The organism is Nocardia abscessus (assembly GCF_015477775.1).
GTDB classification, from domain to species: Bacteria; Actinomycetota; Actinomycetes; order Mycobacteriales; family Mycobacteriaceae; genus Nocardia; species Nocardia abscessus_A.
This window is the reverse complement of record NZ_JADLQO010000015.1, coordinates 56,614-113,729: the sequence shown is the minus strand read 5'-3', so window position 1 is coordinate 113,729 and position 57,116 is coordinate 56,614. Positions and strand designations below refer to the sequence as shown.

The window sequence follows — 57,116 nt, the reverse complement described above, 5'->3', positions numbered from 1 at the left end:
CGGAACCGGACCCGAAGACGAAGAACAGGTTGTTGGTGCCCATTTCCTCGACGTAGCGGCGCTCACACGCGTCCAGCCACACCACCTGATCGCATCCCTTGGCCGTTGCCTCGGCCTGAGCCAGCAGCGAAGCGGCGTAATTGCCCGCGACCTTCGCCTCGCCGGTGCCGCCCGGCGCGGCGCGCACGTACTCGGTGGACAGCCAGACCCGCACCGGCTTCACACCGCGCGGGAAGTACGCTCCCGCCGGGGAACCGAGCAACAGGTACTTGTACTCCGCGGCGGGCTTCACACCGAGCCCGGCCTCGGTGGCGAACATGAACGGCCGCAGGTACAGCGATTCCTCGCCGCCCGCCGCGGGCACCCAGTCCCGGTCCACCTCGAGCAGTTGGCGCACCGACTCGATGAACAGCTCGTCGGGCAGTTCCGCCATCGCCATACGGCGAGCCGACCTGCGGAAACGTGCGGCGTTGGCATCGATCCGGAAGCAGGAGACACTGCCGTCACCCTGACGGTAGGCCTTGAGCCCCTCGAAGATGGCCTGGCCGTAGTGGAACACCATGGTCGCGGGATCCAACGCCAGCGGGCCGTACGGCTCCACCCGCGCGTTGGTCCACGTGCCGCCGACGTAATCGATCGAGACCATGTGGTCGGTGAAGTACCGCCCGAACCCCGGCTCCGCCAGTACCTCTTGTCGCCGCTGCGCCGCGAGTGGCGCGGGATGCGGAACACGGGTGAACTGTGCGGCAGCGGTCATGGCGACGATCCTATCGGGCGCGATTCCGGCGATTCCGCCACGGTCCGCGCCCCTGGTCCCCCGAGGCACCCGGCGCAGACCACGGCCGATCACCCGAGCGGCGCGGCGGGTAGCGGCCGGAGTCACTTGGTGTTGGTGCGGACGAAAGGTGGGCGCACGGTTTCGCAGCGCAGGCGGCGGCCGCGAACGTCGACCTCCACCTCGGTACCGGGTTCGATGTCGGCGGAGGTGTCCAGCAGGGCCAGCGCGATGCCGACCTTGAGGGTGGGCGAGAAGGTGCCGGAAGTGGTTTCGCCGACCGGTTCCCCGCCCCGCAGCACGGTTTGCCCTTGCCGGAGTACACCGCGGTCGAGTGCCTTCAGGCCGAGCAGGATTCGGCGCGGACCCTCCGACTTCTCCTGTTCCAGAGCGGCCTTGCCCCAGAACTCCGGCTTCTTCCAGCCGACCGCCCACCCGCAGCGCGCCTGCACCGGGGAGATCGCAGGCGAGAGTTCGTGCCCGTGCAAGGGATAGCCCATCTCGGTACGCAGGGTGTCGCGGGCGCCGAGCCCGGCTACCTGGCCTTCGGCGGCGCGCACCCGCTCGACCAAGGCGCCGAACAGCGGTTCGGCGTCGTCCCAGCGCGGCAGCAACTCGTAGCCGTGTTCGCCGGTGTAGCCGGTGCGGCAGACGCGGACCGGCCGGCCGTCCCACACGGCGTCGGCATAGGCCATGTACTCGAGGTCGGTGGGCAGGCCGAGCGCGGTCAGCACCTCGGTGGAGCGCGGGCCCTGCACGGCGAACACGGCGTAGTCGCGGTGTTCGTCGGTGACGGTCACGCCGTCGGGCGCGGCCTTGCGCAGTTCCGCCACGACCGCCGCGGTGTTGGCGGCGTTCGGCACCAGGAAGATCTCGTCGTCGCCGACGTAGTAGGCGATCAGGTCGTCGATCACTCCCCCGTCGGGAGCACAGCACAGCGTGTACTGCGCCTTGCCCGCCTGGATGCGGCCGAGATCGTTGGTGAGCGCCGAGTTCACGTACGCCGCGGCGCCGGGGCCACGCACCGCCGCCTTGCCGAGATGACTGACGTCGAACAGGCCCACCGCCGTGCGAACCGCCTGGTGCTCGGTCACCGTGCCCGCGTAGGACACCGGCATCTCCCAGCCGCCGAAGGGCGCGAAGGTGGCGCCCAGCTCGACGTGCACGGCGTGGATGGGTCCTTGCAGAAGGCTCGTCTCGGTCACCAGCCGAGCTTATCCGCCGACCACGGCGTCCGAGCCGTGGTCCTCGCCCCGCGTCAAGGCCGGAACCACATCGGGATCAGGGTCGGGCCGTTGTCCGGCAGGGTGTGGGTCTTTCCGGTCGCGGCGAATCCGCAGCGGCGGTAGAGCCGGGCGGATCGTTCGGTGCTCGCCTCGAGAAACGCCGGAACGCCCGCTTCGGAGGCCGCTTTCAGCCGGTCGGCGAGAATCGCCGCACCGGCTCCTTTGCCGCGGTGCTCCGGCACCGTGACGATCACTTGCAGGTACCGGTGCGGGAACTCGCGGGGGTGTTCCCGGGCCAGCAAGCCCGTGACCATCTCCAGCCGCTGGAGCACGCGCACGCCGGGAGCCTGCTGCGCCATGGCTCGCGTCTCGGCGGCTTCGGCGGCGAATCGCTCGACCGAGGTGACCTGCTGCCAGATCGACATGGACCAGATCTCCGCACCCGCGCCCGCGACCCAGATCTCGTCGTCCCGCAATGCTCGGTCGACCAGACCGGGCACGAACGCGGTGCGGGACCCCCCATCGGGTTGGCCTTCGAGCACCCACGCGGTCACCACCTCGTCCGCACTGGCGATGCCGAATGCCTCGATCAGCGCGTCACGCTCCTGCGCACCGGCCCGGCGAGCGGTGATCTCCATCCGCGTCCCTTTCTTTGTGAACACCGTATTTGTTCGCAAATCTAGGCAGGTCAGAGTCATCTCGCTAATATTTCGTCACACCTGTTCGTGTGTCGAAATGGAAGCTTCATGACCTGTGCGCTCTGCCGGAACGAACTGCTCCAGCCGACGCTCGGCCGTCGGCGCAAGTACTGCTCCCGTTCCTGTCAGGCCCGCGCCTACCGCGCCCGCCGCGCGGCGATCCCCGTGCGCCGCGCCGCCCGCCCGACGCGGCTCACCGCCGTCGGCATCACCCGCGCGGCGGTGGAGCTGGCCGACCGCGACGGGATCGACGGCCTCACCATGCGCCGCCTGGCGGGCTTGCTCGGTGTCGCGACGGCCGCCCTCTACCGCCACTTCCCCGACCGGGAAGCGCTGCTCGCGAGCATGGCCGAGCTGGTACTCGACGAGATTCCACCGCCGCCCGCCGAGCGCACCGGCTGGCGGCCCCGATTGCGGCACGAGGCGCACGAGGAGTGGCGCCTCTATCGAAGGCATCCGTGGATGCTGCCGCTCCTGGCGCGCACCCGCCCGCCGCTGGGCCCGGCGCTGCTGGACGTCCTGGAACGAAACTTCGCCGCTCTCGACCGCCCCGGCCTCACCCAGCGGACCGGATTCACGATCTACCTCGCGCTGTCGGGCCTGGTCCAGGGACTCGCGCTGCTGTGGAGTTCCGAGCGCGTCGACCGCTTCGGCGATCCGCGCGATGCCGCCGAGGCGACCGCGCCGCAGCACGACCTCGCCGAGTGGCTGGACCCGGCGATCCGCCCCGTGCTGCATCGTCTGCTCACCGACCAGGACTCCGGTTTCGAGATGGACTTCGACGACCTGCTCGTCGCCTCGGTGGAACTCCTGCTCGACGGCGTCGCGGTGCGTCATCTGGAACGGAGCGAATAGCCTGTGCCAATGACCGCTGTTGCAGATCGCTCGCTCGGACCGGAACTGGCACGCACCGAGACCATCGGCGCGGACACCGATGTGCTCGTCATCGGACTGACCTCCTCGGAGGACGGCCCCGCCATCGTGCCCGAGGACCTGTTCGGCGACGTGCTCACCGCAGAACTGCGCGGGGAACTGCTCGACCAGCTCGGCACGGTCGGGGCGAAGGGCAAGGCCGAGGAGCTGACCCGCATCCCGGCGCCGTCCGGTCTGGACGGGGTGGCCAGCGTCCTCGCCGTCGGCCTGGGGTCGGCCGACAAACTCGACGCCGAGCAGATCCGCCGCTCGGCCGGTGTGGCCGCCCGCGCGCTGTCCGGCACCGAACTGGTCGTGACCACGCTGTCCGGACTCGACATCGGCGCCGCCGCGGAAGGCTTCTACCTGGGCGCCTACTCGTTCACGCCGTTCCGCTCGGGCAAGTCCGCGCCCAAGCCGGACGAGCGCCCGGTGGCCCGCGTCGAGTTGCTCGTGCCCGAGCCGGGATTCGGCGAAGAGGCGTTGTTCCGTGCGCAGCTCACCGCCGAGGCCGTCGCCACCGCACGGGATTTCGTGAACACCCCGCCCAGCCACCTGTTCCCCGCCGAGTTCGCCTCCCGCGCGCAGGGACTGGCCGAGGCCGCGGGCCTCACCGTCGAGGTGCTCGACGAGAAGGCGCTGGAAGCGGGCGGTTACGGCGGCGTGCTCGGCGTGGGCAAGGGCTCCTCGCGCCCGCCGCGCCTGATCCGGATCACCTACGCGGGCGGTCCGAAGAAGGTCGCGCTGGTCGGCAAGGGCATCACCTTCGACACCGGCGGCATCTCCATCAAGCCCGCGCAGAACATGGAGAACATGACCTCCGACATGGCAGGCGCCGCCGCCGTGATCGCGACGACGCTGCTGGCCGCCCGGCTGAGCCTGCCGATCACCGTCACCGCCACGGTGCCGATGGCGGAGAACATGCCCTCGGCCACCGCGCAGCGCCCAGGCGACGTGCTCACCCAGTACGGCGGCGTCACCGTCGAGGTGCTCAACACCGATGCCGAGGGCCGGTTGATCCTCGCCGACGCGATCGTGCGGGCGAGCGAGGACGAGCCGGAGTACCTGATCGACGTGGCGACCCTGACCGGAGCGCAGATGGTCGCGCTCGGCACCCGCACGCCCGGCGTGATGGGCACCGACGAATTCCGCGACCGGGTGGCGCGCATCTCCCGCGAGGTGGGCGAGAACGGCTGGGCCATGCCGCTTCCGGCGGAACTGCGCGGCGACCTGAACTCCAAGATCGCCGACCTGGCCAATGTCGCGCCGCACCGCTGGGGCGGCATGCTCTCGGCCGGGCTGTTCCTCAAGGAGTTCGTGCCGGAGAACGTGCAGTGGGCCCACCTCGATGTGGCCGGTCCGGCCTACAACACCGGCGGCCCCTTCGGCTACATCGGCAAGGGCGGCACCGGCGTCCCGGTCCGCACGCTGATCGCCGTGCTCCAGGACATCGCCGCGGAGTGAACGCGCGGGGTGCGTCGTCCGGCACGATCCCCGGACGACGCGCTCGGCCCGCCGGGACGGCACCGGAAGGGCCGCGCGCTCACCGGTGGTGATCAGGCGACCGCCGGAGATTCCCCGCGCCGAACCGATCTGCGGCAAGGGTGCCGGGCCCCGTGTCGGACGACGGCCTGCCTCCTACGGTTCGGAGAGCGGCTCACACGTCGGCGCGAGCCCTGTGAGCCCGCGCGAGAACCGGGCGGAACGGACATATCGACGACTCAGAGGTCGTACAGATCCCGTTCCAATTCGCGCTGCCGCTCCACCCGTTTCCGGGCGTCGTAGTCGCGCATCCGCTGCGGATATCCGGTCTTGTGCACGTCGTAGACGGGGATGTGCAAATCCTTGGCAAGCCGCTGCGCCCCGCGCTCGCCGACGATCCGGCGCGTCCATTCACCATCAGCGGCAATAAGCACGACTGTGACATCTGTCACCGTGGTCTTCGGCTCGATGTAGCCCTCGACGCCCACGTGGGTGCGCACCCACTCGGCGAGATAACGGGCATCCTGCCCGGACACCGAACCCCCACGTAGAACGCCGCCACCCCGAGCAGCGCCGCCTCGGAAACGATCCAGCAAACTCAACGACGCCGACCTCCTTTCCTGCACCGGAGAATGTTCACCGCCGGTCTTCCCATACTGCCAGCTCTGTATAGTTCGCCGCCCTGTGCTACCTGGCTTGCGTACGAGTGCAAGGATGGACCGCGGTACAAGAACCACACGGATCTCCGGTGCCACCACAATGATCGGTGGCTTCCGGACTCCCGGCGCGACCCGCGGCGGGCGTCCGCAGCGAGATCAACTGTTGTAGAACCCCGTCGAGCAGTCAGAGGAGTCAACGGACATGGCCTTCTCCGTCCAGATGCCCGCTCTTGGTGAGAGCGTCACCGAGGGAACGGTGACCAGGTGGCTGAAGCAGGAAGGAGACACGGTCGAGGTCGACGAGCCGCTGCTCGAAGTCTCCACCGATAAGGTCGACACCGAAATCCCGTCCCCCGCGGCGGGTGTGCTGTCGAAGATCGTCGCGAACGAAGACGACGTGGTCGAGGTCGGCGGCGAACTCGGCGTCATCAGCGAGCCCGGTGAGGCGGCTTCGTCCGCGCCCGCGCCCGCTCCGGAAGCCGCCGCGCCCGCGCAGGAAGCCCCCGCGGAGGAGGCGCCCGCGGCCGAGCCCGAGGCTGCTCCCGCCCAGGAGTCCGCGCCCGCCGCCCAGGCCGCGCCCGCGTCGTCCGGAGACGGGACGTCGGTGAAGATGCCGGAACTCGGCGAGTCCGTCACCGAGGGCACCGTCACCCGCTGGCTGAAGGCCGTCGGCGACGAGGTCGCCGTCGACGAGCCGCTGCTCGAGGTCTCCACCGACAAGGTCGACACGGAGATCCCGTCGCCCGTCGCGGGCACCCTGCTGGAGATCACCGCCCAGGAAGACGACGTCGTCGCGGTCGGCGGACAGCTCGGCGTGATCGGCAGCGGTTCCCCTGCGGCCGCCGCCCCGGCCCCCGCGCCCGCCCCGAAGCCCGAGCCCGCGCCCGCCCCGAAGCCCGAGCCCGCGCCCGCGCCGAAGCCCGAACCGGCTCCGGCTGCCGCCGCGCCTGCTCCTGCGCCCGCTCCCGCGCCTGCTCCGGCCCCCAAGCCCGAACCGGCTCCGGCGCCCGCCGCCACGGCCGCCGAATCCTCCAACGGCGCAACCCCGTACGTCACGCCGCTGGTCCGCAAGCTGGCGGAAGAGAACAACATCGACCTCTCGAGCGTCACCGGTTCCGGTGTGGGCGGGCGCATCCGCAAGCAGGACGTGCTGGCCGCCGCCGAGGCGAAGAAGGCGCCCGCCCCCGCTGCCGCCCCGGCCGCGTCGGCACCGGCCGCCGCGAAGGCGCCCACCGCCGCCCCCGCCGCGGCGCGCCCGCAGCTGGCCCACCTGGTCGGCACGGTGCAGAAGGCCAACCGCATCCGCCAGATCACCGCGACCAAGACCCGCGAGTCGCTGCAGACCACCGCGCAGCTGACCCAGGTGCACGAGGCCGACGTCACCAAGATCGCCACGCTGCGCAAGCAGGCCAAGTCGACGTTCAAGGAGCGTGAGGGCGTCAACCTGACGTTCCTGCCGTTCTTCGCCAAGGCCGTCGTCGAGGCGCTGGGCGTGCACCCGAACGTCAACGCCAGCTACGACGAGTCCAGCAAGGAGATCACCTACCACGCCTCGGTACACCTCGGCATCGCCGTCGACACCGAGCAGGGCCTGCTGTCCCCCGTGATCCACAACGCCAGCGATCTCTCGCTGGCCGGCCTGGCACGCGCCATCGCCGACATCGCCGATCGCGCCCGCAACGGCGGCCTCAAGCCCGACGAGCTGGCCGGCGGCACCTTCACCATCACCAACATCGGCAGCCAGGGCGCGCTGTTCGACACCCCGATCCTGGTTCCGCCGCAGGCGGGCATGCTCGGCACGGGCGCGATCGTCAAGCGCCCGGTGGTGGTGACCGACGAGACCGGCAACGAGTCCATCGGCGTCCGCTCGATGTGCTACCTGCCGCTCACCTACGATCACCGCCTGATCGACGGCGCCGACGCCGGTCGTTTCCTGACCACGATCCGGCACCGCCTCGAGGAAGCGGCGTTCGAGGCCGACCTCGGCCTGTGAGGAAGGTCCCGCGGCACGTATGAAGGTCGTGATCGCCGGCTCGTCCGGGTTGATCGGGACGGCGCTCGTCGCGGCTCTGCGCCGCGACGGGCACCAGGTCGCCCGGCTGGTCCGCAGGAAAGCGGCGGGCCCGGACGAATTCGCCTGGAACCCGGTCCGCGCCCATCTGGACCAGCGGGCGCTTCGCGGCGCCGACGCCGTGGTCAACCTGTGCGGTGCGAGCGTCGGCCGACGCCGCTGGACCGGCAGCTTCAAGCAGGAGTTGCGCGACAGCCGGATCACGCCGACCGACGTGCTGGCCGGAGCGGTAGCCGCCGCGGGCGTGCCCGTGTTGCTCAACGCCAGCGGAGTGCATTACTACGGCGGCGACACCGGCGATCGGGTGGTGGACGAAACCGCTCCCGCCGGTACGGGTTTCCTGGCCACCCTGTGCCGGGACTGGGAGAAAGCCACCGCGCCCGCCGCGGCCGCCGGGGTGCGCACGGTGCTGTTGCGCAGCGCCGTGGTGCTGTCCCGCGCCGGCGGCATGCTCGGCATGCTGCACCCGCTGTACGCGCTCGGGTTGGGCGGGCGGCTGGGCAACGGCCGCCAGTACACGCCGTGGATCTCGCTGGCCGACGAGATCGGCGCGATCGTCTTCGCGCTCACTCACGACACGGTCTCCGGTCCGGTCAACGTGGTCGGCCCCGCACCGGTCACCAACGCCGAATTCAGTCGCGCGCTGGGCCGGGCGCTGCATCGTCCCACTCCCCTCGTGGTCCCGGCCTTCGCGCTGCGTGCGCTGGTCGGCGAGATGGCGGAGGAGGCGATTCTGCGCGGGCCCAGGGCGATTCCCACCGCCCTCGAGGAAGCGGGCTACCAGTTCCACCATCCCACCATCGGCGCCGCGCTGGCCGACGCGGTGGGACGACCCGGAGATGCTCGATGACCGACCGACTCGACACCAGGCCCACCACCGTCGTCCGGGACGCGACGCCCGAGGACCTTCCGGCGATCCTGGATATCCACAACGCGAATATCGCCACGTCCACCGCGATCTGGGATACCGAGCGGGTCGGCTTGGACGAGCGCCTCGGCTGGTTCCGTGCCCGCACCGGCGCGGGTCTGCCGGTGCTGGTCGCCGAGATCGACGGCGAGCTGGCGGGTTACGCGAGTTATGGCCCGTGGCGCACCAAATCGGGCTACCGCTACACGGTCGAGAACTCCGTCTACGTCGACGAACGCTTCCACCGGCGCGGCATCGCCACCGCCCTTCTCGCCGAGCTGATCGACCGTGCCCGCCGGGGCGGTACCGTGCACGCGATGATCGCCGCCATCGAATCCGGCAACTCCGGTTCGATCGTTCTGCACGAGCGCTTCGGTTTCCACACCGTCGGCGTCCTCCCCGAAGTGGGCCACAAATTCGGCCGTTGGATGGACCTGACCCTCATGCAACTGACACTGCCTATCGAGGTCGCCTGAACCGCTGCGGTCCGGCGTCAGCCGCGCTTCGCACACCTCATTCGCATCCCGCAAAACTCATCGCAGCGGGGCGAGCGCCACGGACTCCGGTGCGACAAGACGGTCGGCGAACGAAGGTGGCTCGATCTGCCTACGTAAGTGCCGTCTCGAGGTCGATAGGTGTTTCAGCACGTGACGCGAGGCCTGACCGGGATTCGTACCCTGCGAGGCCGATCCGCAGCGCGCTAGCCCACTACGAACGGCGACCGGGCACTCGACGCCCTCGATCCGGTCCACGCACTATGCCAATCGGCACAAGACCGTACGCTCGCTCCGTACCTCGCTGCGCGCGAGACCGTCCCGATGCATACCCCGCGAGTGGCACCTCCCCAAGAGGTCTACTTGCGATTCGCCGCAGCCATGTGCCACTCGCCGTTCGGCGATGATTGCGTGTGGCCGTGCCGGGGGGAGTGCATCGCCGAGATCTCCCAGTTCTCTCTTGGCAACTTCCCTCCGGCTGTGGGGGTTCCCACATCGAGGTGCTGGAAGTGGCCGATCTCCGGGGCGTACCGTCATGGCTGTGACCGACACGCGCACCACCCTGTCCGCCCGATTCGATACGACCCCGATCGTGGTCGAGGATCTCGGACTCATCGACTACCACGCCGCCTGGGGCATGCAGCGCACCATCGCCAACCAGCGCGCCGAGGGCAACGGATCCGATCATCTGCTGCTGCTCGAGCACCCCTCGGTCTACACCGCGGGCCGCCGCACCGAGGCCGAGGATCTGCCGATCGATGGCAGCCCGGTGGTGCAGGTCGACCGCGGCGGCAAGATCACCTGGCACGGTCCCGGCCAACTCGTCGGCTATCCGATCGTGCGGCTGGCCGAGCCGGTCGATGTCGTCAATTACGTGCGCCGCCTCGAAGAGGCGCTCATCGCCGTCTGCACCGACTTGGGCGTGATCTGTGGCCGCGTCGAGGGCCGCTCCGGCGTCTGGCTGCCCGCCACCGAGCTCTACGCCGAACGCAAGATCGCGGCGATCGGCGTGCGCGTGCAGCGCGGCGTCGCCTTGCACGGCATCTCGTTCAACTGCAACTCCGCCTTGGACGGCTTTCAGGCCATCGTCCCGTGCGGCATCCGTGACGCGGGCGTCACCACCCTGACCCGCGAGCTCGGCCGGGACGTAACCGTCGCCGAGATCAAGCCACTGGTGGCCGACGCCATAGTTCGCGCTCTCGACGGCGACCTGCCGGTCCGCGAGCACAACATCGCGCGCGTCATCCCTGGTGACACCACCCCGCAGCCCCCGAGCGCGACGGCGTAAGGTCGATCGAGTGACCACAGTCGACACCCCGACACCACACAGCGCTGCCGCGGCCGAACCTGCTGCGGCACTCCCGGGTCCCTCCGTGGCTCCGCAGGCTAGCTCCTCCGGGCCCGACGCTCGTGCCGCGAACGGCCGCAAGCTCTTGCGCATCGAAGCCCGCAACGCGGAAACCCCCATCGAGCGCAAACCCAAGTGGATCCGCACCCGCGCCACCATGGGCCCCGAGTACTCCGAACTCAAAGGCTTGGTGAAGCGCGAGGGTCTGCACACCGTCTGCGAGGAAGCGGGCTGCCCCAACATCTTCGAATGCTGGGAAGACCGCGAGGCCACCTTCCTGATCGGCGGCGAACAGTGCACCCGCCGGTGTGATTTCTGCCAGATCGACACCGGCAAGCCCGCCGCCCTCGATCGTGACGAGCCCCGCCGCGTCGCCGAAAGCGTCCAGGCCATGGGCCTGCGCTACTCCACCATCACCGGCGTCGCCCGCGACGACCTGGAAGATGGCGGCGCCTGGCTCTACGCCGAAACCGTCCGCGCCATCAAGCGTCTGAACCCGCACACGGGCGTGGAGCTGTTGATCCCCGACTTCAACGCCGACCCCGACCAGCTCGCCGAGGTCTTCTCCGCGCGCCCGGAAGTGCTGGCGCACAACCTCGAAACGGTCCCCCGCATCTTCAAGCGCATCCGCCCGGCTTTCCGCTACGAGCGCTCCCTCGCGGTCCTCACCGCCGCCCGCGAAGCCGGGCTGGTCACCAAGTCCAACCTCATCCTCGGCATGGGCGAAACCCCCGAGGAAGTCACCCAGGCCATGCGTGACCTGCACGAGGCGGGCTGCGACATCCTCACCATCACCCAGTACCTGCGCCCGTCCCCGCGCCACCACCCGGTCGACCGCTGGGTGAAGCCGGAGGAGTTCGTCGAGCACTCCAAGGCGGCCGAGGAAATGGGCTTCGCAGGTGTGATGGCCGGTCCCCTGGTCCGCTCCTCCTACCGAGCGGGTCGGCTGTACGCCCAGGCGATGGCCCACCACGGTCGCGAGATCGCCTCGGAGATGGCTCATCTCGCCGAGGAAGGCACAGCGTCGCAGGAAGCCAGCTCGGTGCTGGCCCGCTTCGGCAGCTGACCGAGGGCGTCAACCAGCCTCCGCACGTCGCCTTCCCGCGGCGTGCCCGAGGACCGATTCGTCTGCGCGTCGACATCTCTCGTGCCCGTCAGGCGAAACCCTGCCATGCCCGGACCAGATCTACCGGACGACAGTGCTCGGCCAGCGGCAAATTATTTGCGATGCCGGATCGGGTGACAGCTACCAGCGCGGTCTCGCGATCGGCGCCGGGTACCGCCGGCAGAGATCAGGCGAGGGCGTCGTAGTCGTGGCGGTCGAAGGGGCGATCAAGGGTTCGATCACCCGTCCACGCCAAGTCGTCCACGAGCGTTCTATCCGGGGCAGTGCGAGGTCGCGGCAACCACGTTCGATGAGTGGAATGCCGCGTTCCAGGAACGCCAACCAGAATCGGAGCTCATCGCTCCCGCATCGCAGGCCAGCCCGACACACGGCCCTCGTCCCCACTGCCGTCGGCTTGACGACTCCGCCCGAACTCACGGAGGCGAGCGTCGCCATTTCGAGTAGCGGGCGGCACCCGTCGCCATTTTAGGTCATCTGACCTATATTGAGAGCGTGAACGATGCGCTGCGGTTCGACGCACAAGGCCCGGTTCTTCTGGTAGGCGGCTACGGAGTGGTCGGCGCGGAGGTGGCCCGGATGGCGGCTGCGTCGCTGCCGCTGCTGCTCACCGGCCGGGCCACGGAGCGCGGCCGGGAACTGGCCACGGAAACCGGGGCGGCGTTGCGCAGCTGGGATCTATCCGACCCGGCGTCCTTCCGCGCCGACGTGCGAGCGGTAGCCGGACTGGTCAACGACCCGGATGACCGCGTGCTGCGCGCTGCGATCGCGGGCGGAGTGCCGTTCGTGGACATCACGCGCTGGACCGCTCGGCTACAACGAGCCGCCACCGTTGCCGCGATGCTCGGCCCGACCGCGCCGGTCCTGCTCTCGTCGTCGTGGATGGGCGGCGTCAGCAGCCTGGTCGCGGCCCATCTCGCCGACGAGCTCGGCGGCGCCGACACCGTCGACGTCGCGATCCGCTGGGACCTGCGAGACCGAGCCGGGGCCGACTCCGTCGAGTTCATGGACCGCCTCGGCCTGGACTACGAGGTGACCGAGGACGGGCGACGGCGCACGATCATGCCGCTCAGCGACAGCCGCCGAGTTCGTATCGGCGACAACGTCACCCGGGTCGCCCGTATCGACACCCCCGAACAGTTCACCCTCCCGCTCACGCTCGGCACCGCTACAGCGGCCACGCGCATCGGATTCAATTCCACCGCAACAACTTCAGCATTGCTCGCGGTCAAGCGCCTCGGCTTCTTCCGCTGGGGACGCGGCGATCGCTTCACCGGCGCGCGGAGGACATTGCTCTACGCACCGGGCGAGGGCGGCATCGCGCGACTCCGCATCGATGTCACCCACAACGGGCTGACCCGTAGCGCGCTCGTCACCGATCCCTCCGGGCAAGCCCACCTCACGGCGGTAGGCGCACTGCTCGGAATCCGCCGCGTCCTGGGGCTGGACGCAGCACCCACCCGTGTCGGCGTGCACTTCCCGGAGCAGACACCCATCCCCGCCGAGGTACCGACCATGCTGGCGAATCACGGTGTCGCGCTGCGGATCGAGACTTCAGCCGAGAACGGCGTAGCCGCGTGACCACCCCCGAGGCTCGATCTCGCGGCCCACGAACCAGCAAGGGAACTCGACGCCGGACCGAGCTCCTCGACATCGCCGAACGCATCCTGATCGAATCCGGGCACGGCGAGCTGACCATGCGCGCGGTCGCTACCGCAGGCGAGATACGGCTGGGCCACCTGCAGTACTACTTTCCGGGCCGGAGCGAACTCGTCGTCGCGGTCTTGAACCGCACACTCGAACGGTCCCTGCGGCGACTCGCCCCCATACTGGCCTGCGCCGATTCGGCCGAACCCCTTTCCGACCTGGTTCGAACGCTGCTCGCCGAGCAGGATGATCACGGCCTGGTGCGCATCTACACCGAGATATGGGCGCTCGCCGCTCGCGACGAATCGATAGCCGAGGCGGTGCGCGGGTACTACGGGACTTACCAGGAGCACGTCGCCGATCTGATTCGCGATCACAACCCCCGAACGCCCGAGGCAGTCTGCCGGACGAACGCTCGCCTCTTCACGGCGCTGATCGAAGGCGCCGCGCTCTTCCGCTCCGGCATCGCGGGCTCGCCCGATCCCGATACCGACAAAGCCCTCGTCGCGACCGCCGTCGGCCTGCTCACTCCGGCCCAGGACCGCTGAGTCGGGCGTCGCCATCTCGAGCACTCCCGCTTTATCCGGCGACGCCGTATAACTGGGAGCGGCAACGGATTTCCGTTCACTCGGCGGATCTCGTACACACTCGAGTCCCGGCCGTAGCCGGGGGCTGTCGAGATCAATATCCATGCGCGTACACCGACGACGACGGATGAGGGTTCAATCGAGCAATCGAAGGAATTGCCGATACATCGGCCGACCTCGTAGACATTCGCACGATTCGACGGGCCTTGCCGTGGCCGAGTCGCATCCAAGTTGCATTTCGTTACTAAAATTCCAACATGTGATGCATCTCACGTTTTCGCGCATACGGCCTGCATAGACGCTGTCTATGGGAGTGTGACCAGACGATTTCAAGATCGCTTATATCTGTCATTAACTATTTGTTTGCCCTGCGTTCACCCTCCGTGATAAAGCTGAGATCCGGGTCGGACAGACCTGAGAAATCAGTGGCGTAGCGCTACCGGATTCTCCCCGCATGACAGCGGCACCCCACGGGCATCGACCCCGGGAAGCTCACCGCGTCGCGCCGCCAGGAATTCACACTCTGGCTTTCACAACAAAATCCGAAAACAGCACATGAGCTCGGACGGGCGAGTTTCCCTGCCGGATGCCCGTCGTCGATACCCCCTGCCGCTTGCGGCTGAATCGCTGCACGATCGAGGACCTGATTTCGCCATGCCTGACGCACGCCACTCCGTTTTCCGCCATCTGTCATTCCGCAACGGCGCCTTCGTGGTAGCCGCAATGGGCGTCATCGCCGTCGGCGCATCCTCCGGGGCGGCCCTGGCGGATGACACCGTTCCGTCCGCCCCCCAGCCGGTCGCCGCCGCCGCGCCGATCGACGCCCCGGCCTTCGCGCTGCCCGGACTGCCCGAACTGCCTCCGCTGCCCGCGCTGCCTGCACCCGGCTTCCTGCCCGCGCCGCCCCCGGTCTACGAGGACAACCTCGACGGCTGGATTCGCCAGTCGCTCGACATCATGCGCGCCCACAACATCCCGGGTAGTTACGAGGGCATCCACCGCAACATCATGCGCGAATCCGGCGGCAATCCCCGGGCCATCAACCTGTCGGACTCCAACGCCGCCAAGGGCACCCCTTCCAAGGGCCTGCTCCAGGTGATCGACCCGACCTTCAACGCCTACCACGTCGACGGCACCGCCTTCGACATCTGGGACCCGGTCGCCAACATCACCGCGGCGTGCAACTACGCGGCGCACCGCTACGGCTCGATGGACAACGTCAACGGGGCCTACTGAGTTCTGCGGCATCCGGATTCGGTCCTCGCACAATTCTTCGGTATGTGCGAGGACCGACGGTGACCGAGCCGAAACAGCTCCAGGCTCAGTCGGTGTGACGGTGCGATTTCCGCCTCTGAATCCGTTGTGCGACCGCCGTCACGGCGGAGAACATCGCCGTCGCGCCGGCCAGTATGGCCGCATTCGTGAGCTTCGCGGTGGAGAATTCGACTTTCCGCAACCCCGGCAGTGGGTATTGCCCGTTGCCCGAGGCCCATCGGATCACGAAGCCCATCTGCGTACCGATATCGGTGGGCGGGCCGGAGCCGATCATGCCGCGAAGTTCCGGTCCCTTTCCGTTGAGGTAGACCAAGGTGCAGGCGATGAAAAGCGCCACGGCCACAGCGGATCCGGCTGTCAAGCGAGCAAGCGCTTCGGTGCGTGCCCAGAGGTTGATCACCGCGGCGAGAACGGTGAGGAAGATCGCGATGGTAGCGAGAATGGCCCACTTGCCGCTGAGATTGGTGTGAGCCGGCGGCTTCTGTGACCAGAGGCCTACGAGGGTGGTGGTGATATGGGTTTGACCGAAGGCATTGCTCCAGATCGTGCCATCCGGTCCCCCGGTCGCCAACCACGGCTTGAACAACAGGATGAACGTGACGATGCTGCCGGCCGCGGCACACAGGTATCCCCAGTTCTCCCGGAGACATGTGACGAGCCGCCGGACCCACGTGCGACGTTTCTCGATGGCGGCACGAAGTCTTCGGCTCTCCCGGCGCCAGCGGCTTGTCGAGGCGGGCTGTTGGTGACGAATCTTCCTTGCTTGCCATGGAGTTGGACGCGTCATGTTTTGATCTCCATTTCATCGGCCCGACATATAGCGAGCCGATAGACATCGGCAGTAGATGAGCTGGGCCAGTCCGAGCACGATGCCCGGGTGCGTCCGATCGGGCCTGGGAGTACGCACTTCGTGGCAGCCTCGTCAGTCGCTGACGGCCACAGTGGGGTTCGGTTCCGGCTTCGCCACCGAAAGCGGATCCGCGATGTCCTCCAGAGACTTCCGCTCGGCGTTCACTCCGAAGAACCAAGCGACCAAACCACCGAAGATCATGAATGCACTCCCGACGAGATAGCCCACCGTGAGCGGGAACCGGTCGGGTGTCGGGTTGTCCGCACCGCCCACCAGGTGACCGAAGAGAAAGGGTGCGACGACGCCCCCGGCACCCTGCGCAATCGCGAAGAAGAACGAGATGGCTTGACCACGCAGTTCGAGGGGGAAGATCTCGCTCACCGTCAAATAGGCTGAAGAAGCTCCGGCTGAGGCGAAGAAGAAGATGACGCACCAGAAAACCGTCTGAGTGGTTGCGTTGAGTATGCCCGCATTGAAGGCCCAGGCGGACATGAAAAGCAAGAAACCGGACCCGACATACGTTGCGCAGATCATCTTCCGGCGGCCGACACTGTCGAAAAGCGGGCCGAGTACCAGCGGGCCGATCAGGTTGCCGACGGCAAACGGGAAGAAATAGTAACCCGTATGATCGGCGGGCACGTTGTAGAAGTTCGTCAGAACCAGCCCGACGGTGAAGAATATAGCATTGTAAAGAAAGGCCTGCGTAGCCATCATCGTGAAGCCGAGAAAGGAACGAGAAGGGTACCGACCGAAAAATATTCGGCCCATCTGCACGTAGGAGAGCCGCTCCGTGTCCGTGATGTCGATGGCTTTGCTCTCGTCGACCGGAGGGAGGTCGATTCCTTGACTTCGAACTTGCGCTTCGATGTCGTCCACGGTCCGCTCGGCTTCCTCGGCCCTGCCGTGAGTGAGCAGCCAACGCGGGCTCTCGGGAATGTGCCTGCGCAAGAAGATGATGACGAGTCCGAGGACCGGCCCGATGAAGAATCCGAGCCGCCATCCCCAGCCTGTCGGGATGAGGCGCTCGTTGTACAGAACCAGACTGGCCGCCGCTCCGAGTGCCGCGCCGCCCCAGTAGGTGCCGTTGATCGCGATGTCGACTCGGCCGCGATATTTCGACGGCATGATCTCGTCGATCGCTGAATTGATCGCCGTGTATTCGCCGCCTATTCCGGTACCCGCGATGAAGCGGAACAAGTACAGCGACCACGCGTTCCACGAAAGACCGGCCAATCCGCTGCCGATCAGATAGATCGCCAGGGTCAGGATGAAGAGTCTCTTGCGGCCGAGTTTGTCGGTGAGACGGCCGAAGACGAGGGCGCCGACGACTTGCCCGGCCAGATACCACGACGCCATGGCGCCGACCTGCCCGGACGTCAGATGCAATGCTTCGGCGTCCTGGAGCGGTCCGCCCATGCTGCTGACGATCTGGATCTCGATTCCGTCCAGAATCCAGGAGACGCCCAATCCGACGACGATTAGCCAATGAAATTTCGTCCAAGGAAGCCGGTCCATCCGAGCGGGGACCAGGCTCCGGACTATCTTGGTTTGCGTTTCCGGCATTGAATGATCACCTCAGTTCCAAAACAATTTTTTGATAGGCCCGCAGGTTCGCGACCACGGCGACGTGAACAGCACGAACCGAGATGCGACGAAGAACGGGCGCGATGACTGCATTCGGGCCACCACGTGCCCGGGGCCGGGGGCTGGTCCGAGGCGAGTGCTCGGCGCCCGGTGAACCGGACGCCGCGCCCCCGGGGCAGCCCGGCGGCAATCGCGTCTCGACATCTGCACCTTGGCGTCGCCCTCACCGCCCGGGCCCGCAACATGGTGCGCCGTGGCTACGAGTGTTGACTCAACAGTAATCGAGCCATTGTATGACGGTACGTTAAAGAGCGGGTCCATATTTCGGATACTCCCGGGCCGGTGCGTCGCTGCGGCACTTGACATCTCGGCCCACATGGCGGAGTCCCCGGTAGGCGGGGCACACCGACTGCCGTGCTCACTGGAACGGTTGTAGTACTCGGTCTCCGGATCCGGTTCGTCCGGGACGACGATCCGGTCACGATCGGGCTTCCGGCTGCACAGGGCCACCTGCGCCCCGAGAGCGATATCCGTTGGTGCACAGCATGTTCGGATCCGATGGTGACGAGCGGTCCTGCTACCGTCCCTGCGCGATCCACCGAAGTGCCGATGATCACCGGTTCGCCCTGGTCACACCGGTACTCCCGCCAGTGACAACAAATCTGGGCGCAATGACACCTACGCTTGGCTCATGCCTCGCTGGAGTACGCACGGTCGCAAGGCAGCGGAAGTAGGCCGACTGGCGCGGCTCGGCGGCGATCCCGAAACCCTCTCGGCGGCAACTATTTCGAGGGCGCGAACGAGATCGATCACCGCTGGCGCGAGCAGACCCGGTGCATCGTCGAATGACGACAGCGAGGCAGCGAGGTCCATCCCTTCCGCCCCGCATCCCGGCTCGCGCCCACTGAAGCCCGAATCCTCCTCGCGGACAGCGGTAATGGGGATGCCTCCGCTGCCCCCGCGACGTCTGGACGACGAGCCGCACCGGTTGCACAACTCGGGTGCGGCCGCCTTCGTCGGACTTTGCGTCGGTGTGCTGATCCTGGTGGTGTCCGGGTGGCTACTCGTCGGCCCTTCCCCGGAAACGGCGGCGTCGCCCACGACAACCCGGGCCGCTGCCCCGAGCACCACCCCGCCGCCGTCCACCGTACGCACGACCACTTCCGTACCCCCCCGCCCTATCGCACGAACGGGCATCGCGGTGACGGTCGGGAAAGTCACCGCCAACGACGGTACGACCCTGGTGGTCAAGAACGCGGTGACCGGCAACAGCGTCAAGGTCCGCACCGACGCCGACACGAAGGTGTACGTCCTGGTCGCCAAACAGGCGAGAGATATCCGCGTCGGCGCTGCCATCGCCGTTTACGGGCGGCAACACCCCGATCAGACGATCAACGCCGATTTCATCACCGGCATCTCGCTCGGCGCCGCCCCCAATTGATCCCGGCCGCGCCGATCTCACCCGCGTAGTGCGGCTTCCACCACCCCACTGTCGACCGGCTCGCCGTGACCCCACACGGCCCGCGCCAGCCGCAACTTGCCGACCATGCCGGCCACCAGCGCCGCCTCCGCGTCCGCGTCTGAACCGGGCCAGTACCTGTTCCCGGTCGACGAACGGACGGCTGGTGGATCCCGGCCGGAAGCGCGCGGTCAACGCCATGGTGTGTCCCCCTCGTGACGAGCCCGGCACGATTCTGCCAGACCGGCCTGCGGTGATCCGCCGAATGTCGGTCCCCCTTGCTAACTTTCGTTCCGTTCTGATCTGACGAAAACAGGCGAGGCGCTATGACAATCGGGGGAACCACCTATCTCGAGCTGTCCGAGGACAGCGGATCCGCGCACAAGTTCTACGAGGTGATCGTCGCGGGCACGCAAGTGAGTGTCCGTTTCGGTCGCATCGGGGAGCAGGGGCAGACGAAGGTGAGTTCGTTCGCCAGCGAGGAGAAGGCGCAGGCCGCTGCCGCGAAGAAGGTCGGTGAGAAGGTACGGAAGGGCTACGCGCCCGCGGTGATGGGGGCGCGGACCAGGCGCCCGGTGACCCGGCGGGCGATCACCAGCGGTCGCTCCACCGCGAAGGCCGCGCCCGTGCTGTGGAGTTTCGATTCCGGCGCCGCCGCCTTCGGTATTTTCGTCGACGAGCGCCGCTGCTGGGTGGGCAACGAGAGCGGTGACGTGTTCACCCTGACCCCGGACGGCGTGGTCACCGGCCGGTACCGGCTGCCGGACGCCGTGAAATGCATCGTGGCCGACGATTTCTGGATCTACGCGGGCTGCGACGACGGACGCGTCTACGACCTGTCGGGCAAGGTGCCGCGGGCGGCCTACGACATCGCGGCCGAGGTCGACATCTACTGGCTCGACATCCACGACGGCGTCCTCGGCGTCTCCGACCGCCAAGGCGGCATCACCGTGATCGACTACGAGGAGGAGTCGCTGTGGAACCGGCGCAGCGCCGGCGACTCGGGCTGGATGGTGCGCATCGACGCGAACGGCGTCTACCACGGACATTCCGGCGGAATCACCAAATACGACCTGGACAGCGGAAACACCCTCTGGCAGCAGGGCACCGGAGGCCCAGTCCTGTTCGGCTGGCAGGAATCCGACGCCGTCTACGCGGGTACCGCGCGCAACCAGGTCCGCATGGTGGCCAAGAGCGGCCGGGCCGAACGCACCTACCAGTGCGATGCCGCGGTCTTCTCGTGCGCCACCTCACCGGACGGCCGCTACGTCTTCGCAGGCGACAACTACTCCTCGGTGTACTGCTTCGACGCTCTGGGGAGCCGCGTGTGGAAACTGGCCACCGGCTGCGGCTCGGCCTACTCCATGCAGTACCACGACGAGAAGCTGTACCTGGTCACCACGACCGGCACCCTCGCTTGTCTCGACGTCCGCGAAACAGCGATCCGCGATGCGGAGCAAGGTGTGCTGCCGGAAACGGTGTCGGTGAAAGCGCCCGAGATCTCCGCGGTGGTGCCCAGCAGTACCGTCGAGGTCACCTCCGATGCCGGGTCGGGCGTCATCGTGGAGTGCGTCGACCACGGCAGTTCGCTGCGCGTGCGGGTCGTCTCGCCCGGATATCAGCACGGGTGGAACGTCCAGTTCCCCAAGGATATTCGCCGGGCCGGAGCTCGCTACGTGGTGGACGGGATAGCCGAGTCGGCGCGCGGCGGTTTCTACCGCGTCCGCGGAGATATCCGCCGACTGTCCTGACGGCGCCTACCGCCGTTACCCCAGCGAAGCGTTCCTCGCACGTCGTGTGAGACGTGCGAGGAACGCCTCTGGTAAGTGCCCGGTTTTCTGCGGTCCTGGCAGATGGCGAGAAAGTCTCCGCTTCTGCTCGGGTAGCCGCCTCGATCATCTGGCTCGGCATCGTCCGTCAGCCGTATCGGGACGGTGGCCGACGGGCCGTCGAACGCTCAGCCCAACCCGCCGGTTCCTTCGGTTGCCGACCTCGACGACCCACTCCGGCGCACGCTCGCGCCGGAGGTTCCGGAGGCGGTGACGCCGCTGCGCGTCGCGGACGGCGACAACCAGCCCTCGACCGCCTGTCATCGACCGCCTGAACACCCTGATCTGCCGATTCGTGGACGGAACGCAACGCCCGGTGGGAAGGTGGATGTACGGCAGGTGTCGGCGAAGGAGCGGGACACATGGTGGACAAGACCAACGGAGCTGCCGCGGGTAACGGCGGCGGGGTGACAGCGGAGCGGCCCGAGCAGATCCGCAACGTGGTCCTGGTCGGGCACAGCGGCTCGGGCAAGACCACGCTGGTCGACGCCATGGCGCTCACCGCGCGGGCGGTCAATCGCGCCGGACGGGTCGAGGACGGCACCTCGCTGTCGGACTACGACGAGATCGAGCATCGCCAGCACCGGTCGGTGCAGTTGTCGGTCGTGCCGGTGGCGTGGGACGGGATGAAGATCAACCTGGTCGACACGCCCGGATACGCGGACTTCGTCGGCGAGCTGCGGGCCGGGCTGCGCGCGGCCGACGCGGCGCTGTTCGTCATCTCGGCCGCCGAGGGAGCGGACGGGATCGCGGGGGCGACCAGGGCGCTGTGGGAGGAGTGCGCCGCGGTCGGGATGCCGCGCGCGATCGTGATCACCCACCTGGACACCGCGCGCGACGAGTTCGACGTGATGACCGAAACCTGCCGGACCGTGCTCGGCGGCGGATCGTCGGAGAACATCCTTCCGCTGCATCTGCCCGTGTACGGGCCGAAGAACCCGGATGGTCACCGGCCGGTGACCGGCATGGTGGAGCTGCTGCCGCACTGCGTGGGCGACTACTCCTCCGGAGAGGAGGTCCAGGGCGACCCGACGCCCGATCAGGTGCCCGCTCTGGAGGACGCGCGCAACCGGCTCATCGAGGGCATCATCGCGGAGAGCGAAGACGAGAGCCTCATGGAGCGCTACCTGGAGGGCGAGGAGATCAGCCTGGCGACGCTGGTCGCCGACCTGGAGCGCGCGGTGGCCCGCGGCAGCTTCCATCCGGTGCTGTTCGCCGCGCCCGCCCCCGAAGGGGCCAAGCAGGGCCTGGGCACGGTCGAGCTGCTCGACCTCATCACCGGCGGCTTTCCGACACCGGCCGAGCACATCATCACCGCCAGCAACGGCGCCGAACCGCACCCGCTGCGCTGCGACCCGGCCGCCGAGCTGGCCGCGGAGGTCATCCGCACCGCGTCGGACCCGTATGTCGGGCGCGTCTGCATGGTCCGCGTGTTCTCCGGCACCCTGCACGCCGACGACACGGTGCACGTCAGCGGACACGGCCTGGAGGATCGGGGCCACGAGAGCCACGAACTGGACGAGCGCGTCGGCGCGATCTCCGCTCCCTTCGGCAAGCAGCAACGTCCCTTGCGGCAGGCGATCGCGGGCGACATCGCCTACGTCACCAAGCTCGGTCACGCCGAAACCGGCGACACCTTGTCGTCCACCGACAACCCCTTGCGCATCGAGCCGTGGCCGATGCCGGACCCGCTGCTGCCCATCGCCATTCGCGCGCACAGCAAAACCGACGAGGACAAGCTGTCGCAGAGTCTCGCCCGGCTGGCCGCCGAAGATCCGGCCCTGCGTCTCGAGCACAACGCGCAGACCCATCAGCTGGTGCTCTGGTGTCTCGGCGAAGCGCATCGCGACGTCGCCTTGGAGCGATTGCGGACCCGGTTCGGCGTGCAGGTCGACGTTACCGAGCATCAGGTGGCGTTGCGGGAAACGTTCGCGGGCAAGGCGACCGGGCGCGGCAGGCACGTCAAACAGTCCGGCGGGCACGGACAGTACGCGGTGTGCGAGATCGAGGTCGAACCGCTGCCCGGGGGGTCGGGAATCGAGTTCGTGGACAAAGTGGTCGGCGGAGTCGTTCCGCGCCAGTTCATTCCGTCCGTCGAGAAGGGTGTCCGAGCGCAGGCGGCCCGCGGATTGACCGCCGGTTACCCGCTCGTGGACGTGCGCGTCACCCTGTTCGACGGCAAAGCCCATTCGGTCGACTCCTCCGACGCCGCGTTCCAGACCGCAGGCGCTCTCGCCCTCCGCGAGGCGGCGGCCACCGCCGGAATCAGAGTGCTGGAGCCGCTGGCGGGAGTCTGGGTGCTGGTCTCCGACGAGTACGTCGGACCGGTACTGAGCGACCTGTCCGGCCGCCGCGGACGCGTCCTCGGCACCGAGCCGCACGGCACCGGGCGCACCCGCATCCACGCCGAGGTGCCGGAACTCGAACTCAGCCGCTACGCCATCGATCTGCGCTCGATCTCGCACGGCACAGGCGATTTCACCCGCAGTTACGCGCGCCACGAACCGATGCCGAACCAAGTCGCCGCGTCGGTGCGCGGGGAGAAAGCGCGCGCCTGATCCGCCGTGACTATCAGGCCGTGCCGATCTCCGGCGACGCCATCGCACCGCGGCTGATCATCGTCGCCGGTGCCGAGGCCCATCCGGCCGGTGCCGAGGCCCATCCGGCCGGTGCGGACGACGAGCTGGCGCTGTGGCTCAGCGGCAGTCGCGGCACGGAAGAGACGGCGGTGACAACCAGCGGCCGGGTCGTCATCACCGACGACCCGACCGATCGATCGCGGCGAAGTTGCTCGCCGCCGGTTGCTCAGACCTGGGGTGGCGGGCCGATCGGGGGCGGGCCGGCAGGCTGTGTCGCGCTCACCGTCGGTGGAGGTGGTGCCGTAGCTGTGGGGTCGGTGGTATTGGAACCGACATCCAGACCCGTCGGGTGCGCGTAGCCGGTGAAACTTCCGTACTTCTCGGTCAGCGGCGGGTTGTTGGGATCCAAAGGAATGAGTTGACCGTTGTCCAGGATGTTCAGGCCGTTCTCGTTTTTGACGATCAGCGCACTGTGCTTCTCCCACTGCACCACATCGCCGGTCTTCAACTGGGCGACATCGTTGACCGTCGCCCACGGGTGGTCCGCTGTCGAGGCGCCCGCGGTTCCCTCGTATGCGGCTACCGCATTCGTGGCGGTGTTCTGCGTTTGCCGCTGCAAAGCCTCCGCGACCGGCTGGGAAACCTGCACCGTCGAATTGCCGATCTTGTAGTCCACCATTCCGCCCGGTGTCGTCACCGCCGGCGGTGCGCCCGCGTACGTGGGCGCCGTCACGCCAGGAGGGCTCGTCTGCTGAACCGCCTGAGTCGCGGTGGTCGCCTGAGCGTTGCGGTTCCGCTCGCGTTCTTCGCGCTTCTCCCGTTCACGCTCTCGATCACGCTCCGCGTAGGCTCGCTCGATTCGGTCGTCGTCGGGCTGACGATTCCCCTGGTTCATCATCCCGCTCATGGCGCTCATCATCGCCATTTGCTGCATCGCATTCGCCATACCGTTGTCGCCGGCGGCGTTGGCAGCGGGTGCGACAGAGCCGGTGTTCGCACCGGTATTCGTCCCGGTCCCGGTCCCGGCGACGTTCTGCAACGCAGCACGAGCCGCGGCGAGCGGGTCCGAACTCGTGGACGGGTCAGTGCTTCCGGTGTCCGAGATGGGCAGGGTGCTCGTACCTGTACCCGTACCCGTGTCGGTCAGCGAACCATCGGTGTCGGTGGAGCCGCCCAGCAAATCGTCGTACGTCGAGCTCCAGTCGTCGTTCGTGGTGCCGGACGGTTGCGTGGAAGTATCCCCGGTCGGAGGCACATAGGTGTTGTTGTTGCCGTTGTTGCCATTGTTGGCGTTGTTGTTGGCGTTATTATTGTTCGCGTTGTTGTTGTTATTGTTATTGTTGTTATTGTTGGCGTTATTGTTGTTGTTTTGGCCATCGACGTCGGCGGCTTTCTTCTGGAACTGCTTGGTGGCGTTCTCGTACTCCTTGTCCCATTTCTCGGCGGCCGCATCGATATGCCTGACGTAATAGGACTGCTCAGCTTCGGCAGTCAGGAAGTAGTTACCCGACTCCTGATTCTTCTCATAGGCGACGATCTTCGTCATGGAATTGTCGGCGTCCTTGAAGCTGTACTCCATCTTTCCGTCGACCACCTTGGCGCCCGGAAATGCGAATTGCAGCTTTTCGTTGAGGCCTTCCGTGATCTTCTTGAGGTTTCCGAAGACCTCCGAGTTGAGGATCGCGGTGTCGTTGGTGTCGCCATTGACGTTCTTGTGCGCGTCGGTGTACTCGGTCTGCCGCTTACCCAGCTGCTCCTTCAGCGTCTCGTGTTTGCTTCTGACCTGTGACCACCCGTCCGCAGTCGTGACCTGCTGGCCGTCGAGTACGTTGGTGAAGTCCGGGGCGGCCTTCGGGTCACGAACACCCAAGGTGTCGAATCCCCACTGCATAGTGAACTCGGTATCCTCGATCAGGCTGATCAGCGCCGCGCTGGCACCTTTCGGTTGATACAGATCGACCCGGAACAGATGTTCTTTCTCGTCGGGCAGTTCCCAGCCGTAACCGTCCGCGTACTTGGGCGTGGCCGCCTCGTCTTCTTTCGTCTTCTTGGCGTCGACGACATGTTTCGGATTACCAGTCTTGAGGGCCTCGACGATATCGCGATATTCATTGCTTTTCGCGAGATCGCTGCTCGTGTCCCTGGCGAGCATTTCCCGCACCGCGGGCTCGAGCCGGTCGAACGCCTCTTTGAATTCGGTCGAATTCAGGCCGGACAGCGCCTTCAACGAGTCTTCGGCTTGACCGTCCTGGAAACCGGCGCCATCCCACGTGCTCGACTCGTAGTGCTTGTTGATCTTGTCGACGGTGTCGTCTACCTTGCTCACCAGGTGCTCCTCTGTTCCCTGGAGCCCTCGGACCCCGCCGGACCGTTCAACAATTCCGCGACGGAGGGGGGTGTCCCGCCGGAGCCGCTGGAAGCGACGCTGATGCCGTGCACACTGGACTCACCACCGCGAGGTACCTCGGCGTAGCGCGCCGCCCTAGCCGCGACGACCGACTCCGCCACACGCACGGCCGCCGGTGCCTGCGGGTGGTCATCGATCTGCCCATATGCGTAGAGCGCGTCGCGCAGAACCTGCCGATCGGTTTCGCCACCGGAAAGCAAGAGCAGCAGTTCGTCGGCTCGGCGCTCGAAAACTATGCCGCGAAGGACTTCCGCGCTCGAGACGTCCGAATGGACGCCACCGGCAGGATCATAGTAGGCACCTGCCCACTGCGACCGTAATGCCGCCATCCTGTCACCGGCGGTGCGAATCTCGTCCCACCAGCCCGCTGGTATGGGCCGACCGGCGTGCAACCCATCGAGGATCCGTTGGCGCCCAGCGCGGTGTGCGGAAATCTCCCAAGGGAGATCGGGCGCAGCGGTGCGAACCCTGGCATCCGCCGCTCGCGCCAGTTCGAGACACTTGGCTCGAATTTCCGTATCCGGCACCGTCGTCGCCTGTATCAGCGACTCGTCCGAACCGGCCAGCGCCAGCCGGTCGACCAGCCCGATGCCGGGAGAGGCGAAGTCGACGGCGGACGCAGCCGGCGATACCCGGTCTTGGATGGCGACGTCGTCGCCGAGCACTGCCCGCAGGTCATCGGAGATCGCTGCGGACGAGACCATCGCACTGATTCGAGCACTCCTGAGCCGACCTGTCGAACCGAACTCCGCGAGAATCCGAGCAGGATCGGGTGTACTCTCCAACGCCGCGACAGCCCTTCGAGCCGCGTTGTCGAGGACCGCGTCCCACCGCCACGGAAGAGTGACCTCCGCCGGAAGAAACAGTCCGGAAGGCAGCCAACCCCGGCCCTCGGTGGAAGTCAGCAGAATGATGGGCCCAACGGGAGTCCGCATCACCGCCACGGCCCATTCGAGACCGGGCGCCGCCTCTGACACGGCGGCAAGGGTCGCGGCAAGCAACGTGCGGGCGAGCACCAAGTCGTCATCGACCTGTTCACCTACCACCAACGACGGTAGCGCCCGCTTGTCTTCGGACAGGTGGACCGCTGCTGCGAACGGACCGGTCGCCAGGGGTGCGGGCATCCCGCCGGCCATTCCTCCGACAGTGACGGCGGGCGCCGCCGCGATCGGATGCGGCACCGGTGGCGCACCGAGCCCGTCTGCCGTGCCTGTGGCACCGTTCGGAGCGACGGCCACAGCTGCGGTGCTGCTCGGATCGACGGCGGGAGTGACGGTCCAATCGTCGTCGCCCGGCTGCGATCCGCCGACCGAGTGCGGCGGCGTCCCGACCGGCGCGATGAGTTCGGTGGACCCGGCCTCGTACGTCTGCGGAGCCGAGGCGGTGGTGGGCAGCAGCGGCTGGTCGGAGCGGCCGGCGTCATTGTCGAGGGCGCTCGGTACGGCGGGGGAAGCGGTGGAGGGCGAAGTGATAGAGGGCGGCTGCACCGGCCGAGTGTCGTCTGCGGTGGGTGTGGGTGTATCCGGGCCGCCCTCCGTCGGTGTGGCGGGATCCGTGGAAGGTCCTGGCGTCGGACCGCCCCGAGGAACTCCGCTACCGAAGTCGCCGGCGCCGGTGACCTGCTGCCCGCCGGACTGATCGGCGTCTTCGAGCGCACTTGCGGCTGCGAGCAATTCGTCTCGTGACCGCTCATGGTTTGCCGCAAGGCGTTCGGCAGTGTCATGGCGCCGGTTGTAGTAGTCCACCAGAGCCGCCCGCACCGGATCGGCGATCATGCCGTAACCGGATTCGAAGTCGGCGAGCCAGGCATGCGGGATTTCACCCCACTTCCGGATGTTTGCAGCCGCCAGATCGTGCTGCTGCGCGATCCTGCGCAGCTGATCCGGCTCCACATCCAGGTAATTGGGCATGCTCGGTCGATCCCTCCCGCCAGCTATCTCAGGTTCATTGTTCCGCCTTCCCAAAGTTGGGAACCTGCTGGTCCGACGCATTTCCAGCCCGCCATTCCCGCATGACATCCGCGATCGGCCGGGGCAGATTGCCCGTGCTGTTCATCGCAATGTGATACTGCCGCCGCGCGTCCTCGGCGCTCTCGGTGATGGCGGCCATGATTTCGGCGGTCAGCTCTTGATTGTCGAACCGCGCGCAGGTTCCGGGCGCCAGATAAAGGTCCAGCAGCCGTCCGGTCGCGTCGACTTCCGGAATGACCAAGCCGCTCGGGGACGGTCGCCGCGCAACGATCTCGTCGGACCGTTCGCGCATCTCGGCGATGCGGTGCCGCAACTCCCGCGCCATGCCGAGTGCGGCGCGTACGTTCGGGTGGATATCTCGCATGGATCCTCACTCATCCGCTGGCAGAACGTCCGCGTGGACTGCGGACCGACGATCCTACTTGCGCGACAGCCGACGCGGTCTTATCCGTCGTGGTAGGTCTTGGCGACGCTGCGCGAGATGCGCTCGCGCACTGTCGATGCCTGAGGTCGGTGCGATTGCCGACCGCCTTCCGTCAGTCCGACCACCGACTCACCGTTGCGACGTCGACCAGGGCCTGCACGGCCATTGCCGTGCTGAGTAGCCTGCGATCATCGGCGAATATCTCGGTGGCCGGACTCCGCTGGCCTGGAACCAGCAGCCCGAGCGAGGCGGGCCAGCCACCGTCTGGCAATTGCGCCGCCAGCAGCGCCCGGCGGAGCAGATCGACGTACCCGGACACACCCAGACGCACGGCGGTGATCAGGCGGTGAGCGATGTCGAAGGGTGACTCCCGCGCAGCGGGCGAACTTTCGTCCGCCGCGCCGACGGCTTCGCTCAAGCGCACTCGCTCCGCTGCGGCGATCGCAGGCGGTATGCCGCCGGTAGACGCCAGAAACGTCAAGTTGTGGGCTGCCACGTAGGCCTCCGAACGCCACCAGAACGGGTGCCATCTGCCGTGATCCCGGTAGCTGCTCACGGTATGCGCCCGGATGGTCTCGGTTGTGCGCTCGTCGCCGAGCGCGAGAAGGGCGAGCCCGGCCATCGGGGCGACTTCGTCGTGTTCGTCTGCCCAGGAACCGAAGACCGCGGGCGACGGGAAGGTGCGAACTCCGCCGGTCGAAGTTACGTAGTCGGTAAAGAGATTTGGCGCCACGGATGGTTCGCGATCACGTGTGGCGATCAGCCGCACCACCCATGACGTGGAGTCGGCGTCGCACGCAACTTTCCGGTTGTATCCCCATCCGATGGGTCGTTGCGAGTTCCGCAACGCGGCGACGGCGCGGCCGACAGCGCCGGTACGACTGGAATCGGGCGGGAGGAGCACCTCGGCTGAATCCAGCGCGATACCCACACATCCGGTGATCCAAGATTCGGACCTGCCGGGCGGCAATTCGTAGTCGCGCCAATGACCGTCGGGGTCTTGATGTCTCACCAAGAACTCGCATGCCGCGGCGACCGCTTTGGTGAGATCAGTGTCCACGATTCCCTGCTTTCCATCTCAGACCTCGACCGACAGGCTGGATCCCGCAAAGATACTCGCCACAGGCGAGGTCGACCGTGGCTGCAACAAGCACCAGACCGCCACCGGGCGGCGACGATGGGCGCCTCTGGACATCCGCACGACTCGATACGCCGCCCCCGTGCTGATAGGAGCCGTCAGCCGCGCCCGAGCGCCGCAGCGCCACATCCGCCCACTACTCCCAACAATGGGAATGTGAGGGAAATGAGGGCGCAGGCTGGAATGAGAGAGTTTGCCGATATGGGTAGAAGTCTCGATCCGCCACCACCGGGCCCCTTCGACTCCGGACGATACTGACAATCCCGATGACTGGACCTGCCGGAGAATTTCTGGCCGACTTGGCCGAACGATTGTCGCTGGGCGATGACCCAGCGCCCATGCGCACCCTGTTGGAACGCGCCTGTGGAGGACAGCTGGATGCGCTCGGGCCGGATGGTCACCGCGCCAGCATGCTGACGATCTCCGGCATTCCGTTCGAAGCCAGTGTGAGCGGAGGGCGGGGGAAGGTCACTCCGGCCGTTAGGTATATCACCGAGACCGCGACGCAGCAGACACGGTTCGGCCTTCGCCTCGCCGCTCAGCTCGCCACGATTCGGGAGCTCGTCGCATGGTTGCCGAACGGCGATGAGGCCGTCGCCGACATGCTGCAGTCGTTCGTCACGACGCTTTATCCAGATCCCTCGGAAGTCTCTACGCGCCACCGCTCGGCGACGTGGATAGGGGTTGTCCATCATGCCGCAGCGCCACAGTACGCGGCGCGTCTCAAGGTATACGGCGGCCTGAAGATAGTGCCGGGTGCATTGCAGAGGCTGTGCAGTGCGTGGCCCGGTTTCGCCGGATTGGCAACGGTACCCGACCACGAGAAACTCATTACACCTGTTGCCGCCGCGATCGAGGTAGACGCGCACGGCAACGTGAACCACAAGATCTACCTGAAGGCGCGCTACGACGATGTCGCCGTGCCGATGAAACTGTCCCGCTACTTCGGGCATCCCGCGTGGGAACTGCTGTCGGAGTTCGTTCGGTGTGGCATCGACGCAGCCCAGCTCCACCGACACGACTGGTTCGTCTGCTGCTCACGAGGTGCGGGCGGCACCGGTTTCGGGCTTTCCCTTGGCTCTAGGCAACGCACCGACCTCGACGGGCTCGTGCGCGAACTCGCATCCGAACACTACGGCACCCCATATGCGGTCGACGCACTTGCCGGGGCCGCCGAAGCGTGTGGGGCGGCGTGGCGCTACTCGGCGGTCGGACTGGGCTTCTCCGCAGACCATGGCATCGACAAACTCAACGTCTACGGCACACCGACGTGGGGCACCGCATCGTAGGTCGGTGACTTGATGCGATCCGGCCCGCTTCCTGTTCCCGAACGCAGACGAGTCCACCCGCCCGGCAATCGGTGAAACGATCGCGGAGCGGATGGACTCGCTGGAACCTACTGCGAACGGAGCACCCTGGTCAGATACTCCGCCGCAGGTCGAAAGCCCGGAAAGGCTTACACGTCGAAGTACAGCTCGAACTCGTACGGGTGCGGCCGCAGGTTCACCGGCGCGATCTCGCCCTCGCGCTTGAGGGTGATCCAGGTCTCGATGAGGTCCTCGGTGAAGACGTTGCCTTCGGTGAGGTAGTCGTGGTCCTGCTCGAGGCGGTCGATGACCGACGCCAGGCTGGTGGGGGCCTGCGGGATGTTCTTGGCCTCCTCCGGCGGGAGCTCGTAGAGGTCCTTGTCGACGGGGGCCAGCGGCTCGATCTTCTTCTTGATGCCGTCCAGGCCGGCCATCAGCATGGCGGCGAAGGCCAGGTACGGGTTGCCCGAAGAGTCCGGTGCGCGGAACTCGATGCGCTTGGCCTTCGGATTGTTGCCGGTGACCGGGATGCGGACCGCGGCGGAGCGGTTGCGCTGCGAGTACACCAGGTTGATGGGGGCCTCGTAGCCCGGCACCAGACGGTGGTAGGAGTTCACGGTCGGGTTGGTGAACGCCAGCAGCGAGGGCGCGTGGTGCAGGATGCCGCCGATGTAGTGGCGGGCGATATCGGACAGGCCACCGTAGCCGGCCTCGTCGTGGAACAGCGGCTTGCCGTCCTTCCACAGCGACTGGTGGGCGTGCATGCCCGAGCCGTTGTCACCGAAGAGGGGCTTCGGCATGAAGGTGACGGTCTTGCCCTCGGCCCACGCGGTGTTCTTCACGATGTACTTGAACAGCTGCAGGTCGTCGGCCGCACCGAGCAGGGTGTTGAACCGGTAGTTGATCTCGGCCTGACCGGCGGTGCCGACCTCGTGGTGGCCGCGCTCGAGCTCGAAGCCCGCGTTCTGCAGGTTGGTCGCGATCTTGTCACGCAGGTCGACGTAGTGGTCGTAGGGCGCGACGGGGAAGTAACCGCCCTTGTTGCGCACCTTGTAGCCACGGTTGAGAGTGCCGTCCGGGTTGAACTCGGCACCGGTGTTCCAGGAGCCCGAGACCGATTCGATCTCGTAGAAGGCGCCGTTCATGGCCGAGTCGTAGCGGATCGAGTCGAAGATGTAGAACTCCGCCTCGGCGCCGAAGTACGCGGTGTCGGCGATACCGGTGGAGCGCAGGTACTCCTCCGCCTTGCGCGCGATGTTGCGCGGGTCGCGGCTGTAGGCCTCCCGGGTGAACGGGTCGTGCACGAAGAAGTTCAGGTTCAGCGTCTTGGCGGCGCGGAACGGGTCCACGCGCGCGGTGGAGAAGTCGGGCAGCAGCAGCATGTCCGACTCGTCGATGGACTGGAACCCACGAACGGAGGAGCCGTCGAACGCTAGCCCTTCCTCGGCGAGGTCGGTGGTGAAAGCCTTCCCGGGGATCGAGAAGTGCTGCTGCACACCGGGCAGGTCGCTGAACCGGATGTCGACGTACTCGATGTCCTCATCAGCGATGAATTTGATGACCTCGTCGGCCGTGCTGAACGTCACTTGTTCTCCTTACGGATCGGTTCCCAGCCAGTGTCGCTTGCATGGGTTCGTCGCGACCAGACGCTATGGATGCCGTGTTTCCCTGCAGTCAAGGCTGTGTTTCGCCGGTGTTACACGTGCGTCTGGCAGCGTGGTGCTGACCACCCGGACTCGAAATGCATGGTAGTCCTGCCCCCGCCGCGGCGCGCGCCGACGCTGAACTCCGCTTATGCGGTACCGGACGCCCGTCCGGGCGCGCCTATTCTTGGGTGCATGGCACGCATCACCGGCTCCTGGCTCTCCGGACCCCCGGCAGACTCCGGCGGCCCGGCAACTCCCGAGTTCCCCGGTGAGCACCTCGGCCTCCCGAAGACGGGAGCGGGCTCGCTGGCAGGCATGGGTCGCCGGATCGCCGCCCTCTTCGTGGACTGGATGATCGCGCTCGGCATCGCGGCGCTCATCGCGCGCAGCACCTCGGCGTCGAGCCTGACGCTGCTGATCTGGTTCGTCATCGGAGTCGGCGCGGTGACCCTGTTCGGCTTCACCCCGGGGCAGTACTTCCTGCGGCTGCGCACGGTCCGCATCGACGAGCCGGTGCCGGTCGGCTTCGTCCGCGCGCTGGCCAGACAGGTGCTGCTGCTGTTCGTGGTGCCCGCGCTGTTCACCGACGCCGACGGTCGCGGAATGCACGATCGTGCGACCGGCACCGCACTGGTGCATTCGCGCTGAGCCGCCCCGGCATCGAGCCCGCCGGCCGCCGGGTCACCCCACTAGGCTGCGCCGGTGTCGTTGAATCCGGTGATGCTCGTCGTCCGTTTTCTGCTCGAGCTCGTTGCTGTCGCTTCCTTCGGCGTCTTCGGCTGGCGCGCGTTCGAAGGGCCGTGGAAGTTTCTGCTGGTGGTGGCGCTGCCGGTAATCGCGGCAGTCGTATGGGGCGCTTTCTCGGTGCCCGGCGACCCGAGCCGCAACGGGCAGCCCAGGGTCGCCGTGTCCGGCTCGGCGCGCCTGGTGATCGAACTCTCGGTGCTCGGCGGCGGGGCGCTCGCGCTGCAGTCGGCCGGCCTGCCGCACTGGGGTTTGGCGCTCGCGGTGCTGGTGATCGTCTATCACGTGCTCGCCTACGACCGGGTCGTCTGGCTGCTCGCCCGCAAGTGACGCGGCATCCGGACACGCGCGCCGTCGAGCGTCGCGCCGGTAGCTAGAGCACGTGCGAGGAGCCGGTCAGCGGCGGCGGATGGTCCGCTGCACGCCGCGCATCTTCGCGCCCGCGGGCATCGGCCCCTTCGGCAGGGCGGGCCCGCCGCGCGCGCTGAGCGCTGCCAGCCTGCCTTCGATGAGATCGATCCGCTTGGTGTCGATGTTGCGCGGCAGCTTGGTGAGGTAGCGCTGCAAATCCTTGAGCGGAACCTGGCCTTCGTCGTTGCCGATGACGACGTCGTAGATCGGGGTGTCGCCGATCAACCGGGCCGTGCGCTTCTTCTCCTGGGCGAGCAGCGACTTGACCCGCTGGGGGGAGCCTTCGGCGACCAGGACCACGCCGGGCAGGCCGATCACCCGGTGCACCGCGTCCAACTGCGTGGTCGCGGCGATGCCGTTGCTCACCCGCCACTTGCCCTGGAGGTTGTCCAGCACCCAGGCCGCGGCGCCCGCCTGGCCCTCGGCCTTGCGGTAGACGCTCTTCTGCACCCGCCGCCCGAAGATGATGAACGCCACCAGCGCGCCGAGCACCACGCCCAGCGGGACGAGGAACAGGGTCAGCCCGAAGATCAAGCCGATCACGACGAAGACGGCGGTGATGCCGACCAACGCGCCGATCATCAGCGGCAGCAGCAGCTTGTCTTCCTTGCGCTGCATCTGGAACGCCTGCCACAGCTGTTTGCGGCGTTCTCTCGACTGCTGCTTGCGGGCCGCTTTCGCCGCGGCCTTCGCTTCCTTGGTGGGCTTGCCTGCTGCCATGTCTCTCAGAATAGTGCCCAGGTAGTCGCGGCTATGCCGTGGGACAGCGGCCGACGGCGGCGCTACCCGCGGCGGGCGATCGGGCCGAGCACGGTGAGATCCAGGTCACCCGACGCCTCGGTCCAGCCCATCGCGCGCAACTCGACCGGCGCGGCCACACCGAGGGCGTCGCGCAGGCCGACGGCGACCGAGCGCGCGAACTCGACCAGACTGTTCGGCGCGATGGGCCAGAAGAGGGTCCTGGTCCAGTTGTCCGCATCGCGCCGCACCGCGGGCTCATGCCAGCCCAGTGTGCGCAACTCCTGCGCGGCGGGCTCCGGGATCGGGTTGCTCAGGTAATGGTTCCCCGCCAGTTCAGCGGACAATTTGATGTCGTATTGGACAAATTGGACATAGCGATTTCCGGGTGCGGCGATGATGAGAGTCGCCCGGGATGGCAGCTCTGAAAGACAATGCGCCAGCGCTTGCACGAACTGTTCCCAGTCCGCGGTAGCCGGCTCGCTCATTCTTCCCCCGGGTATCGGCACTGGCCTGATCATACGCCGACCGGCCCGGGACACCAGACGAAATTCGTTGCGCCGCCGCCCGGTTCACCCGAGTCATAGCCGTTTGCCATATCCCGCGTCTCATCTGTGCAGAACCGCTCCGACCTGCGGCTTCTCGTCCCCGTAATGCTCTTCCTGAGCAGTCTCGACTTGCCTTCGTCGCCGAAGCGATCCCGAAGATGCATTTCCTCGGATGCACGGCGTCGCGACGTGCGTCGAATTCCGCTGTGATTCCGGCCAGTTCCTCTCGACAGATACCGAGATGCCAAAGCCCGAGGGTTGAGTGGGCGCGCTGTAGGGTCCGGGTTCGCGCTTCGAATCGCAGGATGGTTTCGTCTCGCTCTCGGAAGGAGTTCGTGTTCTCGGAGTTCCGCCGGGGACGGGCGGCGTCGTTGCAGGCCCGGTTTCCGGAGGGCGCCTCGGTGCCGATGCCGGCGCGCGGGCGCACCGCGGCGTTCGATCTGCCGGTGCGACCGGCCTGGGCGGATATCTGGTGACCGGCTGGACGCGCCGGAATGGGGTGCACCGCACCCGAGGTGAATGGGGTGCACCGCACCCGAGGTGAATGGGGTGCACCGCACCCGAGGTGAATGGGGTGCACCGCACCCGAGGTGAATGGGGTGCACCGCACCCGAGGTGAATGGGGTGCACCGCACCCGAGGGGTCTGAGCTGGGCCGAAGGTACGCAGCTTTCAGACGAGCGCATTGCGCTGTTCAGCTCGCGGCCATCGGGCGGTGTTAGCTTCCACGACGTGTGTGCGCGGTTGGTGGTGAGCGTCCATGACGTCGCACCGGCGAGTGCGGCGGAGACGGCGCGCTGGTGCGCCGACGCCGATCGATTCGGGATTCCCGTCTCGTTGTTGGTGATTCCCGGTCCGTGGCGAGGGAAGCGGTTGTCCGGCGATCCGGATTACGCCGCGTTCCTGCGGGAGCGCCGACGGGCCGGTGACGACATCCTCCTGCACGGGTGGTCGCACCGGGCGGGGCCCGAAGGCGGATGGCCGCGCCGCGCGGTAGGGCACGCGGTGGCGCGCGGTGCGGCCGAATTCGCCGCCTTGAACGTCGACGAGGCGGCGGCCAAATTGCACGCCGGCACCGAGGTGATGTCCGAAGCAGGATTGCCCACCACGGGCTTCACTCCCCCGGGCTGGCTGGTCTCACCCGGCGCGGAGCAGGCGCTGCGCAGGGCGGGGTTCACCTACACCACCTCGCACTTCGCAGCCAAGGATCTCCGCACCGGACGCCGGTATCGGGGATTCGCGCTCTCGCACCGTCCCGGCGGCGGGTGGTCCGAACGGTTCGGCGCGACGATGGTCGAAACTCTGGCCCGACGCATCGCCGAACGCGGCGGGTTGGTCCGGCTGGCGCTGCATCCCGACGACCTGAGCAGACCGGGTCTGCGCGACACCACCCTGCGCGCCATCGACGCGGTGCTGCGGACCGGCGCACAGGCGACCACCTACGGCGAACTGGTCGGATCGGCGGTCGGCTGATGCGGATCGTGCAGATCGCCAACTTCTACACTCCCGCCTCCGGCGGTTTGCGCACCTGTGTCGACGAGATCGGGCGCGGCTATTCGGCGGCGGGTCACGATCGGGTGCTCGTCGTGCCCGGTCCGCACGACGACGACGAGCACACCGCCTCCGGACACCGGATCACCGTGCGCAGCCCGAAGTTCGGCGACGCCGGCTATCACGTGCTCACCGCCCGCCGCACCCGGCCCGTGCTCGATCGGCTGGCCCCGGACGTGCTCGAGTGCAGCGACAAACTCAGTGTCCGCTGGCTCGCACCTTGGGCGCGCGACGCGGGCGTCCCGCTGGTGCTGTTCTCGCACGAACGCATCGACGCCATCCTGCGCTCGCGGGTGCCGCGCGGCTTCCCGCTCACCGCGGCGGCCGACCTGGCCAACCGGCGGCTCTCGGTGCGCGCCGAAAAGGTCGTCGTAACCTCCAATTTCGCCACGGCGGAGTTCGACCGGGTCGGCGCGCGCAACGTGCGCCGGGTCCCGCTCGGCGTCGACCTCACGACCTTCCGACCATCCACCGAGAGCCTGCGGGAAGCAGGGCGCTCCGACGATCCGGTGCGGCTCGTGCTGGTGAGCAGGTTGTCACGGGAGAAGCGAGCCGAACGCGCCATCCAGGCGGTGCGCGTCCTGGTCGACTCCGGTCTGCGCTGTGCGCTGTCGGTTATCGGTGACGGCCCGCTGCGTTCTCGGCTGGAACAGATGGCGGCTGGGCTTCCGGTCGTGTTCCACGGCCATCTCACCGACCGGACCGCGCTGGCCACCCTGATCGCCGACGCCGACATCGCGGTGTTCCCCTCCCCCGCCGAGACTTTCGGCCTCGCCGTCCTGGAAGCGCTCGCGTGCGGGACTCCGGTCGTCGTTCCCGCCGCGGGCGCCGCCCGTGAACTCGTCGGCGACCCCGGCTCCGGCATCGTGTGCGACGGGACTCCGCGCGGCCTCGCCGACGGGGTCGGCGCACTGCTCTCTCTCCCCGCGGTCCAGCGCCGGCACGCGGCCCGCGCGGCGGCGGAACGTTTTCCGTGGTCGGCGACGGTCGAGCGCATGCTCGAGCTCTACGCCGACTACGAGATCCCGGCCCGCTCCGCCTGACGCGCACTCCGGCGTGAAGACGACGGAGACAGTCCGACCCGACCACTGCGAGTCAGCAACGCGCTTCCGCGACCAGACGCACCGGCAGCCCCGATACCGCAGCGTCTATGAGGGATACCGGCACATGGCAGATCGCGGTCAGTAGTAACACCACGCGAAGTTCGCACCGCGTGCCGCGCGCCAGGTGCGGCCGAAATTGTTCGGGTTCCGCCCGGGACCGCGCCTACGCGATCTTCGCCCGCACCGCGGCTCCTGCGGCGTTCGCGGAGATCTCCCGTTCGTCGTGCAGCGTCGGCGAGTTCGCCAGCAGCGCGACGCCCACGATCACCGCGGTGGCCGCGCAAGCCAGCAGTGGCGGGCTCGGGTGGATCGTCGCGGTGAAAAGGGTCAGCCCGGCCAGGTAGCTGAGTACCGGGTCGGTGATCGTCATCGCGGTCAGCGCCGTGGGCAGCGAGCCGCGGGCGTATGCCTCCTGGGTCAGGATGCCGCCGAGCACCGTCGACACCGGGATGCCCAGCAGCGCCCAGCTCGGCTCCGGCAGGGTTTTCGTCGCCACCACCACCAGGACCGCGGTGGTGGCGAAACAGCAGCCCGCCGCCACGGCCACCAGCGCGGACCGCAGTTGCGTGGAGCGGGCCAGCCGGGACGCACCGAACAGCACGACGATCACGGCCGCCACACCGGTGCCCGCGACGGGCAACAGCTCGCTCCGCACCGCCGAATGCGGGGGAATCCCCTGAGCGACGAGCAGTATCAGCCCGGCGCACACCGCTGTCGTTCCGGCCCAGTCCTGCGCGAGCAGCGCGCGCCTTCGCCGCCGCGCGGCGAACGGCAGCGCGAACAACAGTTGCACGACCAGCAACGCCTGCACCACCGCGATGGCTCCGAAACGCAGCGCGAACGCGTGCACGACGAACCCGGCCACGTTCGCCGCCTGCCCGGCCAGCCAGCGAGGGTCGGTGATCAAACGGCGCGCGATCGCGGCGATCACCAGGAACCGTCCCTGCCCGGATTCGACGGCGGCCTGCCGCGCCGCGCCCTGTTGCAGAGCCGCGGATACCGCGAACAGGAACGCGCCCAGCAACGCCAAGGTGATCGTCGCCACCGCGTCGGCGGACCCGAAATCACGCTCCGGCATAGCGCCGATGCTGGTCTGCCCGGATGAACACCGGATGGCGTGCGTCCGGCGACTGGACGACTACCCCGGTTCCGGGGGCTGGACGGCCGTCCGGGCAGACTCGATAGTCCTATGGTGACCGAACGAGCCGTCTTGTCGCGTGCCCTGTGCGGCCTGCTGTTGCTGCTGGCCGCGATCACCCCGGTGACCGCGACCGCCGAACCGCTGCCGGTGCCCTACCAGTGGAAGCAGGTGTACATCGACGGCAAGGACGGCACCCGGCTGCACGCGGACATCCTGCGCCCGGCCGGTGTCTCCGACGACACCCGGACGCCCGTCATCCTCACCGTCAGCCCGTATCGCGCGCACCTGGCCTACCTGAGCGAGCCGCGCCTCACCGGCGGCCCGTCCACCGACAATCTCACCGCCGAACTGTTCCTGAACGCGGGATACACCTACGTCGTCGTAGACCTGCGCGGATTCGGCGGCTCCAACGGCTGCCCGGACTTCGGCGGCCCCGGGGAGCGCGCGGATGTCACCGCGGCCGTGGAGTGGGCCGCGAGCCAGCCGTGGTCCACCGGCAAGGTGGGGCTGTTCGGCACCTCGTACGAAGCCTGGACCGGCCTGATGGGTCTGGCCACCGCACCGAAGGGCCTCGCCGCGGTGGGCGCGTTCGAACCGGTCGTCGACCCGTACTCCTACCTGTACATGCAGGGCGTCTCGTGGAAGTTCTCCGGCAAACCGATCACCGAGAGCGGTGTACGCCCCGCCGACTTCGCGGGGCTGGAGCATCTGCTCATCGCCTCGACCCCGCCGCGTCCGGAGGACTCCGGCGAATACCGGGCGAACGCGACGCAGCTGCCGTGGCCGTGCTATCAGCAGTACCTGACCGAGATCGGCGACCACGACGCGGACACCGCCTTCTGGCGCGACCGCGACCTGGTGGCGCGACTGCGCGGCAACACGATTCCGCTGTTCCTCGGTCAGGGCTTCGTGGACTACAACACCCGGGCCTACCGGGTGTTCGACCTGTGGAACGGCCTCGGCCCGGGCGACCACCGGGCCTGGTTCGGCCAGTGGGGACACCGCACCTGCCACGACAAGTGCGGGACACCGCACTTCGACACCGAGCTGCTCGCCTTCTTCGACAAGCACGTCGCGGGCCGGGACGTGCGGATCCCCGGTCCGCGGATCACCGTCGGCCAGTTCGACGGCCGCTGGCGCGCGGAGACCGCGTGGCCACCCGCCGACGCCCAGCGGATCTCGGTCGAGCTGCGGCCCGGCGGCTATACCGACCGCGGCCTGGTCCCCGGGCCGGACCGCGAGATCTGGTCGGTCTCAACGCCGCTTGCCCAGGACCAGCACCTGTCCGGCATACCGACGGCCACCCTCCGGCTGAGCGGCCCCACCAGCGCGACGGTCGCCGTCGAGCTCTACGACATCGCACCCGACCTGCGCGCGACCGTCATCACCCGGGGCATCGCCCCCGTCCGCGACACCGCCGAGGTCCGTTTGCTCGCGCAGGACTGGCCGATTCCCGCCGGACACCGAATCGGTGTTCGGGTCACCGACGTGGTCGACGACGTGTGGTCGCACGCACCGGCCTTCGCTCCCGTGACGGTGACCTCGGCGAGCGTCGAGCTGCCGCTGCTGACCGCGACGCGTCGACCCGAGTTGCCGGGCGGGCTCACCGAAGGCATCGTGAAGTGGCGAAACGAGAAGACGATCGCTCTCGATCCGAGTGTGTTGAACAATGCAACGGTGCCCATGAATCTGCCCGACCGCACCGGTGACCGATGACGGACCCGGTCGACGACCCGACCGCCGAGCGCCTCGCCGCCGCGCTGCGGTGTGCGACCGTGTCCACCGACGACCCGCGGGACGCCGACAGCGACGCGTTCGACCGCCTCGACGCGCACCTGCGGGCGTCCTTCCCGCGCGTGCACGCCGAGCTCGAACTGCAGCGGTTCGCGCACAGCAGGCTCTACCGCTGGCCGGGCGCCGAACCGGACCGAGTGGCCGCGATCCTGCTCGCGCACCAGGACGTGGTGCCCGTCGACGACCCATCGCGCTGGACCCATCCGCCGTTCGCGGGGGTGGTGGACGACGAATTCATCTGGGGCCGTGGCGCGATCGATGACAAGAGCCGCGTGCTGGCCATCCTGGAGGCGGTCGAGTCGGCGCTCGCCGCGGGCCTGCGGCCCCGGCACACCGTGTATCTGGCCTTCGGGCACGACGAGGAGGTCTTCGGCGGCGAGGGCGCCGAGCGGATGGCCGGACATCTGCGGCAGGCGGGCGTGCGCGCGGATCTGCTGCTGGATGAGGGCGGGGTGATCACCGCGGGGGTCGTCGAGGGCGTGCGTCAGCCGGTGGCAACGATCATGCTCGGCGAGAAGGGCTACGCCACGGTCCGGCTGTCGGTCACCGAGGTGGGCGGCCATTCGTCCATGCCGGGCAAGCAGACGGCGGTCGGCCGGATCGCGCGGGCGGTGGGCCGCATCCAGGACCATCCGATGCCGCTGCGCCTGACGCCGGTGGTCGCGGACATGCTGGCCAGGTTGCGCGAGGTCATGCCGGGACCGCGGCGACGTCTGCTCGGTCTCGCGCGCATCGCGGGACCGGCGATCACCCGGGTGATGGCGACCCAGCCGCAGACCGAGGCGATGGTGCGCACCACCACGGCTCCGACGATGATCCGCGGCGGCGTGCGGGCGAACGTGCTGCCCCAGCGGGCGGAGGCGATGGTGAACTTCCGCATCCTGCCGGGCGACTCGGTCGCCTCGGTGCTGGCGCACTGCCGGAAGGTGGTGCGCGACAACGGGATCGAGTTCGAACTGGTCGGCATGTCGTCGGAACCGTCGACGATAGCCGGGCCCGGCCCCGCCTTCGAGCTGATCGCCGATCTCGCCCGCGCCGTCGTCCCCGGAATCGCCGTGACCACCGGCATCGTTCCCGGCGCGACCGATTCCAGGCACTACGACGACCTGGCGGCCACCCGCTGCAATTTCGCGCCGATCGTGCTGGAGGAGCGCGACCTGGCCTCGATCCACGGAACCGACGAACGCCTCTCCCGGGTCAACTACGCTCGACTCATCGAGTTCAACCGGCGGCTGATCGAGCATTTCGCGAGGGTCGGCGCGCCATCGACGGCAGGAGCCGAGGCATGACGACCGAGCCGACGGCGGGCGACGCCACGCCCGCCGAGCCGCCCACGATCCGCACCGAGACCGGCGAGTTCGACGGCATCGGCAGCGGAGTCGCCTGGCGCGCGTGGCTGCCCGACGGCGCAGCGCGGGGCGTGATCGTGCTGGTCCACGGCGTGGCCGAGCATTCGGGCCGCTATACCCATGTCGGGCAGCGCCTGGTCGCCGCCGGTTTCGCGGTCTACGCGCTCGACCACATCGGGCACGGGAAGTCCGCGGGCGGCAAGGCCAACATCGGCTCCATGGACGGCGCCGCCGACAATGTCGCCGCCATGCTGGCCATCGCGAGCCGAGAGCAGCCGGGCGTGCCGCGCTTCGTGGTCGCGCACTCGATGGGCAGCCTGATCACCTTGTATCTGGCCACCCGCGCGCCGATCGATGTCGCGGGCGTCGTGCTGTCCGCGCCGCCGCTGGACATCCCGGTGGGCAATCCGGTGCAGCGCATGCTCGCGCCGGTGTTGAGCAGGTTCACTCCGAATCTCGGTGTGCTGAAGCTGGATTCGTCGCAGATCAGTCGCGACCCCGCGGTGGTCGCGGCCTACGACAACGATCCGCTGGTCTACCGGGGCATGCTGCCCGCCCGCACCGGCGCCGAGATGCTGAACGCGACGAACACGGTCAAGCAGCGGCTGGCGCGGCTCACCGTGCCGCTGCTGGTGCTGCACGGCACCGCCGACTCGATCGCCGCGCCGTCCAGCTCCGACCTCATCGAACGGGGCGCCGGGTCGAAGGACCTCACCGTGATCCGCTACGAGGGCCTCTACCACGAGGTGTTCAACGAGCCCGAACAGCAGAAGGTGCTCGACGATGTCGTCGGTTGGCTGGAAGCGCACCTTACCGAACCGTAGTATCCCGGCATGAGCAATACCGGATCCATCGCGTTCATCCGTGCCAGCTGGCACAGCTCGATCGTCGGCAAGGCGTACGAGGGTTTCCGCACCGAATACGCCGACCTCGGCTTCGATCCCGCCACGATCGACGTCTACGAGGTGCCGGGCGCCTTCGAGATCCCGCTGCACGCCAAGCGGCTCGCGCACTCCGGCCGGTACGCGGCGATCGTCGCGTCCGCGCTGGTGGTGGACGGCGGCATCTACCGGCACGACTTCGTGGCGTCGGCGGTGATCGACGGGCTGATGCGGGTGCAGCTGGACACCGATGTGCCGGTGTTCTCGGTCGTGCTCACCCCGCACCACTTCCATGAGCACAGCGAGCACGTCACGTACTTCACAGAGCACTTCGTGACCAAGGGCGCCGAGGCGGCTCGCGCGCTGGCGAGCACGCTCAGCTCGTTGCGATCGCTGCCGGTCTAAGGCCTGCTACCGGAACTTGGCCAGGCAGGCGCTCTCGCCGTCCAGGACGCCGGTGCGGAACGCCTCCAAGCGCTGATAACCGCTCGCCACGACCTTGCCGTTCACATCCGCGGCCGCCAGCCCGTCCGCGAGCAGGCCGGACACCGCTTCGTCCAGGTCACCCGCGGACAGGTGCGGATCGCTGCCCGGCTCGCTCAGCTTCGTGGTCACCGCGCCGCTGAGGCAGGCGGTACGCAGGCCCGCCGTCTCGGCGCCGGTCAGCGACAGCTTGCGGTCCTGCTGCACGGCGAGCACGTACCGCGACACGAAGACGACGAACGCGTTGTAGTCGCCGTCCACGACCGCCGAGAGCGGGTCCTCCCCCGCCATCGGTCCGCCACGGCGGGCCAGGGCAGGAACATCGGTGCCGATCCGGTTCGCGCTCGGGCAGTACGACACCGGCCGGGTGACCGTGACCTCCGAACAGTTGCGCCCCACCCCGGAGTAGTCGAACTGCGGCGGCCGCGCGATCGGGAATATCTCGGCCAGCGCCTTGCTCAGGCTGGTCAGCGCGGCCGCGTCCACCGGCAGCTGCGCCTGCTCCTCACCGGGTTCGAAGGTGGTGGGCAGGTTGCCGCGGCGCTGGGCGATCTCCTTCCTGGTGATCTGCTTGCAGCCGTCCGCGCCGTCGGTGTAACCGATCTGCACCGCGGTCACCCGCTCGAAGGCCGACCCGTGCACGTTGTCCGGATCGTTCGGATCCTGGTCACGGACGGCCACCGTGGCGCCGAGCACGGCGTTGAGGCCGTCGGTGGTGTTGAGCGTGAAGTGCGCCGAATCCCCCTCCGCCACATGGCGCAGGAAGACACCGGCGAGGCAGTCGGCCTGCTGTTCCTGCACCAGCGGCGGAGTCAGGAAACCGGCCAGCTTCGCCTGCCCCTGAATGGCGTGGCCGTACTCGTGGGCCAGCACCATCACCACCGCCATCTCGCCGTACTTCTGCACCAATTGCGGCAGCAGCACACCGCGATCCCAGCCGATGGTGTGGTCGCCACCGCAGTAGGCGGCGTTCACCACCTGGTAGGTGTCGGACTTGCAGAACTTGACCGATTGCGTCTCGGGCGCCTTCGCATCCCAGGAGATGTACCTGGTCACCGGCTTGAAGGTGCCGGGAAAGTGCTCGGGGTACCGGGCGGTCCAGAAGTCCTGGACGTCGGCGACGGCATTCAGGGCGAGCTTGTCGATCGCGCCGCCGTCACCGTTGTCCGCCGTGAGCGGCGCGTCCGGCACGCCCTTGCGCGGACCGTTCGGCCCGGCAGCCGTCATCGATCCGGCCAGCTCCCAGGTGTCGGCGGGCGGCGAGACCTGCTGCGCCGCACGCCCGTTCGTGCCTTGCGCGCATCCCGCCAGCACCATCGCTACCACCGCGAGCACGGCCACCACACCGAATCGCTTGTTCTTCGCCATCGAGCCGCCTCCCCGAGTACCGCGTCTCGGGCCCGCCGAGCGCTCATATCGTAATCGCGGCGAATCGGTCGCGCGCATCAATCGCCACGCGGTTGTCGCGAAATAGCGCATGTGCGTGCGGAAACGAGGCCGCGGCCCCGCTGCGGCCAACGCCGCAGTAGGAAAAACCTTGCGGCTGATAGCCATACAGACCCGCCGCAGCCGATGCCTCGAAGTGAACGTCGGGCCGGACCGGCTCTTCCGCTCCTTCCGCTGCCGCTGACCGTCCCCGGCTGCTGAAGCCGCCCGCGAGGCGACCGTGTCCACGTATGAGGGTGCGTCGGCGACGTCCAGCGGTGCGATCTACCGGCCCTTCGTCATGCTAAATTCGTCGCCAATTGCGAGGAGTAGGGGGCGGATTTGCTACAAGCCGATGTGGACCAGATCCGTGCGATGGCAGACAAACTGCTCGCCGCGTGCAACGAAATCGACAGCATCGATGTACGAACCTCGGCGGCGGGGCTGCAGGCGGCTGCGCCCGGGTCGGATATCCCGCGAGCGATCGAACTGGCCGCCGAGTTCGTCGAGGGCGCGTACCTGCGTGTCGCCGAGCGGCTGCGCGAGGTGGCGAACAAGTCCAAGGACGCGGCAGGCAATCTGCAAACCAGCGATCAGCAGTTCGCCCAGATGATGCATGCCATGGACGTGCACCATGCTTAGCCCCGGCGACGTCGAGCGCTGGGATCTCGGGGCGCTGAACACATGGACGGGCAAACTCGCCGAATCCCGATCCACGCTGACGGAGCAGCTCGACAGCGCCCGTAAGCACTTCGACGAGGTCAGGCACGACTGGCAGGGCGTCGCCTACGACGCCGCTTACAACCGGGTCGGCCAAGACCACGACCAGGGTAAGAAGCTCGGGTACGAGATCGACGAGCTGATCGACATCCTCACGCGAGGAGTCGGTGCGGTATCCGGGTTCCGGGACACGCTGCTGGCGAAGCTGAACGACGCGCGCGCCGCACAGCTCACGGTGGACGACACCTGGAAGGTGCTCGACAAAGAAGGCGTCGATTCCGAGGTGATCCGCACCCATCAGGACGCGATCAACGGTGCGTTTTCCCCGTTCCGCGACGCCGTCGAGGACTTGGCGAAGCAGATCGGCGATCAAGCGCTCGAGATCAGATCGGGCGGCGACCTTCTCGGCTCCAGCCTCGACGTCGCCGACGCCGACAACCAGGCCGCCCGGTTCGGCAAGCAGGACGGCAAGGCGCTCGCGGACGCGGCACGCAACGGCGACACCGCGGCCATCGATGAGATCGCCTCCGACATGCCCGAGCACGTGCTGAGTCCGGACGAACTGCGCCGCCTGGCCGCGGGCGAGGAGATCAGCACCGTCCCGGCCAGTGTGCAGGACTATTACAAGGCGCTGTACCAGGAAGCGGGCAAAGACGGCATCCTCGCGCTGAACCAGCGATTGCTCGAGCGGGAACAGGCTGGTGATCCCGTCGCGGCGATGAAGCGCGACAACCTGGCCAACTCGCTCATGGTCGTGTCGAACGAGAAGATCGGATCCGGTACCAGGCGAGGCTCCTACGCCGACCTTCCGCCGGGAGTCCGTGAACTGGTGTCCGGCCGCTACGAAGAACGCGACGACACGGTCATCGACGGACAACGCCCCGTCAAGGAGCAGATGCTTCAGCAGGCCGCATTCGCCGAACTGCTGACCCAAGCCAACCCCGGCTACGAGCCCGGCCGAACCCTCGGCATCGAACTGGGCAGACAGAGCGCCAGCCTCGCCGAATACGTCGAAGCCGGCGAGAAGGATTGGCACGGCTACCCGCCCGGCTTCGACAAGGGCGACCTGGACAAGGTGGAGGCAGCGAGCCGGCAGTTCTTGGAAACGAGCACCCGCAACAACGAATCCAGTTACGCCCTGCTGACCGGCAAAGATCCGAACACTGGGCAGGACATCCCCGGCGATCTGTCCTTCGGCGCCACGGACAACCTGTACAACCCGCAGAACTTCGACCCACAGAAATTCACCTCGACCGTCTTCTCCCACGAGTGGGACGACGACGGCAAAACCGCTGCGGGACTGTACGAATGGATCGCGGACGGCACCGACAAGCCGGGGCAGGAAGGACTGCTGGCCAAGCGTGCGCTGGCGGAGCTGCCGGACGTCTTCGCACCGGAAGAGAAGGACGATTCCGGACGACCGAAGCTGAAGGCGGGCGAGGACGGCACGGTATTCGAGGACAATGCGAAGGCGTTCGTCACCAATCCGAAGCTGGCGGACGGGCTTTCGCATGTTCTGGCTACGAACATAGAAACCTATCTGAACCCCAATGCGGATAGGACCGAGATCCACGACGATCCGCTGACTCCAGGCGACCAGGCCAATGTCATCTTCGACAGGACAGACGCCGACCGTTTGCTGTTCCTGGGCAGCCAGTCCGAGACCGGCAGGTTCAATCTGGAATTCGCCCGGCAGGCCTACGAGGCCGAGATGCTGGACCGGGCGATCACTGAAGGTGGCGGCGACCCGCAAAAGTGGCTGAGCATCCACGCACCCGAACTCGCGACGCTGGACGCGCGGACCACCAATGCGTCCTTGAACGCGCTCACCTACCAGCTGGAAAAGACCGCCGACGACGATTTCAGCGCCAAGCAGGACACGTACGAGATGCGCCAGAAGGTCGGCGACATCGTCAAATCCCTGACCTTGGACAACCTTGAACTTCCCGGCCGGACACCGGTAAGCGTGATCGGCAACCAAGTACTCGAAGTCGCCAAGGAAGAGGGCTACAACGCCGCCATGGAGAAGTTCAACCCCGAACCAGAGAAGGAATATCCCACATATCCCGACCGGTCTCAGGCAACCGCCGAAGCGAACCAGCAGATTATCCAGCAATTGTTCACCACATTGCACGCCAGCGGACAGCTGCCACCGGAATTCGTCGGCCCGGACGGCAAACCGCTCGACGTCGCCCCCTTCATGGCCCCCTCGCTGCAGCCGACGCTCAACCGGTTCCTCGACGACCGCAACCTGCTGGACTTCACTCGCTCTTACGTGAACGCGCATTCCTTCGAAATTCTCTCCGGCATGGCGCGAAAACCTGGGGACATGACGTACTACATGACAGGACAGCCCCCTGTGGAACCGGCGAAGAAATGAGGAAACCGTCACGGGTAGCGATAATCTGCGTCCTGCTCTGTGCGGCATTGAGCGGTTGCACACGGGATAAATCCGCTCCTGTCGACACCACATCGGCCGCCTACATGTTCGATAATATATTCAATCCCTGCCGCCAAATGCCGCAACCATTCCTAGATAAGCACCAGTTCGGCAGCAACCCAGAGAGCACTGATAACCGCATCGAGGACTACGTCTCTCTGGGATGCTTCTACCAGAGCCCGAAGTATCACCTCGCCGTGGGAGTAAGCAACGCACCGCTCAGCGAGGTCGGCCGCACGGCCCCCCACACATTCCAAACGATCCGTATCGCGGGGCGTTCCGCGAAAATCCAATCCCTACCGCTGGAGCAACGATTCTGTGTGCTGAGGGTCGAAATGACAGGCGGAATTCTGTCGCTCTACCTGTCTCACGATGTCGCGCTCGATCCGTGCACAACTCTGACAGAACTGGCAGAGGAACTCGTACCACTACTCCCACCGGGAGTCTGAACAGGCACGGCGTGGCAGTTCGGCCTCCCGTAGACCTGTCAGATGATGAGCAGCCCAGGCGTTCAGTTCGTTTCCAGGGAGCGCTTGATCTTCGTATCCACGTAGGCGATGAGGCATTGCAACGGCCAGCGGCCGTCGTCCATCGGCCCGAAAGTGTCGACGCGGTCGCGCAGCTCCCATAAGAGGTTGTCGATCTCTTCGATATCGTGCTCGGTCAGACCGACACGCTGACTTTCGGCCAGTGCCGCCAACAGTTCTCGATCGATGTCCGCCAGGTCGCCGCGAAGCCATTGGGTGCGGCCCAGGACGGCATCATGGCTCTTCAGCTCGAGGTAGTCGAACAGGTTTCGTAACGGCGTCTGCTCGATGGTGTCCGGCGGCGGGAAGGGAACGCGATTGCGAACGGCGTCGAGCTGGCGCCGGACCTCGCGGGCACTGTCTATCGAGAAGTCCTCGCTCAGATAGGCCGACAGACGGAGAAGCAGTCGCTCGATATCACTCACTCTGCGGGCTCCCCTCTTTCGATACCCGGCAGGCCCAGCGCTGGGGCGGCAACCCACGAACGCTGCGGTATCGGCAACACCGGAACCTGTGCATCATAGCGGAGAGCCGTTCAGTGGAGCCGGATTCGGGCGATGAGGGCTCGGTGGTCGGAGCCGGGGACGGTGAGGCTGTGCAGGTCTTCGGCGGTGGCGTCGGCCAGGAGGATGTGGTCGATGCCGATCACCGGGCCCCAGCTGCGGTCTTCCGGGTAGGTAAGTAGCAGACCGGCCCCGGTCTGGTCGGCGGCCGAGGCGAAGCGGCCGCGCAGGAGGTCACGATAGGCCGCGTGGTCGCGAGTCGCGTTGAAGTCGGCGCCCACGATGGCGGGACCTCGATGCGCGTCGAGGATTTCGCGCGTTCTGCGCATCTCCGATTGCCACGCCGGGAAATCGAACGGCGGCGGGACCGGGTGGAACGCGAAGACGGTGATCGGCCCCCGCTCGGGGTGATCCATCGTCGCGGAGACGTTGTGCAGGATGTATCCGTCGTACTTCTTGGTGTCCCGCAGGGGATATCGGCTGTAGATGCCGGTGCCGCCACCGCCGTCGCGGGTGGGCTCGGTGTAGTGATGGGGCAGTTCGCCGAGCAGGCCCGCGCCCGCCAGCCGCTCGATCGCGGCCTCGGTCAGTTCGTCGACGGTCAGCACGTCGACGTGGTTGTCCCGCACCGCGCGCACCACGGCGGCCGGATCGGCGCCGCCGAACAGCAGATTCGACTGCATGACGGTCAGCTGCGGACCACTCGCGGCCCGCCCTTCCGGCACGAACGCGGGCACCAGCGTCCACAACACCGCCGCGGCCAGCACCCCGGCGACGGCCGCGCTGCGCCACCCGCGCGCGATCAGCAGCAGCACCACACCCGCGATCGCGCCGATCATCAAGTACGACGCCCCCGAAGCGAGCAACACCAGCCCGCGCCGCTGCCACGCGCCGAAATGCAGCACGATCCCGACCGCGCCCACCGCGACAGCGCACCACCCCACACCGAGCAATGCCCGGCCCATCCATTTACGCATGCGGTCGAGCCTAAGCAATGCAGGCGAAGACGCGGTGGAGCGCAGGGGTGGGTTCTGTGTGGCTCGAGCGAGATCCGTCCCATGTCTACACTGGCTCACTACTGTCGGCAACGTGACGAGGTCGAGAATGTACGTCGAGGAGTTTCCCGCGAAGGGACCGCTCACGGCCGCGATCGCCGAAGACCTGGCCTTCGTTCCTGGCGTATCCCGTTCGTCCATCACGATCAGCAGTAACGGGCGCAGCGTGCACGCGCCCGTCCTGCCGGTGGCCTGGGACGTCCTGCGCATCGACTCCGGCACCATGGTCACCGTCACCGCCGCCAACGGGCTCGATGACGAAAACCGGCTGGCCATACGCCAGTTCATCGACCGCTTCCACGCGTTGACCGATACCCCGGGCACTCAGTCGGCGACAGGCGCGACCGATCTCCCGGACAGGGCCGGCAAGCGCATGTTCCGGCTGCGAGGCGACGGTGGAAGGACCGCTACCCCGCGCGGATCGCGGCCCTCCTGACCATCACCCACCCGGTCGTCGGCGCGATGCGGGTCCAGCGGAGTACCGGCGCGGCGTAGTCGAGCTTCCACGCGATGGCGGCCCCGGCCGGAGAACGCGGAATGGATCGCGCCGCGTGGAACGCGCTAGGGTGCGCGGCGACTCATCAGATCGCTCAGTGCGGCCGTGTCGGTGGTGAGCGATCCTCCCGCGAATTCTAGGGTGGCGTAAGACCTTTCGGCGGCTTCCGGGTGGCCGGCCCCGCAGGCGTCGGGGACGATGATCGGCAGATAACCCAGATCCAGGCTGTGCCGGACCGTCGGCTCGATGCCCACCTCCATGGCGATGCCCGCGATGGCGTAGGTGTCGATGCCGCTGTCGCGTAGGGCGAAGTCCAGTGGCGTCGACGCGAATGCCGACATGGTGATCTTGTCGAACACCACCTCGTCCGGGCCGGGCGTCAACTCGGGGACCAACTGGAACTGCGGTGAGCCCTGCGGAAAGCTGGAGCGCAGGGCGGCCGGGTCGTCCACCCGCTGCCAAGACATCGCGGTGCGCAGCTGCGCGACACCCGAGGCCGCGACCGGCAGCGACATGTGCCGGGTATAGAACACCCGGAAACCACCTGCCCGCGCGGCGTCACGCAAGCGCACACACGCGCGCACGATCTGCTCTCCCTCCGGGATCTGCCGCACGACGCCGACCTGCATGTCGTAGATGAGCAGCGCCATCCGCGCGGGATCGCAGGCGTCGGATACGGTCTGCGGGATGTTCAGGCCGAAGGCGTGTCGCATGCTCACGCGGTCCGGTCGTAGGGCTCGGCGACGTCGACGGCCGGGTCCATCAGCGCTTCCAGCGGCAACGGCGCCTGCACCGGGACGTAGGTCCACTCCAGGTACCCGGCCTTGGTGAGCGGGAAGTCGGCGACGTACTTCTGCGCCTCCTCGACGCTGTCGACCTCGAACACGATGACCACGCCGGGCTCGTCGGCTCGCGCGTAGTTCTCCCGGACGATGCCCGCCTTCCACAGCCGCCACACGTTGGCGACCTCCTCGGGCAGGTACGGGTTGATCGTCTCCAGCGTGACGCCGGGCTTGAAGCGGTCGAAAACGATGACCTTCATTGCTGTTTCGCTCCATGTCTGCGGTTGTCCAGGTGAACGGCATCCATGGAATCGTGATGATTACAGTGTTACAAGAACGCACTTTTCGGTGAGTAGGTAGCCAGGAGGTCCGCCGCGTGCCCGACAAGCTCTACCAGTGCGCCGTGGAGGTGACCGTCGACCTGATCGGCGGCAAGTGGAAGCCGGTGATCCTGGCCCACCTCAAGGAGGGCGTGCACCGCTACGGTGAGCTGCGCAGGCGGATGCCGACGACCAGCGAGAAGATGCTGGTCCAGCAACTGCGCGAACTGGAATCCGACGGCCTGGTCCGCCGCACCGTCTTCGACACGGTGCCTCCGCAGGTCGAGTACACCCTCACCGACGAAGGCCGCACCCTCGTGCCCGTCCTCACCGCGCTCTACGACTGGGGCGAACAGCGGGCGGCCCGCACCGGCCTCACCCTCGGCTCATGAGCCCGGGTTCTGGGTGCAGCCGTAGGACCCGAACCGTCACCCGCCGAAGACTCGCTCGACGACGGCTTTGGCACGCCGCGTGACGCGCATGTAGTGGTCGAGGAATTCGCTGCCGTCGTCGTTGGGCCAGCCCGCGACGCGCGCGACGGCGGACAAGAGGCGCCCAGGGCCCGGGAGCTGGTCGCTCGGCTTGCCGCGCACCAGGACCAAGGCGTTGCGCGCGTTGGTTGCGGTCAGCCACGCGTCACGCAGCAGCGCCACGTCGTGGGCGTCCAGCAGCTCGGTCTGCTCGATCACGTCCAGCGCTTGCAGCGTGGAGGTGTTGTGCAGGCCGGGCACCTCGTGGGCGTGGCGCAGCTGCATCAGCTGGACCGTCCACTCGATGTCGGCCAGGCCACCACGCCCGAGCTTGGTGTGCGTGGCCGGATCCGCGCCGCGGGGCAGCCGCTCCGCGTCCACCCTGGCCTTGATCCGCCGGATCTCGCGCACCGCGTCGGCCGACACACCGCCCTCCGGGTACCGCACCTTGTCGATGACGTGCAGAAAGCGCACCCCGAGCCCCTCGTCACCGGCCACCTGGTGGGCGCGCAGCAACGCCTGCACCTCCCAGGGTTGCGCCCACTGCTCGTAGTACGCGGCGTAGGCGGCCAGCGTGCGCACCAGCGGGCCGTTGCGCCCCTCCGGGCGCAGCCCGGCGTCCACGTGCAGCGGCGGGTCGGTGCTCGGCGCGCCGAGCAGCTGCTGCACCCGGTCGGCCACCCCGATGGCCCATCTCATGGCCTTGGTCTCGTCCTCGCCCGGCCGCGGGTCGCAGACGAACAGCACGTCCGCGTCGGAACCGTAACCGAGTTCCATGCCGCCGAGCCGGCCCATGCCGATCACCGCGATGTCGGCGGGCGCGGGCGCACCCCGCTCCGCCTCGCTCGCCCGGATCACCGCGAGCAACGATGCCTCGAGTACCGCGACCCACACCGACGACAGCGCCCGGCACACCTGCGGCACCTCGAGCATGCCGAGCAGATCGGCCGAGGCCACCCGCGCGAGTTCGTGCCTGCGCAGCGAACGCGCCGCGGCCACAGCGCGTTTCGAGTCGTCGTAGCGGGCGGCGGCGGTGAGGATGCCGCGGGCCACCTCGTCGGGCTGCGGGCCGAGCAGCAGCGGGCCGCCGGGGCCGTCGGCGTACATCCGGATGGTCTCGGGCGCGTTGATCAGCAGATCGGGCAGATACTCCGAGGAGCCGAGCACGATCATGAGCCGCTGCGCGATGGCCCCCTCGTCGCGCAGTTCGCGCAGGAACCAGATCTGGTCGGCGAGCCCCTCCGACACCCGGCGGTAGGCCAGCAGGCCCGCATCGGGATTCGGTGTGTCGCTGAGCCATTCGAGCAGCGTCGGCAGCAGCAGGGCTTGGATGCGGCCTTTGCGGGACACTCCGCCGGTCAGCGCCTTCAGATGACCGAGCGCGTGCTCCGGCGCCGCGTAGCCCAGGGCGGCCAGCTGCCGGATCGCGGCCTCGGGGCTCAGCCGCAGCGCGTCGGAGTCCAGGCGCGCCACCGATTCCAGCAGCGGCCGGTAGAACAACTTCGCGTGCAATCGCCGCACTCGCACCGCGTTCCGGCGGATCTCGCTGCCGAGCACACCGACCGCGTCCTGCCTGCCGTCGGGCCGGATGTGGGCGGCGCGGGCCAGCCACCGCATGCCTTCCTCGTCGTCGGCGGCGGGCAGCGTATGGGTGCGCCGTAGCCGCTGAAGCTGGAGCCGGTGTTCGAGCAACCGCAGGAATTCGTACGACGCCGTGAGATTGGCCGCGTCGTCGCGACCGACGTACCCGCCCGCGGCCAGCGCGGTCAGCGCCTCGACCGTGCCCTGCACGTGCAACGTCTCGTCCACCCGCCCGTGCACCAATTGCAGTAGCTGCACGGCGAATTCGACATCGCGGAGGCTGCCGTGCCCGAGTTTGAGCTCACGCTCGCGCAGGTCGGCCGGCACCAGATCCTCCACCCGCCGGCGCATCGCCTGGACGTCGGCGACGAAGTCGGGACGTTCCGACGCCTGCCAGACCATCGGCATCAGCGCGGCGCGGTACTGCTCGCCGAGCGCGAGATCACCGGTCGCCGGGCGGTTCTTCAACAGCGCCTGGAACTCCCAGGTCCGTGCCCATCGCTTGTAGTAGGCGACGTGCGAATCCAGCGTCCGCACCAGCGCCCCGGCTTTGCCCTCCGGCCGCAGCGCCGCGTCGACCTCGAAGAACGCCTGGCTCGCCACGCTCATCATCTCCGCGGCCAGGCGCGTGGCGGTGGCGTCGGCGGGTTCGGCCACGAAAACCACGTCGACGTCGCTGACATAGTTCAGCTCGCGCGCGCCGCACTTGCCCATCGCGAGCACGCCCAGCCGCACCGGTACCGGCTCGTCCTTGCAGACCCGCGCCACGGCGACCGCCAGCGCCGCGGTCAGGGCGGCGTCGGCCAGGTCGGTGAGCTGCCTGCCGACCACCTGGTAGGGCAGCACGGGCTCGTTCTCCACGGTGGCCGCCAGATCCAGCGCGGCCAGCAGCATCAATTGGTCCCGGTACCGCCTGCGCAGCAACGCCACCACTTCGGGGCCGGAGATCCCGGCGCGGAACAGCAGCGGCGCCGCGTTCGGCCCCTGCTCGGGTTCCGCCTCGACCACCGCGAGCAGATCGGCGATCAGCTCGTCGCGTTCGGGCAACTCCTTGCGGCGCAAGGTCTCCCAGGCCGACGGCTCGGCGACGAGGTGATCGCCGAGCGCGCTGGACGAGCCGAGCAGCGCGAACAGCCTGCCGCGCAGCGACGTATCCGCTCGGATCGCCGAATCGATGGCGTCCCACCCGCTTCCGATGCTCTCGCGCAGCCGCATGAGCGTGCTCAGCGCGAGGTCGGCGTCCGGTGCGCGGGACAGCGCCCACAGTACGGGGATGCTCTCGACGTTGTCCCAGCCCAGTTCGCGCAGCGACGCGGCAGCGGACGGCTCGAGCAATCCGAGCCGGCCGACACCGGGGACGGCGGAGCGCGCAGACGGTGGCCGGACCATGGTTCTCAAATTACATGGCCGGGACCGGGGGCACGCCGCCCACGGACATCGCCCGGGTTACAACCCCAGGTATTCCTTGAGCTCGAACGGCGTCACCTGGCTGCGGTAGTCCGCCCACTCCCGGCGCTTGTTGCGCAGGAAGAAGTCGAACACGTGCTCACCGAGGGTCTCGGCGACCAGTTCGGAGCGCTCCATCGCCTGCAGCGCCTCGTCCAGCGTGCCGGGCAGCTCACGGAAGCCCATCGCGCGCCGCTCCGCGACGGTCAGCGACCACACGTCGTCCTCCGCTTCCGGCGGCAGCGTGTAGCCCTTCTCGATGCCCCGCAAACCGGCCGCGAGCAGGACGGCGAAGGTCAGGTAGGGGTTGCACGCGGAATCCGGGCTGCGGATCTCGACACGGCGCGAAGAAGACTTGTTCGGCGTGTACATCGGCACGCGGACCAGCGCGGAGCGGTTGGACCGGCCCCACGAGGCGGCCGTGGGCGCCTCGCCGCCGTGGATGAGGCGCTTGTAGGAGTTCACCCACTGGTTGGTGACCGCGCTGATCTCCGGGGCGTGCTCGAGAATGCCCGCGATGAACGCCCGCGCCGTCTCCGACAGGTTGATCGGGTCGTCCGGGTCGTGGAAGGCGTTGGTCTCGCCTTCGAACAGGCTCATGTGCGTGTGCATCGCCGAGCCCGGGTACTGGGCGAACGGCTTGGGCATGAAGGTCGCGCGCACGCCCTCGTCGATGGCCACTTCCTTGATCAGGTAGCGGAAGGTCATCACGTTGTCCGCCATGGACAGCGCGTCGGCGTAGCGCAGGTCGATCTCCTGCTGGCCCGGTGCGCCCTCGTGGTGGCTGAACTCCACGGAGATGCCCATGGACTCCAGCGCGTCGATGGCGTGGCGGCGGAAGTTCGGCGCCGAATCGTGCACGGCCTGATCGAAGAAGCCGCCACTGTCGGCGGGTACCGGCGTGCTGCCCTGCGGGCCGTTCTCCAGCAGGAAGAACTCGATCTCCGGGTGCACGTAGCAGCTGAAGCCGACATCGCCCGCCTTGTTGAGCTGGCGGCGGAGCACGTGGCGCGGGTCGGCCCAGGACGGCGAGCCCTCGGGCATGGTGATGTCGCAGAACATGCGCGCGGAGTGCTGGTGGCCCTTGCTGGTGGCCCACGGCAGCACCTGGAAGGTCGACGGATCCGGCCGGGCGACCATGTCGGCCTCCGAGACGCGGGCGAAGCCCTCGATGGCCGAGCCGTCGAAACCGATACCCTCTTCGAACGCGCCTTCCAGCTCGGCGGGGGCGATCGCGACGGACTTCAGGTAACCCAAGACGTCGGTGAACCAGAGACGTACGAAGCGGATGTCCCGCTCTTCGAGCGTCCGCAGCACGAATTCCTTCTGGCGATCCATGCCCGCGAGCGTAAGCATCCGGCGTTAAATCTGTGTTACATACACGCTTAAGATTGCTGACCTGGATTTTTTCGAAAGACTCCGCACAGCCGGATCGTCCGGTTTGTGAGATTTTCCGCCGCGAACCGGGCGGCGTCACCCGTCAGCAACCGCCGCCGGGTTCAGCAGGTGAGGCCAGGAGCGGGTTCGGTCAGATCGATCAGATAGGCGGTGACCGCGTCGTCCACACACGGCACGCCGCCCGCCAGCGCCACCGTGTGCCGGTTGCCCTGGTAGGTGATCAGCGCGGCGCCCAGCTGCCCGGCCAGGTCGACGCCGGCCTGGTACGGCGTGGCCGGATCCTCGGTCGTGGACACCACCACCGTCTTCGGCAGGCCCGTCACGGAGATGCGGTGCGGTTCACTCGTGTTCGGCACCGGCCACGCGGTGCACAGCTCCAGCGGAGCCGCCCCGGTGGCACGGCCGTCGTCCAGGAACGGTGCCGCCTTGCGGTACTCCGCGTCCTGGCGAGCGGTGACCTCACGATCGCCGATGCGCGGGTCGTCGACGCACCGGATGGCGTTGAACGCGTCGGTGGTGTTGGCGTAGCTGCCGTCGTCGCGGCGGCCGTCGTAGATGTCGGCCAGCGCCAGCAGCGTGTCGCCGCGTCCGTCGCGCAGCTCGGACAATCCCAGCGTGAGCACCTTCCACAGCTCGTCGGTGTAGAGCGCTTGGCGCACGCCCGTGAGCGCGTCACCGTAGGTCAGCCCGCGCGGGTCGGTGGTCGGGGCCGGCTTGTCCCACAGCGGGTTCACCAGCGCGCGGAAGCGCGGCACCGCCTGCGCCGGATCGGCGCCGAGCGGGCAGTCCGGCTGCTTCGCGCAGTCCGCGGCGT

50 protein-coding genes (2 of these 50 only partly in view) are annotated in these 57,116 nt (G+C 67.8%); 28 read left to right on the top strand and 22 right to left on the bottom strand.

The window, feature by feature from the left end; translation table 11 throughout:
- The 3 genes from IU450_RS30490 to IU450_RS30480 form a co-directional block, all read right to left on the bottom strand.
- A protein-coding gene (locus IU450_RS30490; protein WP_195153180.1) for a branched-chain amino acid aminotransferase crosses the window boundary here: on the bottom strand, positions 1 to 757 show its 5' portion. The gene continues 341 nt to the left of window position 1, outside the view; 757 of the gene's 1,098 nt are visible here — the first part of the coding sequence; it begins with the start codon at positions 755 to 757; its stop codon lies off the left edge, out of view.
- A gap of 122 nt (positions 758 to 879) precedes the next feature.
- On the bottom strand, positions 880 to 1,980 hold the full coding sequence (gene gcvT / locus IU450_RS30485) for a glycine cleavage system aminomethyltransferase GcvT (protein ID WP_195153179.1): 1,101 nt from the start codon (positions 1,978 to 1,980) through the stop codon (positions 880 to 882).
- A 53-nt stretch (positions 1,981 to 2,033) separates the two neighbouring features.
- Entirely contained in the window at positions 2,034 to 2,639 is a 606-nt protein-coding gene (locus tag IU450_RS30480) for a GNAT family N-acetyltransferase (RefSeq protein ID WP_195153178.1), read from the bottom strand.
- Positions 2,640 to 2,747: 108 nt separating this feature from the next.
- On the opposite strand from IU450_RS30480, the gene IU450_RS30475 reads away from it, so the two are divergent.
- Positions 2,748 to 3,554, top strand: a complete 807-nt coding sequence (locus tag IU450_RS30475) for a TetR/AcrR family transcriptional regulator (protein ID WP_195153177.1) — start codon at positions 2,748 to 2,750, stop codon at positions 3,552 to 3,554.
- Between the two features lie 9 nt (positions 3,555 to 3,563).
- Complete coding sequence (locus IU450_RS30470) at positions 3,564 to 5,075, top strand: leucyl aminopeptidase (RefSeq protein WP_195153176.1); 1,512 nt, start codon at positions 3,564 to 3,566, stop codon at positions 5,073 to 5,075.
- Positions 5,076 to 5,332: 257 nt separating this feature from the next.
- On the opposite strand, the gene IU450_RS30465 is transcribed toward IU450_RS30470, so the two are convergent.
- Entirely contained in the window at positions 5,333 to 5,695 is a 363-nt protein-coding gene (locus IU450_RS30465; protein WP_195153175.1) for an oxidoreductase, read from the bottom strand.
- Between the two features lie 259 nt (positions 5,696 to 5,954).
- On the opposite strand from IU450_RS30465, the gene sucB reads away from it, so the two are divergent.
- From sucB to IU450_RS30425, 8 genes are all read left to right on the top strand, one after another.
- A complete protein-coding gene (gene sucB / locus IU450_RS30460) occupies positions 5,955 to 7,745 on the top strand; it encodes a 2-oxoglutarate dehydrogenase, E2 component, dihydrolipoamide succinyltransferase (protein WP_195153174.1) in 1,791 nt (596 codons plus the stop codon).
- A 19-nt stretch (positions 7,746 to 7,764) separates the two neighbouring features.
- Positions 7,765 to 8,673 (top strand): TIGR01777 family oxidoreductase, encoded by a 909-nt coding sequence (locus IU450_RS30455; protein ID WP_195153173.1) that lies wholly within the window; start codon positions 7,765 to 7,767, stop codon positions 8,671 to 8,673.
- The gene (locus IU450_RS30450) at positions 8,670 to 9,206 is read left to right on the top strand and encodes a GNAT family N-acetyltransferase (protein ID WP_195153172.1); all 537 of its coding nucleotides are present in this window, start codon (positions 8,670 to 8,672) and stop codon (positions 9,204 to 9,206) included. Before IU450_RS30455 ends, IU450_RS30450 begins: the two co-directional genes overlap by 4 nt.
- Before the next feature lie 553 nt (positions 9,207 to 9,759).
- On the top strand, positions 9,760 to 10,512 hold the full coding sequence (gene lipB / locus IU450_RS30445; RefSeq protein WP_195153171.1) for a lipoyl(octanoyl) transferase LipB: 753 nt from the start codon (positions 9,760 to 9,762) through the stop codon (positions 10,510 to 10,512).
- 85 nt (positions 10,513 to 10,597) lie between these two features.
- Positions 10,598 to 11,638: a lipoyl synthase gene (lipA, locus tag IU450_RS30440; RefSeq protein ID WP_195153170.1), complete on the top strand. Its 1,041-nt coding sequence runs from the start codon at positions 10,598 to 10,600 to the stop codon at positions 11,636 to 11,638.
- A 552-nt stretch (positions 11,639 to 12,190) separates the two neighbouring features.
- Complete coding sequence (locus IU450_RS30435) at positions 12,191 to 13,276, top strand: saccharopine dehydrogenase (RefSeq protein WP_195153169.1); 1,086 nt, start codon at positions 12,191 to 12,193, stop codon at positions 13,274 to 13,276.
- A complete protein-coding gene (locus IU450_RS30430; RefSeq protein ID WP_324197884.1) occupies positions 13,273 to 13,890 on the top strand; it encodes a TetR/AcrR family transcriptional regulator in 618 nt (205 codons plus the stop codon). Before IU450_RS30435 ends, IU450_RS30430 begins: the two co-directional genes overlap by 4 nt.
- 693 nt (positions 13,891 to 14,583) lie before the next feature.
- Positions 14,584 to 15,165 (top strand): transglycosylase SLT domain-containing protein, encoded by a 582-nt coding sequence (locus tag IU450_RS30425; RefSeq protein WP_195153168.1) that lies wholly within the window; start codon positions 14,584 to 14,586, stop codon positions 15,163 to 15,165.
- A gap of 85 nt (positions 15,166 to 15,250) precedes the next feature.
- Here IU450_RS30425 and IU450_RS30420 read toward each other — a convergent pair whose 3' ends face one another.
- Entirely contained in the window at positions 15,251 to 15,991 is a 741-nt protein-coding gene (locus IU450_RS30420) for a hypothetical protein (protein ID WP_195153167.1), read from the bottom strand.
- A gap of 135 nt (positions 15,992 to 16,126) precedes the next feature.
- On the bottom strand, positions 16,127 to 17,617 hold the full coding sequence (locus tag IU450_RS30415) for an MFS transporter (RefSeq protein ID WP_228835336.1): 1,491 nt from the start codon (positions 17,615 to 17,617) through the stop codon (positions 16,127 to 16,129).
- 964 nt (positions 17,618 to 18,581) lie between these two features.
- Between IU450_RS30415 and IU450_RS30410 the strand changes: the two genes are divergently transcribed.
- From IU450_RS30410 to IU450_RS30400, 3 genes are all read left to right on the top strand, one after another.
- On the top strand, positions 18,582 to 19,079 hold the full coding sequence (locus tag IU450_RS30410) for a hypothetical protein (protein WP_195153166.1): 498 nt from the start codon (positions 18,582 to 18,584) through the stop codon (positions 19,077 to 19,079).
- A gap of 344 nt (positions 19,080 to 19,423) precedes the next feature.
- Positions 19,424 to 20,848, top strand: coding sequence for a WGR domain-containing protein (locus IU450_RS30405; RefSeq protein ID WP_195153165.1), 1,425 nt, complete (start codon positions 19,424 to 19,426; stop codon positions 20,846 to 20,848).
- A gap of 440 nt (positions 20,849 to 21,288) precedes the next feature.
- The gene (locus tag IU450_RS30400) at positions 21,289 to 23,484 is read left to right on the top strand and encodes an elongation factor G-like protein EF-G2 (protein WP_195153164.1); all 2,196 of its coding nucleotides are present in this window, start codon (positions 21,289 to 21,291) and stop codon (positions 23,482 to 23,484) included.
- 247 nt (positions 23,485 to 23,731) lie between these two features.
- On the opposite strand, the gene IU450_RS30395 is transcribed toward IU450_RS30400, so the two are convergent.
- The 4 genes from IU450_RS30395 to IU450_RS30380 form a co-directional block, all read right to left on the bottom strand.
- A complete protein-coding gene (locus IU450_RS30395; protein ID WP_195153163.1) occupies positions 23,732 to 25,831 on the bottom strand; it encodes a hypothetical protein in 2,100 nt (699 codons plus the stop codon).
- Positions 25,828 to 27,822 (bottom strand): type VII secretion target, encoded by a 1,995-nt coding sequence (locus tag IU450_RS30390; RefSeq protein ID WP_195153162.1) that lies wholly within the window; start codon positions 27,820 to 27,822, stop codon positions 25,828 to 25,830. Before IU450_RS30390 ends, IU450_RS30395 begins: the two co-directional genes overlap by 4 nt.
- 34 nt (positions 27,823 to 27,856) lie before the next feature.
- The gene (locus IU450_RS30385; protein WP_195153161.1) at positions 27,857 to 28,207 is read right to left on the bottom strand and encodes a hypothetical protein; all 351 of its coding nucleotides are present in this window, start codon (positions 28,205 to 28,207) and stop codon (positions 27,857 to 27,859) included.
- 211 nt (positions 28,208 to 28,418) lie between these two features.
- Positions 28,419 to 29,366, bottom strand: coding sequence for a prenyltransferase/squalene oxidase repeat-containing protein (locus IU450_RS30380; RefSeq protein WP_195153160.1), 948 nt, complete (start codon positions 29,364 to 29,366; stop codon positions 28,419 to 28,421).
- Positions 29,367 to 29,782: 416 nt separating this feature from the next.
- On the opposite strand from IU450_RS30380, the gene IU450_RS30375 reads away from it, so the two are divergent.
- Positions 29,783 to 30,733, top strand: coding sequence for a hypothetical protein (locus IU450_RS30375; protein WP_195153159.1), 951 nt, complete (start codon positions 29,783 to 29,785; stop codon positions 30,731 to 30,733).
- A gap of 167 nt (positions 30,734 to 30,900) precedes the next feature.
- Here the strand turns inward: IU450_RS30375 and glnA (IU450_RS30370) are convergent, their stop codons facing one another.
- Positions 30,901 to 32,337, bottom strand: coding sequence for a type I glutamate--ammonia ligase (glnA, locus tag IU450_RS30370; RefSeq protein ID WP_195153158.1), 1,437 nt, complete (start codon positions 32,335 to 32,337; stop codon positions 30,901 to 30,903).
- Positions 32,338 to 32,589: 252 nt separating this feature from the next.
- Here glnA (IU450_RS30370) and IU450_RS30365 point away from each other — a divergent pair, with 252 nt between their 5' ends.
- On the top strand, positions 32,590 to 33,045 hold the full coding sequence (locus tag IU450_RS30365; protein WP_195153157.1) for an RDD family protein: 456 nt from the start codon (positions 32,590 to 32,592) through the stop codon (positions 33,043 to 33,045).
- 54 nt (positions 33,046 to 33,099) lie between these two features.
- The gene (locus IU450_RS30360) at positions 33,100 to 33,471 is read left to right on the top strand and encodes a YrdB family protein (RefSeq protein WP_324197883.1); all 372 of its coding nucleotides are present in this window, start codon (positions 33,100 to 33,102) and stop codon (positions 33,469 to 33,471) included.
- A gap of 66 nt (positions 33,472 to 33,537) precedes the next feature.
- Here IU450_RS30360 and IU450_RS30355 read toward each other — a convergent pair whose 3' ends face one another.
- Together IU450_RS30355 and IU450_RS30350 are read right to left on the bottom strand one after the other, a co-directional pair.
- Complete coding sequence (locus tag IU450_RS30355; protein ID WP_043689086.1) at positions 33,538 to 34,272, bottom strand: DUF4191 domain-containing protein; 735 nt, start codon at positions 34,270 to 34,272, stop codon at positions 33,538 to 33,540.
- A gap of 62 nt (positions 34,273 to 34,334) precedes the next feature.
- Entirely contained in the window at positions 34,335 to 34,778 is a 444-nt protein-coding gene (locus tag IU450_RS30350; protein ID WP_195153156.1) for a TY-Chap domain-containing protein, read from the bottom strand.
- Positions 34,779 to 35,173: 395 nt separating this feature from the next.
- On the opposite strand from IU450_RS30350, the gene IU450_RS30345 reads away from it, so the two are divergent.
- The 3 genes from IU450_RS30345 to IU450_RS30335 all read left to right on the top strand — a co-directional run bounded on the left by IU450_RS30345 (position 35,174) and on the right by IU450_RS30335 (position 37,431).
- A complete protein-coding gene (locus IU450_RS30345; RefSeq protein ID WP_195153155.1) occupies positions 35,174 to 35,314 on the top strand; it encodes a hypothetical protein in 141 nt (46 codons plus the stop codon).
- A 255-nt stretch (positions 35,315 to 35,569) separates the two neighbouring features.
- Positions 35,570 to 36,310: a polysaccharide deacetylase family protein gene (locus IU450_RS30340; protein WP_324197882.1), complete on the top strand. Its 741-nt coding sequence runs from the start codon at positions 35,570 to 35,572 to the stop codon at positions 36,308 to 36,310.
- Positions 36,310 to 37,431 carry a glycosyltransferase gene (locus IU450_RS30335; protein ID WP_195153153.1) on the top strand — a complete coding sequence of 374 codons (1,122 nt, stop codon included), beginning with the start codon at positions 36,310 to 36,312 and terminating at the stop codon, positions 37,429 to 37,431. The genes IU450_RS30340 and IU450_RS30335 overlap by 1 nt, the downstream gene beginning before the upstream one ends.
- Before the next feature lie 223 nt (positions 37,432 to 37,654).
- Here the strand turns inward: IU450_RS30335 and IU450_RS30330 are convergent, their stop codons facing one another.
- Entirely contained in the window at positions 37,655 to 38,569 is a 915-nt protein-coding gene (locus IU450_RS30330) for a DMT family transporter (protein ID WP_195153152.1), read from the bottom strand.
- Between the two features lie 111 nt (positions 38,570 to 38,680).
- Between IU450_RS30330 and IU450_RS30325 the strand changes: the two genes are divergently transcribed.
- Genes IU450_RS30325 through IU450_RS30310 form a run of 4 tightly spaced genes read left to right on the top strand, consistent with a single transcriptional unit; the run spans position 38,681 to position 43,061 of the window.
- Positions 38,681 to 40,348 carry a CocE/NonD family hydrolase gene (locus IU450_RS30325; RefSeq protein ID WP_195153151.1) on the top strand — a complete coding sequence of 556 codons (1,668 nt, stop codon included), beginning with the start codon at positions 38,681 to 38,683 and terminating at the stop codon, positions 40,346 to 40,348.
- Complete coding sequence (locus IU450_RS30320; RefSeq protein ID WP_195153150.1) at positions 40,345 to 41,715, top strand: M20 family peptidase; 1,371 nt, start codon at positions 40,345 to 40,347, stop codon at positions 41,713 to 41,715. The genes IU450_RS30325 and IU450_RS30320 overlap by 4 nt, the downstream gene beginning before the upstream one ends.
- Positions 41,712 to 42,599, top strand: a complete 888-nt coding sequence (locus IU450_RS30315; RefSeq protein WP_195153149.1) for an alpha/beta hydrolase — start codon at positions 41,712 to 41,714, stop codon at positions 42,597 to 42,599. The genes IU450_RS30320 and IU450_RS30315 overlap by 4 nt, the downstream gene beginning before the upstream one ends.
- Positions 42,600 to 42,608: 9 nt before the next feature.
- Positions 42,609 to 43,061 carry a 6,7-dimethyl-8-ribityllumazine synthase gene (locus IU450_RS30310; protein ID WP_043722355.1) on the top strand — a complete coding sequence of 151 codons (453 nt, stop codon included), beginning with the start codon at positions 42,609 to 42,611 and terminating at the stop codon, positions 43,059 to 43,061.
- 6 nt (positions 43,062 to 43,067) lie between these two features.
- On the opposite strand, the gene IU450_RS30305 is transcribed toward IU450_RS30310, so the two are convergent.
- Positions 43,068 to 44,507 (bottom strand): metallopeptidase, encoded by a 1,440-nt coding sequence (locus IU450_RS30305; protein ID WP_195153148.1) that lies wholly within the window; start codon positions 44,505 to 44,507, stop codon positions 43,068 to 43,070.
- 432 nt (positions 44,508 to 44,939) lie between these two features.
- Between IU450_RS30305 and IU450_RS30300 the strand changes: the two genes are divergently transcribed.
- The 3 genes from IU450_RS30300 to IU450_RS41420 are packed head-to-tail and all read left to right on the top strand — an operon-like array spanning position 44,940 to position 48,173.
- Positions 44,940 to 45,206 (top strand): hypothetical protein, encoded by a 267-nt coding sequence (locus IU450_RS30300; protein WP_195153147.1) that lies wholly within the window; start codon positions 44,940 to 44,942, stop codon positions 45,204 to 45,206.
- Complete coding sequence (locus IU450_RS30295; RefSeq protein ID WP_195153146.1) at positions 45,199 to 47,664, top strand: hypothetical protein; 2,466 nt, start codon at positions 45,199 to 45,201, stop codon at positions 47,662 to 47,664. The genes IU450_RS30300 and IU450_RS30295 overlap by 8 nt, the downstream gene beginning before the upstream one ends.
- Positions 47,661 to 48,173 carry a DUF3558 family protein gene (locus tag IU450_RS41420; RefSeq protein WP_195153145.1) on the top strand — a complete coding sequence of 171 codons (513 nt, stop codon included), beginning with the start codon at positions 47,661 to 47,663 and terminating at the stop codon, positions 48,171 to 48,173. The genes IU450_RS30295 and IU450_RS41420 overlap by 4 nt, the downstream gene beginning before the upstream one ends.
- A 62-nt stretch (positions 48,174 to 48,235) precedes the next feature.
- Here IU450_RS41420 and IU450_RS30285 read toward each other — a convergent pair whose 3' ends face one another.
- Both IU450_RS30285 and IU450_RS30280 read right to left on the bottom strand, forming a co-directional pair.
- The gene (locus IU450_RS30285; protein ID WP_195153144.1) at positions 48,236 to 48,676 is read right to left on the bottom strand and encodes a hypothetical protein; all 441 of its coding nucleotides are present in this window, start codon (positions 48,674 to 48,676) and stop codon (positions 48,236 to 48,238) included.
- A 110-nt stretch (positions 48,677 to 48,786) separates the two neighbouring features.
- A complete protein-coding gene (locus IU450_RS30280; protein ID WP_195153143.1) occupies positions 48,787 to 49,731 on the bottom strand; it encodes an endonuclease/exonuclease/phosphatase family protein in 945 nt (314 codons plus the stop codon).
- Positions 49,732 to 49,843: 112 nt separating this feature from the next.
- On the opposite strand from IU450_RS30280, the gene IU450_RS30275 reads away from it, so the two are divergent.
- Positions 49,844 to 50,245 (top strand): hypothetical protein, encoded by a 402-nt coding sequence (locus IU450_RS30275; protein ID WP_195153142.1) that lies wholly within the window; start codon positions 49,844 to 49,846, stop codon positions 50,243 to 50,245.
- A 125-nt stretch (positions 50,246 to 50,370) separates the two neighbouring features.
- On the opposite strand, the gene IU450_RS30270 is transcribed toward IU450_RS30275, so the two are convergent.
- Together IU450_RS30270 and IU450_RS30265 are read right to left on the bottom strand one after the other, a co-directional pair.
- Positions 50,371 to 51,018, bottom strand: a complete 648-nt coding sequence (locus IU450_RS30270; RefSeq protein WP_195153260.1) for a cysteine hydrolase — start codon at positions 51,016 to 51,018, stop codon at positions 50,371 to 50,373.
- Between the two features lie 2 nt (positions 51,019 to 51,020).
- On the bottom strand, positions 51,021 to 51,347 hold the full coding sequence (locus IU450_RS30265) for a hypothetical protein (protein WP_043689051.1): 327 nt from the start codon (positions 51,345 to 51,347) through the stop codon (positions 51,021 to 51,023).
- 116 nt (positions 51,348 to 51,463) lie between these two features.
- Between IU450_RS30265 and IU450_RS30260 the strand changes: the two genes are divergently transcribed.
- Positions 51,464 to 51,799 carry a winged helix-turn-helix transcriptional regulator gene (locus tag IU450_RS30260; RefSeq protein WP_195153141.1) on the top strand — a complete coding sequence of 112 codons (336 nt, stop codon included), beginning with the start codon at positions 51,464 to 51,466 and terminating at the stop codon, positions 51,797 to 51,799.
- A gap of 36 nt (positions 51,800 to 51,835) precedes the next feature.
- On the opposite strand, the gene IU450_RS30255 is transcribed toward IU450_RS30260, so the two are convergent.
- The 3 genes from IU450_RS30255 to IU450_RS30245 all read right to left on the bottom strand — a co-directional run.
- Positions 51,836 to 54,847, bottom strand: a complete 3,012-nt coding sequence (locus tag IU450_RS30255; RefSeq protein ID WP_195153140.1) for a bifunctional [glutamine synthetase] adenylyltransferase/[glutamine synthetase]-adenylyl-L-tyrosine phosphorylase — start codon at positions 54,845 to 54,847, stop codon at positions 51,836 to 51,838.
- A gap of 57 nt (positions 54,848 to 54,904) precedes the next feature.
- Positions 54,905 to 56,242 (bottom strand): type I glutamate--ammonia ligase, encoded by a 1,338-nt coding sequence (gene glnA, locus IU450_RS30250; protein ID WP_195153139.1) that lies wholly within the window; start codon positions 56,240 to 56,242, stop codon positions 54,905 to 54,907.
- Between the two features lie 161 nt (positions 56,243 to 56,403).
- Positions 56,404 to 57,116, bottom strand: the final stretch of a protein-coding gene (locus tag IU450_RS30245) for an alpha/beta hydrolase (RefSeq protein WP_195153138.1). It continues 832 nt past the right edge of the window; 713 of the gene's 1,545 nt are visible here — the last part of the coding sequence; its start codon lies off the right edge, out of view; the stop codon is at positions 56,404 to 56,406.

What these genes read in the sequence shown, in the direction of transcription:
- IU450_RS30475 (WP_195153177.1), top strand. Translation starts at nt 2,748, where the DNA reads ATGACCTGTGCGCTCTGCCGGAACGAACTGCTCCAGCCGACGCTCGGC.
- IU450_RS30325 (WP_195153151.1), top strand. Translation starts at nt 38,681, where the DNA reads ATGGTGACCGAACGAGCCGTCTTGTCGCGTGCCCTGTGCGGCCTGCTG.
- IU450_RS30270 (WP_195153260.1), bottom strand. Translation starts at nt 51,018, where the DNA reads ATGCGACACGCCTTCGGCCTGAACATCCCGCAGACCGTATCCGACGCC.
- IU450_RS30405 (WP_195153165.1), top strand. Translation starts at nt 19,424, where the DNA reads ATGACAATCGGGGGAACCACCTATCTCGAGCTGTCCGAGGACAGCGGA.
- IU450_RS30480 (WP_195153178.1), bottom strand. Translation starts at nt 2,639, where the DNA reads ATGGAGATCACCGCTCGCCGGGCCGGTGCGCAGGAGCGTGACGCGCTG.
- IU450_RS30375 (WP_195153159.1), top strand. Translation starts at nt 29,783, where the DNA reads ATGCGCACCCTGTTGGAACGCGCCTGTGGAGGACAGCTGGATGCGCTC.
- IU450_RS30455 (WP_195153173.1), top strand. Translation starts at nt 7,765, where the DNA reads ATGAAGGTCGTGATCGCCGGCTCGTCCGGGTTGATCGGGACGGCGCTC.
- IU450_RS30400 (WP_195153164.1), top strand. Translation starts at nt 21,289, where the DNA reads ATGGTGGACAAGACCAACGGAGCTGCCGCGGGTAACGGCGGCGGGGTG.
- IU450_RS30305 (WP_195153148.1), bottom strand. Translation starts at nt 44,507, where the DNA reads ATGGCGAAGAACAAGCGATTCGGTGTGGTGGCCGTGCTCGCGGTGGTA.
- IU450_RS30310 (WP_043722355.1), top strand. Translation starts at nt 42,609, where the DNA reads ATGAGCAATACCGGATCCATCGCGTTCATCCGTGCCAGCTGGCACAGC.
- IU450_RS30295 (WP_195153146.1), top strand. Translation starts at nt 45,199, where the DNA reads ATGCTTAGCCCCGGCGACGTCGAGCGCTGGGATCTCGGGGCGCTGAAC.
- IU450_RS30390 (WP_195153162.1), bottom strand. Translation starts at nt 27,822, where the DNA reads ATGCCCAATTACCTGGATGTGGAGCCGGATCAGCTGCGCAGGATCGCG.
- IU450_RS30420 (WP_195153167.1), bottom strand. Translation starts at nt 15,991, where the DNA reads ATGACGCGTCCAACTCCATGGCAAGCAAGGAAGATTCGTCACCAACAG.
- IU450_RS30410 (WP_195153166.1), top strand. Translation starts at nt 18,582, where the DNA reads ATGCCTCCGCTGCCCCCGCGACGTCTGGACGACGAGCCGCACCGGTTG.
- sucB (WP_195153174.1), top strand. Translation starts at nt 5,955, where the DNA reads ATGGCCTTCTCCGTCCAGATGCCCGCTCTTGGTGAGAGCGTCACCGAG.
- IU450_RS30280 (WP_195153143.1), bottom strand. Translation starts at nt 49,731, where the DNA reads ATGCGTAAATGGATGGGCCGGGCATTGCTCGGTGTGGGGTGGTGCGCT.
- IU450_RS30450 (WP_195153172.1), top strand. Translation starts at nt 8,670, where the DNA reads ATGACCGACCGACTCGACACCAGGCCCACCACCGTCGTCCGGGACGCG.
- IU450_RS41420 (WP_195153145.1), top strand. Translation starts at nt 47,661, where the DNA reads ATGAGGAAACCGTCACGGGTAGCGATAATCTGCGTCCTGCTCTGTGCG.
- IU450_RS30265 (WP_043689051.1), bottom strand. Translation starts at nt 51,347, where the DNA reads ATGAAGGTCATCGTTTTCGACCGCTTCAAGCCCGGCGTCACGCTGGAG.
- IU450_RS30320 (WP_195153150.1), top strand. Translation starts at nt 40,345, where the DNA reads ATGACGGACCCGGTCGACGACCCGACCGCCGAGCGCCTCGCCGCCGCG.
- IU450_RS30335 (WP_195153153.1), top strand. Translation starts at nt 36,310, where the DNA reads ATGCGGATCGTGCAGATCGCCAACTTCTACACTCCCGCCTCCGGCGGT.
- IU450_RS30255 (WP_195153140.1), bottom strand. Translation starts at nt 54,847, where the DNA reads ATGGTCCGGCCACCGTCTGCGCGCTCCGCCGTCCCCGGTGTCGGCCGG.
- IU450_RS30425 (WP_195153168.1), top strand. Translation starts at nt 14,584, where the DNA reads ATGCCTGACGCACGCCACTCCGTTTTCCGCCATCTGTCATTCCGCAAC.
- IU450_RS30300 (WP_195153147.1), top strand. Translation starts at nt 44,940, where the DNA reads ATGGCAGACAAACTGCTCGCCGCGTGCAACGAAATCGACAGCATCGAT.
- IU450_RS30330 (WP_195153152.1), bottom strand. Translation starts at nt 38,569, where the DNA reads ATGCCGGAGCGTGATTTCGGGTCCGCCGACGCGGTGGCGACGATCACC.
- IU450_RS30350 (WP_195153156.1), bottom strand. Translation starts at nt 34,778, where the DNA reads ATGAGCGAGCCGGCTACCGCGGACTGGGAACAGTTCGTGCAAGCGCTG.
- IU450_RS30315 (WP_195153149.1), top strand. Translation starts at nt 41,712, where the DNA reads ATGACGACCGAGCCGACGGCGGGCGACGCCACGCCCGCCGAGCCGCCC.
- IU450_RS30355 (WP_043689086.1), bottom strand. Translation starts at nt 34,272, where the DNA reads ATGGCAGCAGGCAAGCCCACCAAGGAAGCGAAGGCCGCGGCGAAAGCG.
- IU450_RS30385 (WP_195153161.1), bottom strand. Translation starts at nt 28,207, where the DNA reads ATGGCGCGGGAGTTGCGGCACCGCATCGCCGAGATGCGCGAACGGTCC.
- lipB (WP_195153171.1), top strand. Translation starts at nt 9,760, where the DNA reads ATGGCTGTGACCGACACGCGCACCACCCTGTCCGCCCGATTCGATACG.
- IU450_RS30415 (WP_228835336.1), bottom strand. Translation starts at nt 17,617, where the DNA reads ATGCCGGAAACGCAAACCAAGATAGTCCGGAGCCTGGTCCCCGCTCGG.
- IU450_RS30365 (WP_195153157.1), top strand. Translation starts at nt 32,590, where the DNA reads ATGGCACGCATCACCGGCTCCTGGCTCTCCGGACCCCCGGCAGACTCC.
- IU450_RS30470 (WP_195153176.1), top strand. Translation starts at nt 3,564, where the DNA reads ATGACCGCTGTTGCAGATCGCTCGCTCGGACCGGAACTGGCACGCACC.
- glnA (WP_195153139.1), bottom strand. Translation starts at nt 56,242, where the DNA reads ATGGATCGCCAGAAGGAATTCGTGCTGCGGACGCTCGAAGAGCGGGAC.